The sequence below is a fragment of the Comamonas sp. 26 genome, assembly GCF_002754475.1.
Taxonomy (GTDB): domain Bacteria; phylum Pseudomonadota; class Gammaproteobacteria; order Burkholderiales; family Burkholderiaceae_C; genus Comamonas.
This window is the reverse complement of record NZ_PEFL01000001.1, coordinates 626,422-682,752: the sequence shown is the minus strand read 5'-3', so window position 1 is coordinate 682,752 and position 56,331 is coordinate 626,422. Positions and strand designations below refer to the sequence as shown.

At 60.0% G+C, this 56,331-nt stretch carries 58 protein-coding genes, 1 tRNA gene and 1 pseudogene (2 of these 60 cut by a window edge); 38 read left to right on the top strand and 22 right to left on the bottom strand.

Annotated elements, in window-relative coordinates; genetic code table 11:
• Positions 1-397 carry the 5' portion of a hypothetical protein gene (locus CLU84_RS21780; protein WP_144445406.1) on the bottom strand. Its footprint begins 287 nt before the window's first position, so only the first 397 of its 684 coding nucleotides appear in the window; its start codon is at positions 395-397; the stop codon falls past the left edge of the window.
• 181 nt (positions 398-578) lie between these two features.
• Positions 579-836 (bottom strand): DUF1488 family protein, encoded by a 258-nt coding sequence (locus CLU84_RS03235; protein ID WP_099735919.1) that lies wholly within the window; start codon positions 834-836, stop codon positions 579-581.
• A 78-nt stretch (positions 837-914) separates the two neighbouring features.
• Between CLU84_RS03235 and CLU84_RS03230 the strand changes: the two genes are divergently transcribed.
• The 12 genes and pseudogenes from CLU84_RS03230 to CLU84_RS03185 all read left to right on the top strand — a co-directional run bounded on the left by CLU84_RS03230 (position 915) and on the right by CLU84_RS03185 (position 7,740).
• On the top strand, positions 915-2,795 hold the full coding sequence (locus CLU84_RS03230; protein WP_099737835.1) for a DNA cytosine methyltransferase: 1,881 nt from the start codon (positions 915-917) through the stop codon (positions 2,793-2,795).
• Positions 2,796-2,848: 53 nt separating this feature from the next.
• Positions 2,849-3,022, top strand: a pseudogene (locus CLU84_RS22615) (hypothetical protein); the annotation flags it as partial.
• Between the two features lie 27 nt (positions 3,023-3,049).
• On the top strand, positions 3,050-4,681 hold the full coding sequence (locus CLU84_RS03225) for a hypothetical protein (protein ID WP_233209910.1): 1,632 nt from the start codon (positions 3,050-3,052) through the stop codon (positions 4,679-4,681).
• Positions 4,671-5,015, top strand: coding sequence for a hypothetical protein (locus tag CLU84_RS03220; RefSeq protein ID WP_099735917.1), 345 nt, complete (start codon positions 4,671-4,673; stop codon positions 5,013-5,015). Before CLU84_RS03225 ends, CLU84_RS03220 begins: the two co-directional genes overlap by 11 nt.
• Positions 5,015-5,404, top strand: coding sequence for a hypothetical protein (locus CLU84_RS03215; RefSeq protein WP_099735916.1), 390 nt, complete (start codon positions 5,015-5,017; stop codon positions 5,402-5,404). Before CLU84_RS03220 ends, CLU84_RS03215 begins: the two co-directional genes overlap by 1 nt.
• Positions 5,394-5,780, top strand: coding sequence for a hypothetical protein (locus tag CLU84_RS03210; RefSeq protein WP_099735915.1), 387 nt, complete (start codon positions 5,394-5,396; stop codon positions 5,778-5,780). Before CLU84_RS03215 ends, CLU84_RS03210 begins: the two co-directional genes overlap by 11 nt.
• The gene (locus CLU84_RS21775; RefSeq protein WP_144445405.1) at positions 5,777-5,995 is read left to right on the top strand and encodes a hypothetical protein; all 219 of its coding nucleotides are present in this window, start codon (positions 5,777-5,779) and stop codon (positions 5,993-5,995) included. Before CLU84_RS03210 ends, CLU84_RS21775 begins: the two co-directional genes overlap by 4 nt.
• A gap of 102 nt (positions 5,996-6,097) precedes the next feature.
• Entirely contained in the window at positions 6,098-6,610 is a 513-nt protein-coding gene (locus CLU84_RS03205) for a hypothetical protein (protein ID WP_099735914.1), read from the top strand.
• Between the two features lies 1 nt (position 6,611).
• Complete coding sequence (locus CLU84_RS22125; RefSeq protein WP_099735913.1) at positions 6,612-6,794, top strand: hypothetical protein; 183 nt, start codon at positions 6,612-6,614, stop codon at positions 6,792-6,794.
• A 3-nt stretch (positions 6,795-6,797) separates the two neighbouring features.
• Positions 6,798-7,277, top strand: coding sequence for a hypothetical protein (locus CLU84_RS03195; protein ID WP_099735912.1), 480 nt, complete (start codon positions 6,798-6,800; stop codon positions 7,275-7,277).
• Positions 7,274-7,504 (top strand): hypothetical protein, encoded by a 231-nt coding sequence (locus tag CLU84_RS03190; protein ID WP_099735911.1) that lies wholly within the window; start codon positions 7,274-7,276, stop codon positions 7,502-7,504. The genes CLU84_RS03195 and CLU84_RS03190 overlap by 4 nt, the downstream gene beginning before the upstream one ends.
• A 14-nt stretch (positions 7,505-7,518) precedes the next feature.
• Positions 7,519-7,740 carry an AlpA family transcriptional regulator gene (locus CLU84_RS03185; protein ID WP_099735910.1) on the top strand — a complete coding sequence of 74 codons (222 nt, stop codon included), beginning with the start codon at positions 7,519-7,521 and terminating at the stop codon, positions 7,738-7,740.
• Here the strand turns inward: CLU84_RS03185 and CLU84_RS03180 are convergent.
• The 5 genes from CLU84_RS03180 to CLU84_RS03160 all read right to left on the bottom strand — a co-directional run bounded on the left by CLU84_RS03180 (position 7,734) and on the right by CLU84_RS03160 (position 12,192).
• A complete protein-coding gene (locus CLU84_RS03180; RefSeq protein ID WP_099735909.1) occupies positions 7,734-8,927 on the bottom strand; it encodes an integrase arm-type DNA-binding domain-containing protein in 1,194 nt (397 codons plus the stop codon). The two genes, CLU84_RS03185 and CLU84_RS03180, sit on opposite strands and share 7 nt — an antisense overlap.
• 170 nt (positions 8,928-9,097) lie before the next feature.
• A tRNA-Ser gene (locus tag CLU84_RS03175) sits at positions 9,098-9,187 on the bottom strand.
• Between the two features lie 31 nt (positions 9,188-9,218).
• Positions 9,219-10,535, bottom strand: a complete 1,317-nt coding sequence (gene serS, locus CLU84_RS03170; protein WP_099735908.1) for a serine--tRNA ligase — start codon at positions 10,533-10,535, stop codon at positions 9,219-9,221.
• A gap of 183 nt (positions 10,536-10,718) precedes the next feature.
• A complete protein-coding gene (gene ispH / locus CLU84_RS03165) occupies positions 10,719-11,708 on the bottom strand; it encodes a 4-hydroxy-3-methylbut-2-enyl diphosphate reductase (protein WP_099735907.1) in 990 nt (329 codons plus the stop codon).
• Between the two features lies 1 nt (position 11,709).
• On the bottom strand, positions 11,710-12,192 hold the full coding sequence (locus CLU84_RS03160) for a peptidylprolyl isomerase (RefSeq protein ID WP_099735906.1): 483 nt from the start codon (positions 12,190-12,192) through the stop codon (positions 11,710-11,712).
• A gap of 119 nt (positions 12,193-12,311) precedes the next feature.
• On the opposite strand from CLU84_RS03160, the gene radC reads away from it, so the two are divergent.
• From radC to CLU84_RS03130, 6 genes are all read left to right on the top strand, one after another.
• On the top strand, positions 12,312-12,992 hold the full coding sequence (gene radC / locus CLU84_RS03155; RefSeq protein ID WP_099735905.1) for a DNA repair protein RadC: 681 nt from the start codon (positions 12,312-12,314) through the stop codon (positions 12,990-12,992).
• Positions 12,993-13,148: 156 nt separating this feature from the next.
• Positions 13,149-13,664, top strand: coding sequence for a sigma-70 family RNA polymerase sigma factor (locus CLU84_RS03150; protein WP_099735904.1), 516 nt, complete (start codon positions 13,149-13,151; stop codon positions 13,662-13,664).
• A gap of 3 nt (positions 13,665-13,667) precedes the next feature.
• A complete protein-coding gene (locus CLU84_RS03145; RefSeq protein ID WP_099735903.1) occupies positions 13,668-14,657 on the top strand; it encodes a FecR family protein in 990 nt (329 codons plus the stop codon).
• A 129-nt stretch (positions 14,658-14,786) separates the two neighbouring features.
• On the top strand, positions 14,787-17,393 hold the full coding sequence (locus CLU84_RS03140) for a TonB-dependent receptor (RefSeq protein ID WP_099735902.1): 2,607 nt from the start codon (positions 14,787-14,789) through the stop codon (positions 17,391-17,393).
• A gap of 89 nt (positions 17,394-17,482) precedes the next feature.
• On the top strand, positions 17,483-18,139 hold the full coding sequence (locus tag CLU84_RS03135; protein WP_099735901.1) for a Smr/MutS family protein: 657 nt from the start codon (positions 17,483-17,485) through the stop codon (positions 18,137-18,139).
• Between the two features lie 297 nt (positions 18,140-18,436).
• Positions 18,437-19,249 (top strand): spherulation-specific family 4 protein, encoded by an 813-nt coding sequence (locus CLU84_RS03130; RefSeq protein WP_158235162.1) that lies wholly within the window; start codon positions 18,437-18,439, stop codon positions 19,247-19,249.
• A 30-nt stretch (positions 19,250-19,279) separates the two neighbouring features.
• On the opposite strand, the gene CLU84_RS03125 is transcribed toward CLU84_RS03130, so the two are convergent.
• The 5 genes from CLU84_RS03125 to CLU84_RS03105 form a co-directional block, all read right to left on the bottom strand.
• Entirely contained in the window at positions 19,280-20,308 is a 1,029-nt protein-coding gene (locus tag CLU84_RS03125; protein ID WP_099735899.1) for a M48 family metalloprotease, read from the bottom strand.
• Positions 20,309-20,311: 3 nt separating this feature from the next.
• Positions 20,312-20,899, bottom strand: a complete 588-nt coding sequence (locus CLU84_RS03120; protein ID WP_099737834.1) for a LemA family protein — start codon at positions 20,897-20,899, stop codon at positions 20,312-20,314.
• Between the two features lie 96 nt (positions 20,900-20,995).
• Entirely contained in the window at positions 20,996-23,083 is a 2,088-nt protein-coding gene (locus tag CLU84_RS03115) for a bifunctional 2',3'-cyclic-nucleotide 2'-phosphodiesterase/3'-nucleotidase (protein ID WP_099735898.1), read from the bottom strand.
• 93 nt (positions 23,084-23,176) lie between these two features.
• Positions 23,177-23,581 (bottom strand): group II truncated hemoglobin, encoded by a 405-nt coding sequence (locus tag CLU84_RS03110; protein ID WP_099735897.1) that lies wholly within the window; start codon positions 23,579-23,581, stop codon positions 23,177-23,179.
• Between the two features lie 138 nt (positions 23,582-23,719).
• Positions 23,720-26,257 carry an ABC transporter permease gene (locus CLU84_RS03105; protein ID WP_099735896.1) on the bottom strand — a complete coding sequence of 846 codons (2,538 nt, stop codon included), beginning with the start codon at positions 26,255-26,257 and terminating at the stop codon, positions 23,720-23,722.
• 108 nt (positions 26,258-26,365) lie between these two features.
• On the opposite strand from CLU84_RS03105, the gene CLU84_RS03100 reads away from it, so the two are divergent.
• The 3 genes from CLU84_RS03100 (at position 26,366) to CLU84_RS21980 (ending at position 28,214) form a co-directional block, all read left to right on the top strand.
• On the top strand, positions 26,366-27,436 hold the full coding sequence (locus CLU84_RS03100; protein WP_099735895.1) for an adenosine deaminase: 1,071 nt from the start codon (positions 26,366-26,368) through the stop codon (positions 27,434-27,436).
• 104 nt (positions 27,437-27,540) lie between these two features.
• Positions 27,541-27,906, top strand: a complete 366-nt coding sequence (locus CLU84_RS03095) for a hypothetical protein (RefSeq protein WP_099735894.1) — start codon at positions 27,541-27,543, stop codon at positions 27,904-27,906.
• Between the two features lie 170 nt (positions 27,907-28,076).
• The gene (locus tag CLU84_RS21980; protein WP_158235161.1) at positions 28,077-28,214 is read left to right on the top strand and encodes a hypothetical protein; all 138 of its coding nucleotides are present in this window, start codon (positions 28,077-28,079) and stop codon (positions 28,212-28,214) included.
• A gap of 167 nt (positions 28,215-28,381) precedes the next feature.
• On the opposite strand, the gene CLU84_RS03090 is transcribed toward CLU84_RS21980, so the two are convergent.
• From CLU84_RS03090 to apbC, 7 genes are all read right to left on the bottom strand, one after another.
• Positions 28,382-28,618, bottom strand: coding sequence for a DUF333 domain-containing protein (locus tag CLU84_RS03090; RefSeq protein WP_099735893.1), 237 nt, complete (start codon positions 28,616-28,618; stop codon positions 28,382-28,384).
• Between the two features lie 126 nt (positions 28,619-28,744).
• Complete coding sequence (locus CLU84_RS03085) at positions 28,745-29,677, bottom strand: DMT family transporter (protein WP_199173677.1); 933 nt, start codon at positions 29,675-29,677, stop codon at positions 28,745-28,747.
• Positions 29,678-29,792: 115 nt separating this feature from the next.
• Positions 29,793-30,029: a formate dehydrogenase subunit delta gene (locus CLU84_RS03080; protein WP_099735891.1), complete on the bottom strand. Its 237-nt coding sequence runs from the start codon at positions 30,027-30,029 to the stop codon at positions 29,793-29,795.
• Positions 30,029-32,929 carry a formate dehydrogenase subunit alpha gene (gene fdhF / locus CLU84_RS03075; RefSeq protein WP_099735890.1) on the bottom strand — a complete coding sequence of 967 codons (2,901 nt, stop codon included), beginning with the start codon at positions 32,927-32,929 and terminating at the stop codon, positions 30,029-30,031. Before fdhF ends, CLU84_RS03080 begins: the two co-directional genes overlap by 1 nt.
• Before the next feature lie 12 nt (positions 32,930-32,941).
• Positions 32,942-35,074 carry a formate dehydrogenase subunit gamma gene (locus tag CLU84_RS03070; RefSeq protein WP_099735889.1) on the bottom strand — a complete coding sequence of 711 codons (2,133 nt, stop codon included), beginning with the start codon at positions 35,072-35,074 and terminating at the stop codon, positions 32,942-32,944.
• A gap of 112 nt (positions 35,075-35,186) precedes the next feature.
• Positions 35,187-36,125: a LysR substrate-binding domain-containing protein gene (locus tag CLU84_RS03065; RefSeq protein ID WP_099735888.1), complete on the bottom strand. Its 939-nt coding sequence runs from the start codon at positions 36,123-36,125 to the stop codon at positions 35,187-35,189.
• A complete protein-coding gene (apbC, locus tag CLU84_RS03060; RefSeq protein WP_099735887.1) occupies positions 36,125-37,216 on the bottom strand; it encodes an iron-sulfur cluster carrier protein ApbC in 1,092 nt (363 codons plus the stop codon). Before apbC ends, CLU84_RS03065 begins: the two co-directional genes overlap by 1 nt.
• A 123-nt stretch (positions 37,217-37,339) precedes the next feature.
• Between apbC and CLU84_RS03055 the strand changes: the two genes are divergently transcribed.
• The 11 genes from CLU84_RS03055 (at position 37,340) to soxZ (ending at position 49,977) form a co-directional block, all read left to right on the top strand.
• Entirely contained in the window at positions 37,340-37,909 is a 570-nt protein-coding gene (locus CLU84_RS03055) for a restriction endonuclease (RefSeq protein WP_099735886.1), read from the top strand.
• A gap of 63 nt (positions 37,910-37,972) precedes the next feature.
• A complete protein-coding gene (locus CLU84_RS03050; protein WP_099735885.1) occupies positions 37,973-39,271 on the top strand; it encodes a patatin-like phospholipase family protein in 1,299 nt (432 codons plus the stop codon).
• Between the two features lie 75 nt (positions 39,272-39,346).
• Positions 39,347-41,092, top strand: a complete 1,746-nt coding sequence (locus tag CLU84_RS03045; RefSeq protein WP_099737833.1) for a sensor domain-containing diguanylate cyclase — start codon at positions 39,347-39,349, stop codon at positions 41,090-41,092.
• 218 nt (positions 41,093-41,310) lie between these two features.
• Positions 41,311-43,458, top strand: coding sequence for a methionine--tRNA ligase (gene metG, locus CLU84_RS03040; protein ID WP_099735884.1), 2,148 nt, complete (start codon positions 41,311-41,313; stop codon positions 43,456-43,458).
• 152 nt (positions 43,459-43,610) lie between these two features.
• Positions 43,611-43,916, top strand: coding sequence for a hypothetical protein (locus tag CLU84_RS03035; protein ID WP_233209909.1), 306 nt, complete (start codon positions 43,611-43,613; stop codon positions 43,914-43,916).
• Between the two features lie 409 nt (positions 43,917-44,325).
• Entirely contained in the window at positions 44,326-44,676 is a 351-nt protein-coding gene (locus CLU84_RS03030; RefSeq protein ID WP_369826789.1) for a cytochrome c, read from the top strand.
• Positions 44,677-45,954, top strand: coding sequence for an NAD(P)/FAD-dependent oxidoreductase (locus tag CLU84_RS03025; protein ID WP_099735883.1), 1,278 nt, complete (start codon positions 44,677-44,679; stop codon positions 45,952-45,954). It begins immediately after the preceding gene.
• A gap of 161 nt (positions 45,955-46,115) precedes the next feature.
• On the top strand, positions 46,116-47,138 hold the full coding sequence (locus tag CLU84_RS03020; protein WP_099735882.1) for a YeeE/YedE thiosulfate transporter family protein: 1,023 nt from the start codon (positions 46,116-46,118) through the stop codon (positions 47,136-47,138).
• A 424-nt stretch (positions 47,139-47,562) separates the two neighbouring features.
• Positions 47,563-48,915 carry an FAD-dependent oxidoreductase gene (locus tag CLU84_RS03015; protein WP_099735881.1) on the top strand — a complete coding sequence of 451 codons (1,353 nt, stop codon included), beginning with the start codon at positions 47,563-47,565 and terminating at the stop codon, positions 48,913-48,915.
• 224 nt (positions 48,916-49,139) lie between these two features.
• A complete protein-coding gene (locus CLU84_RS03010) occupies positions 49,140-49,628 on the top strand; it encodes a thiosulfate oxidation carrier protein SoxY (protein WP_099735880.1) in 489 nt (162 codons plus the stop codon).
• A gap of 13 nt (positions 49,629-49,641) precedes the next feature.
• Positions 49,642-49,977, top strand: coding sequence for a thiosulfate oxidation carrier complex protein SoxZ (soxZ, locus tag CLU84_RS03005; protein WP_099735879.1), 336 nt, complete (start codon positions 49,642-49,644; stop codon positions 49,975-49,977).
• Between the two features lie 71 nt (positions 49,978-50,048).
• Here soxZ and CLU84_RS03000 read toward each other — a convergent pair whose 3' ends face one another.
• Together CLU84_RS03000 and CLU84_RS02995 are read right to left on the bottom strand one after the other, a co-directional pair.
• Positions 50,049-50,738: a YitT family protein gene (locus CLU84_RS03000; protein WP_099735878.1), complete on the bottom strand. Its 690-nt coding sequence runs from the start codon at positions 50,736-50,738 to the stop codon at positions 50,049-50,051.
• 334 nt (positions 50,739-51,072) lie between these two features.
• A complete protein-coding gene (locus tag CLU84_RS02995; protein WP_099737830.1) occupies positions 51,073-51,579 on the bottom strand; it encodes an outer membrane protein assembly factor BamE in 507 nt (168 codons plus the stop codon).
• 106 nt (positions 51,580-51,685) lie between these two features.
• Here CLU84_RS02995 and CLU84_RS02990 point away from each other — a divergent pair, with 106 nt between their 5' ends.
• From CLU84_RS02990 to CLU84_RS02970, 5 genes are all read left to right on the top strand, one after another.
• On the top strand, positions 51,686-52,147 hold the full coding sequence (locus CLU84_RS02990) for a hypothetical protein (RefSeq protein WP_099735877.1): 462 nt from the start codon (positions 51,686-51,688) through the stop codon (positions 52,145-52,147).
• A 62-nt stretch (positions 52,148-52,209) separates the two neighbouring features.
• Positions 52,210-52,416 carry a DUF3460 family protein gene (locus CLU84_RS02985; RefSeq protein WP_099735876.1) on the top strand — a complete coding sequence of 69 codons (207 nt, stop codon included), beginning with the start codon at positions 52,210-52,212 and terminating at the stop codon, positions 52,414-52,416.
• Positions 52,417-52,488: 72 nt separating this feature from the next.
• Positions 52,489-53,346: a ScpA family protein gene (locus CLU84_RS02980; RefSeq protein ID WP_099735875.1), complete on the top strand. Its 858-nt coding sequence runs from the start codon at positions 52,489-52,491 to the stop codon at positions 53,344-53,346.
• Between the two features lie 112 nt (positions 53,347-53,458).
• On the top strand, positions 53,459-54,097 hold the full coding sequence (gene queE, locus CLU84_RS02975) for a 7-carboxy-7-deazaguanine synthase (RefSeq protein ID WP_099735874.1): 639 nt from the start codon (positions 53,459-53,461) through the stop codon (positions 54,095-54,097).
• A gap of 1 nt (position 54,098) precedes the next feature.
• The gene (locus tag CLU84_RS02970) at positions 54,099-54,470 is read left to right on the top strand and encodes a 6-carboxytetrahydropterin synthase (RefSeq protein WP_099735873.1); all 372 of its coding nucleotides are present in this window, start codon (positions 54,099-54,101) and stop codon (positions 54,468-54,470) included.
• Positions 54,471-54,636: 166 nt separating this feature from the next.
• On the opposite strand, the gene CLU84_RS02965 is transcribed toward CLU84_RS02970, so the two are convergent.
• A complete protein-coding gene (locus tag CLU84_RS02965) occupies positions 54,637-55,662 on the bottom strand; it encodes a porin (protein WP_099735872.1) in 1,026 nt (341 codons plus the stop codon).
• 351 nt (positions 55,663-56,013) lie between these two features.
• Between CLU84_RS02965 and panD the strand changes: the two genes are divergently transcribed.
• Positions 56,014-56,331, top strand: the 5' portion of a protein-coding gene (gene panD, locus CLU84_RS02960) for an aspartate 1-decarboxylase (protein WP_099735871.1). 63 nt of this gene lie beyond the right edge of the window; 318 of the gene's 381 nt are visible here — the first part of the coding sequence; the start codon lies at positions 56,014-56,016; its stop codon lies off the right edge, out of view.

Sequence of the window (56,331 nt, the reverse complement as noted above, 5' to 3'; positions counted from 1 at the left end):
GTCGCAGCGCTCGGAGCAGACCAAGCGCATAGGAAATACGTAGCGATGGGATTTCCGGAAGCTTGAGCAAAGAAGCTGCTGTCAGCGACTCTATGGCTGAAAGTTCTTCGAAATCCTGCGACCATTTTATGGCTCTGTTTAGTCTCTCCGAGACGTCATCCATCGAACGTGGAGCCTCATCAGAAAAGATCACATACGCGAACGATGCCCTCAAATCCGAGTGGATTGCTTCTAGAACAGGTAACAGGTTTAAAGAATGAATCCGCTGAAGCCGCTCTTCATCTCTATTTCGGATGTCATCTGTTTTCCTAGACAAATGAAATGCAGCCCCTACTGCACCCAAGGTTCCAATTGCTGATGCTGCACTTATAAGCAGCTCGGAAAATTCTGTGCTCATGCGCTCCTCCTGGGGCGCAATCCTACCGTTTCACCGGCCCGCCACTGAGCGGGCTTTTTGCTTTCTGGAGCCCTATGCGAGCAAACGATCTCTTTGCCTGCGCTGGAGGATTCTGCATCGACTTAGCCATGGCCGGAGCCCAAGTCGTCTGGGTTGACAACCTCTGGCCGATCTATAAATCCTAAATGTCGCCAACACGAATGACGACCGGCTCGTGTCCTTGATCATGCTTTCTCGCCGCTAGGCCATGGATAGCTTTCCAATGAGCCTGATATGCCGCCAAGTTTTGTGCCAGGCCAGCAAGATCCTTGCTTCCGATCAGGCGCTCAAGGGCATCGCCACTAATAGCGGCTGATCGAGCCTCCCCATTCGTGTGGTATTCAAAAACCACTCTGCGTGGGCTCATTTCATAAGTTGCACCGGCATCCATTTGATCCATATATGCCTCCCTGAATTAATCAGCAGGAGTTTATCCATAGCCCAGCACTAAGTGGGCTTTTTTGCTTTCTGGAGCCCTATGCTTACCCCTCAATTTGTGCTGCCGGTTCACAGTGAACTGGTGATTGATCTGTTTGCTGGCGGTGGTGGAGCCTCCACCGGTATCGAGCAGGCTATCGGTCGCCACGTTGACATTGCGATCAACCATGACCCCGATGCCATCGGCATGCATGAGGCCAACCACCCTCAGACGCGCCACTACCGCGCCGATGTGTGGGAAATCTGCCCACGCACTGCCACAGGTGGCCAGGCGGTGGGCCTGCTTCATGCTTCCCCGGACTGCACCCACCACAGCCAGGCGCTGGGCGGCCAGCCGCGCAGCAAGGAAATTCGCTCGCTGGCTTGGGTGGTGCATCGCTGGGCTGGCATTGCTCAGCCGGATGTGATCACGCTGGAGAATGTGGAGCAGATGCTGCAGTGGTCGCCGCTGATCGCCAAGCGCTGCCCGGACACTGGCCGCGTCATCACTCTGGACAAGATCAAGGACGCCAGCGGCAAGACCACTTACCGCGTGGCCGAGCCCGGCGAGCGCGTGCCGCGTCATAACCAGTTTCTGGTGCCTGACAAAAAGCGCCTGGGCCACAACTGGAACCACTTCACCCAAGGCCTACGCGACATGGGTTATCAGGTGCAGTGGCGTGTGATCTGCAATGCAGACTTGGGCTGCCATAGCACCCGCACCCGCCTTTACCTTGTGGCCCGCCGCGATGGGCTGCCCATCGTCTGGCCCGAGAAGACCCACGCCAAGAAGCTCGTGGGCCAGCTCAAACCGCACAAGCCCGCCGCAGACTGCATCGACTGGAGCATTCCCGGCACCAGTATCTTTGGCCGCAAGAAGGATCTGGCCGAGGCCACGATGCGACGCATCCAGCACGGCATGCAGAAATACGTGTTGGGCAGCAAAGAGCCGTTCATCGCGCCAGTTGCAGCACAGGCAGCGTTTATCACCAAGTTCAACACCGGCTCTGTCGGGGTGGATCTGCGCGAACCTGTGCCCACAGTGACCGCAGGCGGAAATCCAGTGCGCCCCGGCACCGGCACCACGATTGGGCTGGTTGCCGCGTCCATGGTTCAGGTTGGGTATGGAGAGCGCAAGGGCCAAGAGCCCCGCGTCATGGATATTGAATCTGCTATCGGCACCATGGTTGCAGGCAGCGTCAAGCATGCGGTGGCATCTGCATATCTTGTGCAGGCCGGCCACGGCGAGGGCAAGGGCACGACCAAGCGCCGCAGCCACGGCACCAACGAAATAACCGGCCCCATCGGCACGGTGACTGCCAGCGGCGGCGGCCAGAGCCTGGCTACCGCGTTCATGGTGCAGGCCAATGGCGGCTTCAATGCCACCCTGGCCCGCGACTTGCGCGATGGCATGTCCACGGTCACGACCAGCGGCAGCCAGCAGCAACTGGCCGTGGCTCACTTGACGACCCTGCGCCGCAACAGCACCGGCAACGCCATGACGAAACCAGTGCCAACCGTGTGCGCTGGCGGCGAACACCATGCCTTGGTGCGATACGAGCTCAGCCAGGACGATGAAGTCGGAGCCCTCCGCTGCGCGGCATTCCTGATGCGGTATCACGCAAGCGGCGGCCAGTGGGCCGACCTGCGCGAGCCAGCCACCACCATCACCACGCATGACCGCCTGGCGTTGGTAACGGTCTGGCTCAAGGGTGAGCCTTGGGTGATCGTGGACATAACGCTGCGCATGCTGGTTCCGCGTGAGCTTTACAACGCTCAGGACTTCCCGCCTGAATACGTGATTGATCGCACGGCCGCAGGCAAGCCCCTGACCAAGACCGCCCAAGTGCGAATGGCTGGCAACAGTGTCAGCCCCCTACCCATGCGGCTCATCGTGGCCGCGAACTACAGCGAAGCAGGCCAACTCCGAAAAGTCGCCTGATCACCAACAGCCAGCCCGCAGCAGCGGGCTTTTTCATTCTGGGAGCCAGCAATATGAACCAACAACCCGAAGACCTGCGCGGATGCCCCTTCTGCCTTGGCCTGGCAACGCTCGAAAAAATAGAAGACGGATGCTACGGCGTCGGCTGCTCTGATTGCGATTTCCAGCTGATGAATGGATCTGTCGGCATTGGCTGGCACGAGTCTGAGCAGGAAGCAATCACCGCGTGGAACGAGCGCGGAGGAGACCTGGCTATGTCACAACTTCAAGCATGGGTCAAAGAACTGCAAGCCGAGAACGTAGCACTGAAAATCTCAGCTCCAAGCCAGTGCCTTCTCCAGATTCAGGAGCCAGCAGTCAACCAGCAGTTGACGACTGAGCAGGAACCGGTGTGGGGGCAGAGTCGATTCCATGGGCAGCCGTGGATGTCGTGTGCTGCCGAGCATGTAACCATGGTCTTGGCTGACCAGCGTTATGCGGCAGAAGGTTACGAGGCACGCTACCTCTACGCAGCCCCTGTGCTGGCAGCGCAGCCCGAAGATCCAATGGACTGGCGTTTGCCATGCGATGTGACGGTAGGCGGCGGAACCATTGGAAAGGGTTGCCGACTAGGCACGCTGGTTCTTCGCATGAAGGTGCTCTACAAGATGGCGACAGGGGAAGATGCTGATGAAGTCGCGGCACGCACCGTAGAGCAGCGCACCGAATTTCTGGCGGCATTGCGACAACAGGCCGCTACAGAACCCCAGGCAGCGCCCGCAGCCGTAGCAGTGCCTGATGCAGTGCGCGACGCGCTGCTGCAATCCGAAGCCGCGCTGGAAGTCGCCACTGCGCGCATCCTGAAAGCCGATCCAGACCATTCCATCAGTGTGACCAGCGAAGCGAAGGCGCTGGTTGCAGTTCGCGCAGCTCTTGCCGCCACCCCGGCAGCAGATGCGCAAGCTCAGACCATTGAGCGCCAGCGCATGACCGCAGGCCGCGCATCTTTCTTCATGGAGCGCTTTCTGCGCGAAGAAAAGCTACTCGGCCCCAACGAACAGGCTGCACTGCACTTTGTCATCGACATGCTGGAAGCTGCTGCGCCAGCGGTGCTGCCTGAGCCTGATGCAGTCATAAAGGAAGTGATGCGGCTGATTGCAGATCTTGAGTGCGAGGCCGCTGATGTCGGATACGGCCACGGCTCCCAGCGCTTAGTTAATGAGAAGCGCGCCGCTATCGAATCCAAGATGCGCGCCCTGCTGGCCGGAGTATCTGCACCGGCAGGGCAGGCGGTGGCTTTCCAGCAGCGCGTGCAGCCATGGATGATGGGCTGCTTTGGCCCTGAAATCTCTGCTGACCGCATTGAGCGCAACCACCGCTTTCTGGAAGAGGCTTTGGAGCTGGTGCAGTCGTGTGGCTGCACGGCCAGCGAAGCTCACCAACTGGTGGACTATGTATTCGGGCGCCCCCTTGGCGAACCCGTGCAAGAGGCTGGCGGCGTGATGGTCACGCTCGCGGCGCTGTGTCTTGCCAATGGCTTGGACATGCATGAGTGCGGAGAAACGGAGCTGGCGCGAATCTGGACAAAGGTTGAAGCCATCCGGGCCAAACAGGCAGCCAAGCCGAAGCACTCGCCTCTCCCTATGCTCGCACCCCAGGCGCAGGACGTGGGGCGAGGCGAAGTGCTGGTAACTGTTTCCGGCTTCACCGGCAGCGGCAAGAGCGCGATTGCCGGTGAAATCGAAATCCTGTGCCGCGCTCTGGGCCTGCAAGTCGATTGGCCAGGTGGCGATTCTGAAAAGAACATGACGCATGCCGACTGGACTGCCGCGCTGGAGCAGTACAAGCCGCGCGTCCGCATCGTTGAGCACAACGTACCTACTTCGGAGAGCAAGAATGACCACTGACACAAAGGACAGGCCGTCAGCTGCTGAATTGATGGCCCTCGTTGATGCTTATGCGGAGACAGCCGCCGTGAACGGCATTCGCTCCCAGTGGGCGCAGATGGCGCGCGGCAAGGTTGAACTGGCTCTCAAGCAGTTGCCAGCACCCCAGGCGCAGGCAGACGCGCGGGATGCGGAGCGCTATCGAGCATTGCGCGACGAACGCAATCAACTGCATGAGGACGACATATCCGTTTCCGACAGCAGCTTTAACACGTACTTCGGGGATGAATTGGACAAAGCATCCGACGCCCTGATCGCGCGCACCGCCGCTATCGCGGCAGCAAAGGGGGAGTGATGAGCAAGACGCGCACACCGAAGGTCAACGACATATTGCACCGCGTAGAAGGTCAATACATTGATGACGGCTCTGAAACCTATCAGGGCATGGAGTTGGAATGGCAGCAATGGAAAGCAGTGAAGGTAACGCCACGGGGCGCATGGCTGCAGTCCGTCGAGTGGCCTTACAAGAAGATGCGCTTCGCCCTGATCCCTGGTGCACGATGGGTAAGCAGCACAAAGGCAGAGGCGCTTGCAGGACTGATTGCGCGCAAGGGCCGGCAGCTTGAAATCATCCGGCAGCAAACCATCACCGCCACAGAAACTCTCAGCCTTGCCAAGTCAGCGCTGGCTGAAGTTACACAGCGCGCCGCCCAGGCAGCGCAAGGGGGTGAGCATGCAAACTGACCTGTTCTCAGCAGCAAACCTTGCACGAACCATCCAAGTGCCGCCTGCGCCTGTATTGGACATGGCGCGCTATCAAGAATGGCCTTTCCCCGGCTGCACGCCACGCGAATGCGCTCAAGCCGCGCTTGCTAGTAGCGACTTCTACATGGACATGCTGGCAGCAGTCATCAAGAGCAAGGGGGAAGCCCAGCTATCCAGCGCGGGCCTTCTGTCACTCATTCCTGATGACTGGCGCAAGCTCATGGGCAAGTACCTGCACGCCAGCATGGTGGAGTGGCAATGCAAGCCACGCGGCATCGAGCTGAGTTACCTGTCGCGTCCTGACGGCTTCCCAGTGTTCATGTACCAAGCCAAGGAAGGAGCGCAGCAGGGATGAGCGCAACAGTACAACGCCAGCGCCGTAAGCGCGCTTTGGCTTCATTTCTTGCACACCCGTATATCGACGGGGTTCACCGCGACTTCTATGGCGACCCGCGCAAAGCCCCGAAGCGCTGGAAACGCCTGTGGGCGCGGCAGTGGCGATATATGGCGGCGTTGAAAGCGAATATCCGCAATGGACAGCGCGCAGCCGCGCAGAAAGGCCAAGCATGAGCCGCAAACGAGACATACGCCGCGCCCGCCGTGAGCGCGATCAAGAGAAACGCAACCCCGAGCCCCGCCACTGAGCGGGGTTCTTCATTTCTGGAGCCTTCAATGAACCTTCTTTGGAAGCTGCTGGCCCGAGTCCTGAGCCAGCGCCATATCGCCAACTGGCTTATCTCCCGCTCACAGCGCACACCCTACGGGCCGATCATGTCTCGCAAGGGTGATCAGCTCTACATGGACCGCTGGTGGACGCTCAACCCCTACGGCAAGAACGCAGAAGGGCGCACAGCTCCCGCAAAGTACAGCTGGCTGCCCAGCATCCGTGTGCACCACATCTGCCTGCCAGACGATGACCTGCACGAGCATGACCACCCTTGGGATGCCCGCACGATCCTGCTGCGAGGCTGGTATGTCGAGGAACGCCGAACCCATGGCCAGCCCACTCGCGTAATGCAGGCCGGCATGACTGGGGCCATCAAGGCTGGCGACTACCACCGCATCGCCCGTGTCTGCGACGGCGGAGCCTACACCCTCTTCTTCACATGGCGCTACATCGAGGAATGGGGATTCAACGTGGATGGCAGCAAGGTGCCCTGGCGCGATTACCTGGGCATCGATTGACATGGCCACCAGCGCCAGCACCGTGGGCCTGCCAGAAGACAAGTCCTACCTGCTCCACCACTTTCACTGCAATACCTGCATTTCAGCCGGCGCAACACCGGGCAAGCAAGCGCGCTGCGCCGATGGCCTGCGCCTCTGGAACCTCTATCTTCGCGCCTACCAAGCGCAACAACGTAAGGGATGACTTATGAGAATGGCGAAACCCAGCAAGCGCGACATCGAAGCCGCAGGCGACCTACTCTCACTTCTGAACGACCTATCGCGGGGCTATTACCCATGGGAGCGACATGAAGAAGATGGCCCCAGCTACTTCGACCTTGACGACCGCAAGCACCTGCGCCGCCTGTATGACAGCCTTGAAACGCTGCTCGATAGCGCACCTGGGTTCCCCATGCGGGTGATTGGGGGCATGTGCTATGTGATCTGCTGGGATAAGAACCAGATCCTTGACCCAGCAGACGACTGCCTTGAACTTCACCCAGACCTGCGCGAAGGTTTGAAGCTCTTGCAAGCCCAGCGCGCCGACTTCTTACCAAAACTTGAGCGAGAAGCCAAAGCAAGAGTAGCAGCAGTCATTGAAAGAGCAGTTGCGCGGCACCTGGTCGAGATGTTCTGCCTTCCGCACCATGTTGCTCAGCTGGACCCAGTGCAGTCAGCGCCAGCATGAAGCCCACGAAGCTCACCCGCGCCCAGCGCACCATGCTGCACAACGCAGTCCATGGCCGCCCACTGGGCACCAGCCTCACGCGAAACAGCACTTCCCACAAAACCCACAGCACCATCCAGGCGCTACACCGCGCCGGCATGCTGGCCGGCATTGACCACCACCCTACCGAAGCAGGCCGCGCCTACTTCACCACCTCACAACAAAAAAGCCCCGAATTCGGGGCTTAACTTTTGATAGCAGCATGACTAAACCAACAAACGCCGAAAACCGAATTGAGCCACTTGTTTACACCAAGGCTCAACTGCCTGCCGTGGTGGGCCTGAGCAAAGCCACCATCGACAACATGCGCAAGGACAAGAAATTCCCCGCACCCGTGGTGCTGGGTGGCCGCAAGGTGGGCTGGCCAGTCAATGTCATCAAGGAATGGCTGGCCTCGCGCCCGGTGGCCACAGGCATTTACTGAGCAGCAGCGCAGTGTTCAGCCCACTGCTGCATCAGAGGTGCCCGCTTTTCAAGCATGTCACCCCGGCGATAGGCGGCCTCCACCTTGTTTTCAATGGTGTGGGCCAGCGCCATTTCCACCACGTCTTTTTCATAGTCCGTGCATTCCGCAGCCCAGTCGCGGAATGTCGATCGGAAGCCGTGGGGCACCGCAGTAAGCCCCATCCGGCGCATGACCGCCGTAAGCGTCATATCCGACAGCGGTTGTTTCTTGGTCCCAGGAAACACCAGGTCGCACCCCTCAATCCGAGCCTGCCCGGCCAGCAACGCAACCACCTGCTTAGAAAGCGGTACGCGATGCTCGCGCCGGGCCTTCATGCGCTCGGCTGGAATCGTCCACACACGCGACTCCAGATCAATCTCAATCCAAGCAGCCTCCCGCGCCTCACCTGAGCGCACCGCCGTCAGCAACTGGAACAGCAGCGCGCGTGCGCCCTGACCTTCTACGGCCGCAATTTTGGCAACCACGCCCGCCACCTCCTTGAAGGGGACAGCCTCATGGTGGCGCACCTGAGCAATCCGCTTTGGCCTGGGCAAGATCTGATCAAGGTGCCCTGTCCAGCGGGCGGGGTTGGGCAGCTTGTGCCCGCAAAAGACGGCAGCCCAGTCGAGGACCGTTTCCACACGTCCACGGACACGGCTGGCCGTTTCCGTCTTGGTGTTCCAGATGGGCTCAAGCAGCGCCAGGATGTGCTGGGTATCAATCGAAGTCACGTCCATGTCCCCAATGGAGGGGAAGGCGTAGGTTTCAAGGGTGGCTGTCCACTGGCCTGCATGCTTGGAATTCGACCACTCAGCAGACTTCGCCTTGATGCACTGGCGCGCGGCATCCCTGAACAGCAGTTTCTTGGCAGCCTCCAGCTGGCGCTGGGCGCGCTTGGTGCCACGCTCATCTATCGGATCTATGCCTACATCAATCTTCTGATGCGCTTCCCGAGCCTTTTCCCTCGCCATGGCCAGCGTGACGGTGGGGAAGGAGCCCAAGCCCATGCGTCTACGCGCGCCATTGATGGCATATCGCAGCACCCAGGAGCGGCTTTGCCCAACGACCCGCAGGTTCAGGCCCAGGACGCCGCCGACTGCGTAAGTCCCGTCATCCTTCAAGCGCGAGACTTCCAGCGCTCCCATTTCCTTCGCCAGCTTAGGCATTCCAGACTCCCAAATTCTTGTAGGCCATCTTGTAGGCCATGCGAATTATGGCTTAACTGGTCGAATTTAGGCGTATTTGGCCAAAAGAATATGGATTAAGGGAGTTTTAGGGAGGTAATGGACGAAAAAAAACCCGCTTTGCGCGGGTTTTAATTCCAAATCAAACGATTTGGCGGAGAGGGTGGGATTCGAACCCACGGTACGTTTGCACGTACGCCTGATTTCGAGTCAGGTACATTCGACCACTCTGCCACCTCTCCTGTGTCGAAGCATCTATTCTAACCTGAAAAATCAGGCCTTCAGCAAAGTTTTCCCACCCATGTACGAAATCAGTGCTTCTGGCACAGAAATCGAGCCGTCTGCGTTCTGATAGTTCTCCAGAACAGCGACCAGCGTGCGGCCCACGGCCAGACCGGAACCGTTCAGGGTATGAACCAGTTCGTTCTTGCCTTGTGCGTTCTTGAAGCGGGCTTGCATACGGCGAGACTGGAAGGCTTCGCAGTTGGAGACCGAGCTGATTTCGCGGTAGGTGCCCTGCGCAGGCACCCAGACCTCCAGGTCATAGGTCTTGGCAGCGCCAAAGCCCATATCGCCAGTGCACAAGCTCATCACGCGGTAAGGAAGGCCCAGCTTTTGCAGCACGGCCTCAGCGTGGCCGGTCATTTCTTCCAGCGCTTCGTAGCTCTTTTCGGGATGAACGATTTGCACCATCTCGACCTTATCGAACTGGTGCTGGCGAATCAGGCCGCGCGTGTCCCGGCCGCCGGAGCCGGCTTCGGAGCGGAAGCAAGGGCTATGCGCCGTAAGCTTGATGGGCAGGCGATCTTCGGCCAGCACTTCATCGCGCACTAGATTGGTCAGCGGCACTTCGGCAGTGGGGATCAGGTACAGCGCGGCAGTGTCAGGCACTGGCTCAGCGTCTTGACCACCCTTGTTGGCCGCAAACAAATCGCCTTCAAACTTGGGCAGCTGGCCTGTGCCTTTGAGCGAATCGCTGTTGACGATATAGGGCACATAGCATTCGGTGTAGCCATGTTCCTCGGTCTGCAGGTCCAGCATGAACTGGGCCAGCGCACGGTGCAGGCGGGCGATCTGGCCTTGCATGACGGTGAAGCGCGAGCCTGTCAGCTTGATACCGGCTTCAAAGTCCAGACCGATGGGCGCGCCCAGGTCCACATGGTCCTTAATTTCGAAGTCAAAGGTCTTTGGCGTGCCAAAGCGGCGCACTTCCACATTGCCTTCTTCGTCTGCGCCCACGGGCACGGATTCGTGCGGCAGATTGGGCACCGCCACCAGCATGGCTTGCAGCTCGGTCTGGATTTGATCGAGGCGCGTAGCGGATTGCTCCAGCTCGCTCTTCATGGCGGCAACTTCGGCCTTGGCGGCTTCAGCAGCGTCTTTTTCGCCCTTGCCCATCAGCATGCCGATCTGCTTGGAGAGCTGGTTGCGCTTGGACTGCAGCTCCTCCGTGCGCGTCTGGATGGACTTGCGTTCGGATTCCAGTGCCTTGAAGGCTTCCACGTTCAGGAAGGCTTGGGGGTTCTTGCGGGTCTGCAGTCGGGCGACGACCGAGTCCAGATCTTTGCGGAGAAGTTGAATGTCGAGCATAGATTGAGATTTTAGAGCGACTGGCCGCCCCCGGCTTGCGCTCAGGGGCTTGCGAAGGTTCGCTATCAAAAGCAAAGCGCCTTGCGCCAGCTATTCATAGAGTTCTGGATGAATATCACCTCAAACCTTCAGATAGCCAGCGCAAGGCGCTATGAAATAAAAAGCAATCAGCGTGATGAACGCTTAGTGTCCGGTCTCCGGTGCCTTGCGCACTTCGATCTCAAGGCCTGTGGCCTCGTCGATCTTCAGGCCCTTGGGCAGAGGGAATTTGACGGTTTCTTCAATACCGTCCATCTTGCGCACGGCTACGGCACCCAGTTGCTTGATGCGGGCGATGACGTCATTGACCAGTACTTCTGGCGCCGAAGCACCCGCGGTCAGGCCCACGCGAGCGGTATCGGTAAACCACTCTTCTTTGAGTTCACCCGCGTTGTCCACCATATAGGCGGGCGTGCCCAGGCGGGCCGCGAGTTCGCGCAGGCGGTTGCTGTTGGAGCTGGTGGGGCTGCCGACGACGATGACCAAATCCACCTGGGGTGCGAGAATTTTCACGGCGTCCTGGCGGTTTTGGGTGGCGTAGCAAATATCTTGCTGCTTGGGTTCACGCACGCTAGGGAAGCGGGCGCGAATTGCAGCCTTGATGCCTGCTGCATCGTCCACCGACAAGGTGGTCTGCGTGACCACGGCCAGCTTTTCAGTCTGGCGCGGCGCAACCTTGGCAACATCCGCTTCATCCTCAACCAGATGAATGCCTTCGGACAGCTGCCCCATGGTGCCTTCGACTTCCGGGTGGCCCTTGTGGCCAATCATCAGAAATTCGTAGCCTTCCTTGGCCAGCTTGGCGACTTCGACGTGCACCTTGGTGACCAGCGGGCAAGTCGCATCAAAGATGGAAAAACCGCGGCGCACCGCCTCTTGCTGGACTGCCTTAGAGACGCCGTGAGCCGAGAAAATCAGCGTAGCGCCTTCAGGGACTTCGTCCAGCTCTTCAATAAAGATAGCACCCTTGGCCTTGAGGTCGTTGACCACAAAGGTGTTGTGCACGATCTCGTGACGCACATAGATGGGCGCGCCGAACTTGGTCAGCGCACGCTCGACGATTTCGATGGCGCGGTCCACGCCGGCGCAAAAGCCGCGTGGCTCGGCCAGCAGAACTTCTTTGCCGCCCAGCACTTCAGAGCACCCCGATCAGCTTCACTTCAAACGTCACGGGCTGGCCAGCCAGCGGGTGGTTGAAGTCAAACAGCACGGCGCCATCTTCGCGCACCTGCACCACGGCACCGGCGTAGCTGCCCAGGCCATCTGGCGTGGGGAACTGCACCACATCGCCAGCGGTGTACTTCTCATAGGGGTCACCCAGCTCATTCATGAGCTTGCGTGCCACCCACTGCATCATTTCTGGATTGCGTTCGCCAAAAGCCTCGCCAGCAGCCAGCTCGAAGGTGGTGTGCGTGCCTTCAACCACTCCAATCAGTTTGTCTTCCATGGCCGGAGACAGCTCGCCCGCGCCCAACGACAGGGTGGCTGGCTTTTCATTGAAGGTGTTGATCACATCGCCCGCCGGGCCGGCCAGACGGTAGTGCAGCGTGAGAAATGAGCCTGCCTGCACGACGGGCAGGTCCGCGGCAGCGACGGTGGGGGTTGCGCTTGTGGTCATGAAAGTCCCGATAAACTGGGCTTCATTGTAAGAGCGCACCGATAACCTCTTCGCTGCTGCGTTGAGATTGCCGGCTCGCTCCTAAGATTCCTCGCCTCTCACAAGCCGCCACAATACCCATGCCCATCAAAGACCTGCCACTGGACGCCCAGCCGCGCGAAAAGCTCGCTCAGCGGGGTTCGGCTGCGCTCTCAGATGCCGAGCTGCTGGCCATCATCCTGCGCACGGGCATGGCCGGAAAAACCGTGCTGCAAATGGCGCAAGAGCTGCTGGAGCTGCCCGGAACCGGAGGTCTGGCGGGTCTGCTGGCCGCTGATTACAAGGCGCTGAGCAGCGTCAAGGGCCTTGGCCCCGCCAAGCGCGCCGAGCTGATGGCCGTGCTGGAGCTGGCTCGCCGCGCCACGGCGCAGCAGTTGCGCGAGCGGGAAGTGTTTTCATCGCCAGAAGCCGTCGAGCATTATCTGCAGCTGCACCTTGCCGCCAAAAGCCATGAAGTGTTTGCCGTGCTGTTTCTAGATAGTCAGAACCGCCTGCTGGCTTTGGAAGAAATGTTTCGCGGTACTTTGACGCAAACCTCCGTTTACCCTCGTGAAGTCGTGCTGCGCGCCCTGCACCATCAGGCCGGCGCAGTCATCTTGGCCCACAACCACCCTAGCGGCAGCGTGCAACCCAGCCATGCCGACCGGTCACTGACCGCAACGCTCAAAGCCGCACTGGCGCTGATCGATGTCCACGTGCTCGATCACATCATCGTGGCCCCAGGCGCTGCGCTTTCCATGGCCACTCAAGGCCTCATGTAATCCACTGTGGACTGATGGATGGGCTTGCGAGCCTGCTTGCCGCAGACAGTTTCAGCGCTCAAGAGTAGGCAAGGGGAAGGGATGAGAAGGTGTTTTACAAGCATTCTCACAAGAATATAGAATGCGAAGCGTTCTCATTTGCAATACTATCAGCCCATGTCTTCACAGCCTGCAGCGGACCCGGTCCACACGCTCTATGTCGATCACCATGCCTGGCTGCAGAGCTGGCTGCTGCGCAGGCTGGGTAATACGCATCAGGCTGCAGATCTGACGCAAGACACGTTTGTCAGAGTGATCGCAGGTCAGCAGGTGCATGCCATTCGTGAACCCAAGGCGTATCTGACCACCTTGGCTCAGCGGGTGCTCTACCACTTCTGGCGCAGGCGGGAACTAGAACAGGCCTGGCTGGATGCACTGGCAGCACTGCCCGAAGAAGTCGCTCCATCGCCTGAAGACTATGCGTTGGTTCGCGAAGCCATCGAAGCGGTGGATCAGTGGATGGAGGGCCTTCCACCCAAGGTTCGCCAAGTGTTTCTACTTCGCCGCCTCGAAGATATGAAACATACAGAAATTGCAGAGGTCATGTGCCTGTCTGTCGCCACCGTGGAGCGCTACATGAAGCAGGCATTGATGCAGCTCATGCAGATGCCGCAACCCCTCGGTCTTGATTGATCCATGGACCGCAACACAGAGCAAGCCATTGACTGGCTGATCACGCTGGATTCTGGCCGCGTCAGCGATAAGGAGAGGCAGGCCTTTGAACTCTGGCTGCACCAGTCGCCACTCCATGCACAGGCCTGGGCGTTGTTGCAACAACGCCTGTCCAGCAGCATGGGCACGGCATCAACCCAGATGTGCCGCGATGGCAGCGGCAACACCGCGCTGGGCATTCAGGCACTGCTGGCCCCCATACCCACAGCGGCTCGCAGGCGAAAAGTACTGGGTGGCGGCCTTGCAGCCTTGGTCGCCAGCGCCACAGCGGGCTGGATGGTGCATTGCCAGACACCGCTGACCACGTTGGCCGCCGACCTGCGCACGGGAACGGCGCAGCGCATGAACCACCGCCTGCCCGATGGCAGCGAGATTTTGCTGGATGCCCGCTCTGCGGTAGACATTGTCTTCAATGACGCTCAGCGCCTGGTGCACCTGAGAGAAGGTGCTCTCATGGTGCATGTCCTGACCGAAGCTGCAGCCCCCCTTCGCCCCTTTGTCGTGCAAAGCGAGCAGGGACAGGTACAGGCGCTTGGCACCCGTTTCATGGTGCGCCAGGCGCAAGGCAGAACGCTGGTGCATGTCACCGAACACAGCGTTCGTCTGAGCATCCCCAAAGGCCAGCAGCACACACTGCATGAAGGCCAGAGCGCCTGGATGGACGCGGATCAGATCACCCCCATAGAAACAGAACGCATGGACCCCGCAGCCTGGGTCGACGGGATCATCAGTGTTCACGATCAATCACTGGGAGAAGTGATTGAGGCGCTGCGGCCATACCAGGCCGGAATCATCCGCATCAGCCCACAAGCCGCTCAGGTGCGCATTTTTGGCGTCTTCTCCCTGGCTCAGCCCCAGCAGATGCTGCAAGACCTGGTGAACACCCACCCGGTACAGATTCGCCAATGGGGCTCTTGGCTTACGGTGATTGAGATGAGCAAAAGCGGCTCGTAGCAAATGCCGCACAACCATCACCGCCAACATTCAGGAAAAAAATTTCAATGCGTGAGGGGTTTTCAGGTGCTTGTTGCACATAGCTAGTGAAGCCAGATATTTCACAGCAACGACCGGACACCTGACACCATGGCCCTTTCTTACCCTCCCAGCCTCCGCCGCGAAAACCGCCTGCAGCGCCCTCCTTCCATGCTCTTGCCCATTGCCATGGTCTGCTCGCTGGCCACGCTCTCCAGTGCTCATGCGCAATCTGCCGAGCCCGCACCAAGTGCCACCAAGACCGCGCAGGGATCGCCCGCAGAAGCATCGGCAAAATCCGCCCAGTCCAGCACAGCCGTGAGCTGGAATCTGCCAGCCGGCCCGCTGGACGATACCTTGACTCGCATCGCCCGCCAGGGCCAGCGCAGCATCAGTGCTAGCCCCGCTTTACTCGCAGGCAAGCGCGCGCCAACCGTGCAAGGCAGCTACAGCGTGGAACGTGCGGCACAGCTTGCATTGGCAGGCAGCGGCTTGCGGCTGGCCAGCACACCGAACGGCACACTCACCGTTTTGCAAGATAACGTGGCAATGGCCTCCGCCACCGCCTCCCGCACCGCCGCTCCAGGCTCAAGCTCGGCTGAGCATGCCTTGGCAGAAGTGCGGGTCACTGCTCATGCCGACAACTCGGGAGCCACCGAAGGTACGGGTGCCTACACTGCCCAAGGCCCCACCAGCATGTCCACAGGACTTGCACTGAGCCTGCGCGACACGCCCCAGTCGATCAGCGTTATCACACAGCAACGCATGGAGGATGAGAGCCTCACCACCATCAACGAGGTGCTGATGCGTACCCCAGGCATCAGCACCTCGGTGCTGGGCACCGAACGCAGCAATGCCAATGCACGCGGCTATGCCATCACCAACTACCAGATCGATGGGGTCAGCACGCATTCCGAGTTTCTGGGTCTGGATGCACTGCCCACCCAAAGCATTGCCGACATGGCCTTGTATGACCGCGTGGAAGTGCTGCGCGGCGCATCGGGCCTGACCACGGGCGCAGGCGACCCCTCGGGCATCGTCAACCTGGTGCGCAAAAAGCCTACCGAGCAGTTTCAGGCCTCAGCCGAAGCCAGTGCGGGCTCTTTTGGTAACCGCCGGGCCATGGTTGACATCTCTTCGCCACTGAACGAAGCAGGCACCGTGCGCGGGCGCTTTGTGGGCGTGCACCAAGATGCCGACAGCCACATTGACTTCTACAGCAAGAAAAAAGACGTGCTGTATGGCGTGATACAGGCCGACCTGACATCCACCCTGCAGCTCACAGCTGGGCTGGACCACCAACGCAGCCGCTCACGCGGCTCCATGTCGTATCTGGGGTTTCCGCTATTCAACAGTGAAGGCCAACAAAATCAGTTCCCCACCTCGTTCAACAGTGCCAGCCGCGATAACCGGTTCAATACCAACTCGACCACCACCTTTGCGGCGCTGGAACAGTCGCTTCCCGACAACTGGAAGCTCAAGCTCTCTGCCAACCACCTGCGCTCCTCCCAGCGAGAAGATGCCGTTTACCTGAACGTCAATGCCGCGCCATTTGACCCTGTCACTGGCGATGGCCTGAAGCTGAATGCCGAACGACGCGACTACCGCTTGCGCAACAAGACTTTTGACATCCATGTGCGCGGCCCCATCACACTCGGCGGCCGCGAACATGAACTGGTTTTTGGCATGGACCATACCAGCTTTCAGAGCTATACCGATGGCAGCCTGGATGTGAGCGGACTGCGCGGAAAACCCGTCAACATCTACCAATGGGATAACAACGGCAAGCCCGTGTTTAACAATCCCACCGTGGTCTATGACAGCACCCGCAGCCAGAGCAGCGTCTATGGCGCAGGCCGCTTTGCGCTCGCCGACAGCCTCAAGCTGATCGTTGGTGGCAAGCTGATGAACTACCGCAGTGACTACGTCACCACCAACACCAGCGGCTACTACGCCAACTCACCGGCATCGGAAAACCGCATATTCACGCCCTATGCCGGTCTGATCTACACCCTGAGCCCGCAGCACACCCTGTACACCAGCTACTCCACCATTTACAACCCACAGACCTCACGGGATCGCAATGGAGCCTTTCTTGACCCACAGGAAGGCAATACCTATGAGGCTGGCATCAAAAGCGACTGGCTGGGCGGGCGCCTGAACAGCAGCGCGGCTATCTACCAGATCCGCCAGGACAATCTGGCCACCGATGACCCGGGCCAGTTCATTCCAGGCACCACCGACACCGCCTCTCGCGCCATCAAGGGTGCCAAAACACACGGTATCGACCTAGAAGTCAATGGTGCCATCACACCAGACTGGGCCATTACCGCCTCCTACAACTTCAGTGCCTCAAAAGATGCGAAGGGCGCTCGCATCAACACCACCTTTCCCCGCCACATGGCCCGCTTGTGGACCACGTACCGCATGCCAGGCGAATGGCGCAAGCTCACGGTGGGTGGCGGTGTGAACTGGAACAGCGGCATCTCCTACACCGGCGAAATCTGGCAGATCGGTAAAGAAGCCACCGCTCGCCAGGGCGCTTATGCCGTGGTCGGCCTGATGGCACGCTACCAGGTCAATGACAAGCTCGCGCTGAGCCTGAACGTAAACAACCTGTTTGACCGAAAGTACATCGCGGCCATGTCAGGCTGGTGGTACTCGGGCATGTACGGCACACCACGCAGCGTACAGGTCAGCGCTCGCTACAACTTCTGATCCAACGCACAAGCGGGGGCCTGCAAAGCCCCTGCTGTGCCAGCATTTGCTCTGAGGGCAGGCAAATATGCGGTACAACCGGCGTCACCATGATGCTGAAAGCCACCCGTTTCCAGGACCTCGCCCCTCTTCGCCGCTCGCTGGCCGAAGCGGCTGCACGCGAGGCCTTGCGCCAGCAACAACGGGCCGAGGCCGTGCGACGGGCGCTGGAAGAGCAAAACCTGTTTGAAAAAACGGTGGGGCCGGTCACGCCGCTGCGCAGCCCCACCACCCGGCGCTGGCAACCGAGCGAGCCACCGGCACCCGAGCCGCTGCAGTTTCTGCTTGACGAGCAAAGCGTGCTGCGCGAAGCCATGAGTGACGAATTCGATGTCAGCACCTTGCTGGATGTGGATGACCAGCTGAGCTTTCGCCGCCCTGGCATCGGGCTTGATGTGACGCGCAAGCTGCGCGGTGGCCACTGGAGCATTCAGCGCCAGCTGGACCTGCACGGCCTGCGCTCTGACGAAGCCCGCGAGGCACTTGGAGAGTTCATTCGACTCTCGCACCGCACAGGCATACGCTGCGTGCGTGTCGTACATGGTAAAGGGCTTGGATCACCGGGTCGCACGCCCGTGCTCAAGGGCAAGGTGCATAGCTGGCTGGTGCAAAAGAAGGAAGTACTGGCCTTTGTACAAGCTCGCCCGGCCGAGGGCGGCGCAGGTGCATTGCTCGTTCTGCTGCAGCCGGGAAAAAGACGAGTCTAGTGAATCCTAACCAGCTCTGACCACCTGAAGAGTGCTGTTTTCGAAAGCACTCCACGGCTCCCAAGGCGCAGCCCAAATAGGCGGCACTCTCTCTCTTTACCCTCCACATTCATGTCGTCTCTTACATTGCATCCTTTCCGCCTGACCGCCTGCCTGCTGGCAATCTCCCTGTCTCTGGCTGCCTGCGGCGGCGGCGATGGAAGCAGCGCCAGTCTTGAAAACAGTAATAGCAACAGCAATGGCAGCAGCAATGCCGTAGGTAGCGGAGGCAGCAATGCCGGCTCGGGCTCCTCATCTGTGAACAATCCAGCAGAGATTGTTCCCGCTGCAAAAGAGGAGACGCCATCGGTCACTCCTACCCCGATGCAAGTACTGGTACCTGCTTATTTCAATCCAGCCCCTGGCTGGGATGTGATGACCAGTAGTGCAAAAGCCCACCCGGATGTGAAGATCACAGCCATCCTGAATCCACAAAACGGAAAATTTACCAATGTGAACGTCGCGCTCACCAATGCCATAGCCTCCTTCAAATTGGCTGGCGGCAATGTTGTCGGATATGTCAGCACCAACTATGCAAAGCGTTCGCTTGCGGAAGTCAAAGCCAATATCGATAACTACCTCCTGCATTACCCAGAGGTCAGTGGTTTCTTTCTCGATGAAATGGAAGCCAAAGGCAAGCAACTGGATTTTTACAGTGATGTTGCCAACTACATCAGAGGCAAAGGCCTCAATCTTCAGATCATCGGCAATCCGGGCACCCTTCCTGTAGAAGCCTATGCATCGGTCAGCGATACGCTGGTAACCTTTGAGGGCAAAGAGGTTGATTACCGGAGCTTCAACCCGGCCACCTTGCACAACTGGGTCTATGACAAACCCAGCACGATACAGGCCGCGCTGGTGCACAACGCCGACAACTGCAAGCTGATGCAGCAGACACTGACCATGGCGGCACTGCCGCGTATTCACACCAGCCTGATCTATGTGACGGAGCTTGAGTTCGATTACAGCACCGGGATTGGCAACCCTTGGAAAAGCCTGCCCAAGTACTGGACCCAGTTGCTGGACAGCGTAGATGCCATCAACAAGCAGCAGTCACTTCCCGCCTGTTAAGCAGCCCTTAAAGCAGGTACGAAAGCAAGGTCAACGACCCTGCGGCAACGTGTTGAGCGGCAATGGCAGGGGCCGCATATCGCGCCCATAAATGCGGCGTATGCGCTCAGGCACTGTGGGGTGCGACTCCAACCAGTCTTCAAGGCGGCTGGCGTGCGGGGTCTCCGCCAGCAGCATGTGTTGCACGATGCGGTGGTCCAGCCCCGCGTGGCTGCGCGCATCGGCCTGCCAGCTGCCGTATTGCTGCTGCGCCAGCGCACGCTGGGTCAGCACCTTGCGCAGCACACCGCCCAAGCCGTCTTTGCTGCGCGTCCATTGCACGGCCCGGGCATCGGCAAGATATTCACGCTGGCGCGATACTGCCGCCTTGAGCAACTGGCCGCACAGCCAGCCCACAAAGCCCGAGGCCTGAATGAACATGCCAAACCACTGCGTAAAAATGCTGTCGCGCTCGCGCAGACTTTGGCCAAAGTTGTGAATCAGCTCTAGCCCATAAACCATGCCGGCCAGCTGCATGTTCAGCCGCGTATCGCCTTCGCGCAGATGAGACAGCTCATGCGCCACCAGCCCCTGCATTTCTTCCCGATTGAGTTGCTCCAGCGCGCCTTGCGTGACGGCGATGATGGCGTCCTCCGCATCCCAGCCAGCCGCAAAAGCGTTGATGGCTTCGGTGCGCGCCAGCACCGTGACTTGCGGCGCAGGCCAGTGCGCAGCAATGCACATTTCATCGACGATATTGCACAGTTGCTGCTCGGCCAGCGATCCGCCAGGCCGAGCTTCTCGCGCCCCCACACGTACGGCCAGCTTGCGCCCGCCATAGCGTAGCTGATCAAGCTCAATCCAGCTGCCGCCCAACACCAGCAGCAAGGTCACACCAATATTCACGGCGGCAAATCCCGTAGGGTAGTCCCAACCGCCAAAAAGCATGGTGCCCAGCCACCAAGCCAGCACCAGCCCCAGATGTACCGACGCTACGACGGCCAGCACACACAGCCCAAACACCAGCAGCAGCCAGCGCGTGCTGCGTCGGGCCTCGCGCTGCCTCTCCCAGAAACGCATGGTTTAGAACTTGACTTGAGGGACTGCGCGCTCTTGCTCGTTCTGGGTGGACTGCAGCATTTCCATATGCGCAAAACCCGCCAGACGCGCCACGATCAGATCAGGGAACTGACCGGCTTCATTGTTGAAATCCAGCACCTGATCGTTATAGGCCTGCCGCGCAAAGCCAATGCGGTTTTCAGTGCTGGTGATCTCTTCGCTGAGCTGCTGCATGCGTGCATCCGCCTTGAGCGTGGGATAGGCCTCGGCCAGCGCCATCAGTCGCCCCATCTGGCCACCCAACGCTTGCTCGGCCACCATCAGCGCGCCCATGGCCTGCGCCTGTCCGGGTGACTGGCGCGCCTTGTCTGCCGCGCTGACGGCGGTGCTGCGTGCGCGAATCACCGCCTCCAGCGTCTGTGCCTCGTGCTGCATGTAGCCGCGCGCCACTTCCACCAGATTAGGTATCAGGTCATGGCGACGCTTGAGCTGCACATCAATCTGCGCAAAGGCGTTTTCCACCTGATTCTTGTGCGTGCGCAGACGGTTATAGATGGCCACCGCCCAGATAACGATCACCACAACTACAGCCAAGGCGATATATGCCGTCATATCCTCTTCTCCCTGAATAATTTGTCGCATCATAGCCAGACATCAAAAAGCCGCCGTGGTCATTGCTGCCACGGCGGCCTGGGTTAAGTCCGAAATTTATTTGGACAGGTCGAGTTGATACTTGCTCGTGTCCTTGCCCGTTCCATCATCGGCCATCAACACCGTCACCCCGCTCAGACCGGCTGCCTGGGCCACGCTCAGCGCACCGGTGCCCGAGCTGAACACCACCGGGCCGGCCGTCGTCACCTTGGTAAAGCGCCAGCTCTTGGCCGCGCCGTTGATCGCTCTGGTGATCTGCGGATTCTTGCGCACATACTCAATCACCACATCGCGGTTCGCATCAGGCGAGGCCCAGATAGTGGATGAACCGTCGAGTTTGGGAATAAAACTGGCACCGCTGGTGGCGCGGTAGTTGTTGGTGGCGATCACAAACTCCTGCGCAGTATCGATGGGCTTGCCCAGATAGTTCAGGTTCTTGATGCGACTGCCCACGTGCTGGGTTACGTCGATCTCGTACTGCACGTCCGCCGTGGTGAACATGTCGAAGTTGTAGCCCGGGAAGCTGCTGATCAGCGGCTGCTCGGCCGTCTTGTTCACATCAATCTGGTTGAAGCGCTTGGCCGCAGCCTCCAGCCAGCTCTTGATGTCGGCACCGTTAACCTTCACCGCATACACGGTGTTGGGATAGAGATACAGGTCGGCAGCGTTGTAAATAGCCAGTGGGCCAGTGGCCACATCGGTGAAATCCTTACCGCCCTGAAAGCCCGACTTGAACGGTGCACTCACCGACAGCACGGGCAGGCTGGCGTATTGCGGCAAATTGGCTTTGATGTAGTTGCCCACGTAGGCCTGCTGCGCCTGGTTGACGATTTGTATCGCTCCAGGGTCGCCCACATCGGCAAACAGCGTGCTCATGCGGAAGTCCGTGCTGCCAATCGGCGTCTTCACATAACTGATGGCCGCCTGGTGCTGAGTCTCGATCAACGGTGCGATTGCAGGGTCAGCATCGACAAACACCGCGCTACCTGCCGCATCCTTGTTCTGGATATTGCGCAGCTCGCTCTTGCTGCCGGTCTTTGCCACGCTCCACTTCTTTCCATCCCACTGCAGCGGCAGCTGAATCACGCCCAACGCCTTGCCCCAGGAATTAGCCATGACAGCAGGTACACCGTTGATGGTGCCGGCCTTGTTGTCCACGCCGCTCTGGCTGAAAGCAGGCTTGGCCGATAGATCGGGAAAGACGCTGTGCTGGTGACCCATGACCATGGCATCAATGCCAGCCACCTTGGACAGATAGAGACCCGGGTTTTCCATGGAGGCTGAATAGGCCGATCCATCCAGCCCGCCATGCAGCAGAGCCACCACCACATCGGCACCCTTGGCGCGCAGCTCGGGCACATATTTGCTGGCCGCTTCCACCGCGCCCTCGGTGTAGACCTTGCCTTCCAGATAGCGCTTGTCCCAATTCATGATGCCCGGCGTGGTGAAACCGATCACACCAATCTTGATGGGCAGCTTGACTTCCTTGCCATCGCCGCCCTTGGCCACCATGGTGCGCTCCAGCACGGCATAGGGCTGAACCAGCGGCTTTTTAGTCTTGCTGCTGTAGACATTGGCCAGCACGGCCGGGTAGCCATTGCCCACGCATTTCTGGCTGGCGTTCACGCCTTCCACATCCAAACCACCACCCAGCACTTGATTCAGGAAAGGCAGACCGTAGTTGAATTCGTGGTTGCCCAGCGTGCCCGCATCAAAGCTCAACGCGCCCATGGCCTTGTACATGGACAGCTGCTGTGTGCAGGCGATGGGCTTGATCTCAGCCTCGTAGTCAGCCAGGGCCGTACCCTGAATGGTGTCGCCGTTGTCCACCAGCAGCGTATTGGCGAACTCCTTGCGGGCCTGACGAATCAACGTGGCTGTGCGCTCAAAGCCATAGCTCTTGTCTTCGGCCAGCTTGAAATAGTCATAGCTGCGCACATTGAAGTGCAGATCCGTGGTCTCCAGCACAGCCAGCGTGGCGGTCGCGGGCTGGGAGGCGACAGGCGTGCTGCTGTCATCGCTGCCGCCACAGGCGGCTAGCAATACGGCACAGCCCACGGCCGTCAGCACATTGCGACGATGCCTCAATGTCGAAAAGAAACCGTCTGCGCACAGCTTTGTGCCAGACAAATCGAAATCCTGCATGGTTGACCCTGCTTGTTGAAGTGCAAGCAGTGTCGGCAGCTCTTTTTACAGCGTCATGAAGGTAATTTGACGTTTTGAAACCAGCGACAAAAACTAGGCGCCGCGGTTGCGCATCCAGTCGGCGGTATTCATGAAGCTGGCTTTAAGGCGGGTGCGCAGGGCTTCAGGCACACCGGTCTCGCCCATGGCCTGATCCATGCAGGCCACCCACTGGTCGCGCTCCTGAATACCGATGGAAAACGGCATATGGCGCATGCGCAGACGCGGGTGACCAAAGCGCTCCTGGTAATAGTCTGGGCCGCCCAGCCAGCCGCTGAGAAACCAGAACAGTTTTTGGCGAGCATCGTCCAGCGTGCTGCCATGCGCCGCGCGCAGTTCCTTGTAGCCCGGCTCCAGGTCCATCAGGTCATAAAAGCGGGCGGCCAGTTGCTGGACTTTTTCTTCTCCACCAATCCATTCATAGGGCGTATCAAACGGTGGCTTTTCTTCAATCTGCATGGTGTGAGTCGGTTGCGGCGTAATGACTCAATTGTCCTTGGCGCGGCTTCACCTGCGCTGATGCAAGGCAATTCATTTATTCAACAAGCATCAGGCCCAATAAGTACAAGCGCAAGCAGCTATCAATTCTGAGAGCTCTCATTCTTGCGCCTGCCGCAGCGTCTGCATCACCGGGCGGTTCACCACCTCGCGCAGCGCCCACCAGCCGGCCAGCCAGGCCAGCACCGCTCCGGCCACAGCACCCACCAGCGGCACCCACCACAGCACGCTCCATTCAAAGTCAAATACCCAGCGTGCCAGCGCCCAGCCCACAGCCAGCGCCACGCAGCTGGCCAGAAAACCGGCCATCAGGCCTACACCCGCCAGCTCGGCAGTTTGCACCTGCTGCAGCAGCCCGGACCTTGCGCCCACGGCGCGCATGATGGCGTATTCACGCGCCCGCTCCTCGCGCGTGCCAGTCACAGATGCAAACAGCACCACCAGCCCGGCCACCAAGGTGAAGCCAAACAAAAACTCCACCGCGCGGATGACCTGATCCATCACCTTCTGCACCTGCGCCAGCGTGCTGCTCAGATCGACATTGGTGATGTTGGGAAACTGATTGACCAGCGCATTGTCAAAGCCCTGCACCGCAGGCGCACGGTAGGCGGCCAGATAGGTGACGGCCACGTTGTCCAGATGCTGCACCGGGTAGATGGCAAAGAAGTTAGCGCGCATGGAACTCCAGTCCACCTTGCGCAGACTGGTAATGCGGGCCTCGTTTTCTTCGCCGCCCACATCAAAACGCAGCGTGTCGCCCAGCTTCAGGCCCAGCGTCTTGGCAATGCCTTCTTCCATGCTGATGGCACCCTGCTCGCCCGCAGTCCAGCGGCCGCCCGTAATCTGGTTATGCTCGGGCATGGCTTCAGCGGTGGAGATGTTGAACTCTCTGTCCACCATCCGCTTGGCACGGTCTTCGGCGTAGTCATCGGGGCGAACTTCCTTGCCGTTGATGGCAATCAGGCGCCCACGAATCATGGGATACCAGTCATAGCTTTGCACGCCCGCTTTTTTGAGAGCGGCCTGAAAGTCCTGTGCCTGATCGGGCTGCACATTGATGACAAAACGATCGGGCGCATTGGCCGGCGTGGCTTTGCGCCAGCTGGCGATCAAATCAGTGCGCAGCAACACCAGCAGCACCAGCGCCAGCAAGCCCACGGCCAGTGAGCTGACCTGCACCACGGCATATACCGGCTTGGCAGATATCTGGCGCGTAGCCATCACCATCCAGCGCGGTGCCGTGGCTTCATTGACCACGCGACGCAATAACTTGACCGCAAGCCAGGCCAACCCCGCGAACAGCAACGCGGCAGCCGCAAAACCGCCCACCGCAATCAGCCCCAGCTTGATGTCGCGACTGGCCGCCAGCAACAAAGCCGCAAAGCCTGCCACTCCAACAGCCAGCACCAGCCATGAAGCAGGCTTGAGCGCCCCCAGATCACGCCGCATTACGCGCAGCGGCGGCACCTGCGCCAGTTGCAACACAGGCGGTAAACCAAAGGCCAGCAGCAAGGTCAAACCCATGCCCATGCCCAGCAAGGCAGGCCAGATGCTGGCGGCGGGCAAGGCCGCATCCACCAGCCCGGCAAGCAACCAGACAAAGACATGGTGCACACCCCAGCCCAGCAACACGCCAGCAAGGCTGGAGGCCAGACCGACACATACAAATTCCACCACATAGGCCCATGCAATGCGGCGCTGGCTCTGACCCAGCACGCGCAGCATGGCCGATGCATCGAGATGACTGTTGGCAAATGCACGCGCAGCCAGCGCCACGGCCACGGCAGACAGCAATGCAGACAGCAGCGCCACCAGGCTCAGAAATTTTTCGGCACGGTCCAGCGTCTGCCGCATCTCGGGTCGGCCACTTTCCAGCGACTCAATACGCACGCCATGTTCGGTCTTGGCCTGCTCCTGCGCCCAGCTCAGATAGCGCTGTGCGGTTTGCTCACCGCTGCGCCCCGCATCGCTGGCTCCAGCGACCGCCAAGCGATAAGTAATACGGCTTGCAGGCTGCACCAGTCTTGTCGCGGGCAGATCAGCGCTATTGATCATCACGCGCGGCGCAAAGCTCATAAATCCTGCACCGCGGTCTGGCTCAACCACGATGATGTGAGAGATGTGAAAGCTGGAATCACCCAGCAGCAGTGCATCGCCAAGCTTCAAGCCCAGCGCCTCCAGCAGCGGCGCATCGACCCAGACGTTACCGCTCTCAGGAATCGCCCTCACTTCCAGCACAGGCTGACCAGCACCTTGGCTGAGCTGAATCACGCCGCGCAGCGGATAGCCGGGCTCTACGCTTTTCAGCGCCACCAGGCGGCTGGCACCACCCTGCGCTTGATCGGCGCGCGCCATGGTGGGAAAGCTGGCCGTGGCCACCGTCTGCAAACCTTGCTGCTGCGCCTGATCGATAAAAGCCTCAGGCGTGGGGTTGTCGCTGACCACCACCACATCGCCGCCCAGCAACTGGCGTGCATCGCGCTGCAAGCCGGCCTGCAGACGATCCGCAAAGAAACCCACCGAGGTGAGGGCAGCTACGGCCAGCAGCACGGCCACAATAATCAGGCGCAACTCTCCCGCGCGCAGATCGCGCCAGAGGTTGCGCAGCCCCAGAATCCAGACAGATGATGCTTGCATGGTCAGAACAATAGCGCAGCTGCCAAAGGCACAACAAAAAGCGCCCAGACAAGACCCGTGCAAACCACTTGAGCGCAGGGATGATGGCAAATCACTACCATCTGCGCCATGAATGCCGCGCCGACCGCCCCTACCCCTGAACTGACCGCCTTTGCCCACGCCATCCCCAAGATGGAGCTGCACTGCCACCTGCTGGGCACTGTTCGAAAAAACACGTTTATCGAGCTGACACAGCGCTCCAAAGCACCGCTGACGCTGGAAGAGATCGAAGCCTTCTACACCCGCGGCGAAAAGCCCGTGGGCGTGCTGCGTGTGCTGCGCGCCCTTGACCAGTGGCTGCTGCAGACGCCCGCCGATCTGGAGCGCATCACCTACGAATACCTGCAAGACGCCGCTGCGCACAACGTGCGCTACGCCGAATTTTTCTGGAACCCCACGGGCACCGTTGAATGCTCTGGCATGAGCTATGCCACTGCCCAGCAAGCGATTCTTGCAGGCGCTGCGGCAGCGCAAAAAGACTGCGGCATACGTGGGCGACTTGTTCCATCGATTGACCGCGAAGCCCCGCCCGAAGCCGCCGTGCAGATGGTGCAATGGATGCTGGAGAACCGCCACGATGACGTGCCCGGCATAGGCATCGATTACCGCGAAAACGAACGCCCGCCCGAGCTGTTTCTGGAGGCCTATGCGCTGGCCCGTAAAAACGGACTCAAGACCACGGCCCATGCCAGCGAGTTTGGCCTGCCCTGGAACAATCTGCAGACCGCTGTGGAGCTACTCAAGGTAGACCGCGTGGACCACGGCTACACCGTCATCAACAACCCCGAGCTGGCCCAGCGCTGCGCCGATCTGGGTATTGTGTTCACCGTCGTTCCCAGCAACTCCTACTACCTGCGCACACTTGCGCCAGAGCGCTGGGCGCTGGACCACCCCATCCGCCAGATGCCCGCCATGGGCCTTCGCGTCCATCCCAACACAGACGACCCCACGCTGCACCATATCGACCCCACGGGTGCGTGGACCAAGATGGTCAGCGACTTTGGGTTTTCCATCGCAGATCTCAAAGGATTCATGCTTAACGGCATTGATGCAGCATGGATTGATGACAGCGAAAAACGTGCACTGCACCAGCAATGGAGTGCAGAGTTTGATGTGCTGAGCAGCTCAAGCGATATTTAAGCAAAAAATAGCTATAGCGCTTACTCATCAAGCGCTTAACGCTATCAATTTTCAATCACAAAAGCTCAGCATTTGCGTGATCTCTCATTCTTAGTTTCTGCCTTATGCCCTCAGAACAGCCCGCCAGCCTTGAAGAAATTCAGGCATCTATCGCTAAGCTCAAAATCACAGAGCAGCAGCTTGAAGCCACCGCTGAAAAGTACGCCAAGAAGATGCAAAGCTCCAGAAAGTGGAACTACTTTGCCATCGCCATGGCCGTGGTGGTCTGCGTCGTCTCTTGGGTCAACCATGCTTCAGGCTGGCTGCGCTGGGGCGTACTGCCCAGCGTGCTCTTCATGACGCTGTTTTTTGAAGCCATGCGCCGCCTGCTGGGTGTGACCATGCAAAGCAGCATGCGCCAGCTCAAAATTCAGATCAGCGGGCTCGAAGCCAAGCGGGCAGAACATCAAGCAGCATCGAAAGAGGCGTAAACAAAAGGCAAGGGGCTGAATCGCCTCGCTTTATTCGTCTCCAAGCCAGCCACTGAGCAGCAAACAAAAAAGCCACCCGATGAGGTGGCTTGTTTGTTTTGACTGATGGGAAGGCTGCTGGCTGAGAGCCAGTCTCAGCGTCTGCCGTGCCCTCGGCCACCATGGTCCTTATGACCACCATGCCCTCCAGGCCGATGACCGTGGTGCTTGTGACCGTGCGGATGGCCATGGCCTTGCCCGTAATACCCACCACCGTAATAACCGCCATGAGGGCGATGGCCGTGACCATGGTGCGCATAGCACCCTGACAGGAATAGCGCGAAGACAGAAACTCCAAGTATCTTTTTCATAGCAATAAGTCTAATTTATTCAAATACTTACTGGTATTCAATGTGTAAGCAAGAGAACTGACTCATTTCTCACCCCAACCGTACTGGGGCTTCCAAAAAACTTGTGAATCACCGCCCTGCAACGCTCATTGACTCACTGACGCCTTGTGGCGCTGCACGCTCTCTTCGAAGGTCGATCCGTCCGGCAATACGCAGATACTGCGATCGACTTCCGCAGTCTTTTCTATACGCAACTTGCCGCCAAACTTGCTGCATTGAGCTGCTGCAGGACTACCCATATTGATGGAGACCGACTGAGCGCAGCCGCTGACAATGGCTGCGGCTGCAATGACAGCTCCAGCGATACCTAGTGCATGTTTCATGGATCCAATGTATCAAAACACCAGCCCGCTGCGGTGGGATTTTCAGGGCTGAAAGCCTGCACCTGCCGCCCAGCCCTCAGGCTCGCATGAAGCGAAACCAGAGCGCTAAGAGCGTGTTTACGATCTCTAGGCAAGCACCTGCCTGCGCCCCCAGTTCATTACGGCCGTGCCTGCAATCGCCATGGCACCGCCCAGCAGCATGGAGCCATCCACGCTCTCACCCAGCAACAGGGCTGACAGCATCACGCCAATCACCGGCACCAGTGTGATGTAGCCCGATGCGGCTCCCGCCCCCAGTGTCTTGACGCCCGCAAAGTACCAGGCGTAAGCAATGGCGGTGGAGCCATAGGCCATGAAGATCATGGCCACCCACGCCTGATTGCTGGCATGAAAGGCGGAGATCAGAGCCTGCGGGCCTTCAACCAACATACTGGTGACCAGCAACAGAACGGCACCAAAGATGGCGGTAACCGTGGTGGCAGCCAGTGCATCCACCCCTGCCAGCATGGCGCGCCCGATGAGCGTGTAGCAAACCCAGCAGGCGACGCAGCCCAGAATCAGCATCTCACCAATGCCTAACGTGCCATTGAGCAGTTCCAGCGGCTTGCCATGCGAGATCACCACCACCGCGCCACAGGCCGCCAATGCCATGCCCAGGGCAATCACGCCATTGATGCGCTCCTTGAACAGCCACACGGCCAGCAGCAAGGTCGCAACAGGGTTGAGCGTAATCACCAGCGCCGCCTTGCCTGCGGGTAGATGCTGCAAGCCGCTCAGGAAAAATGCGGCATAGCCAAAGACGCCGGTGGCACCAGCGGCAAACATGCCCAGCCAGGTCTTGAGCGGCCACTTTTTGATCGCAGGAAAACCACCAGACCAGTAAAGCCATGGCAACAGCAAGCTCGCGGCCAGCACAAAGCGCAAACCGGACGCCGCCAGCGGCGACATATTGAGCGCCAAAATACGCCCCGCAGGCCATGAAGCCCCCCAGAGCAAGGCCATGCCCAGCAGACGTAAGTGCGAGCCCATCTGGGCGTTAGCGGGAGTTTTGGAAGTCATGCGAGACCGTAAGAACACAAAAGCCGCAGCACTGGGCAGAGCCAGTCAGCGGCTTTGAAAAGGAGATAGCGGGAAATATACCTGCGGCGATCTGCCCGGACAGGCACCCGCGTGACTACCGCTTTGGCCGCAGTTGCTGGTCGTGCAGCCGCAAGGAGTCTCGGACCAAGGGCAACAACTGCTGCGCCTGCTGCTCATCGCTCAGCGCATCCAGAAGGCGCAGCCGCATGCGCGGGTCCCAGAACTTCTGGATATGCAGTGCAATGCCCTCCAGCGCCTCGTCACGATCAGGGATGGAGACAAAAAATTCGCCAATGCGGTTCGCCATGCGGATCAGGTTGTTCACATCCATTACAGCGCTCCTGCCTCGACCTGAGCGGCCGCCAAATGGCTCAGTTGCTCATCATTGAACTGCGCATAGCCACGCTGCCAGCTAGATGGCTGAGCCACAGGCAGAACCTGCACCGCCGTCACCTTGTACTCGGGGCAGTTGGTGGCCCAGTCAGAGCTGTCGGTGGTAATCACGTTGGCACCCGATTCAGGGAAGTGGAAGGTCGTGTAGACCACGCCGGGCTGAATGCGCTCGGTCACCGTGGCGCGCAGCACCGTGTGACCGGCACGGCTTTCGATACCCACCCAGTCGCCGTCGCGAACGCCGCGATCTTCGGCATCATGCGGATGAATCTCCAGCCTGTCTTCGCTATGCCACTGGCTGTTGGCCGTGCGGCGAGTCTGCGCGCCCACGTTGTACTGCGAGAGGATGCGCCCAGTGGTCAGCAGCAGCGGAAAGCGCTGAGTGACTTTTTCCTCGGTCGCCACATACTGGGTGATGATGAAACGGCCCTTGCCACGCACAAATTGATCTTTGTGCATGATGTCCGTACCGGCCTCTTCGGTGGCCTCATTACATGGCCATTGCACGCTTCCCAGCCGCTCTATCTTTTCATAGCTCACGCCGGCAAACGTGGGCGTGAGTGCGGCAATCTCGGCCATGATTTCTTGGGGGTGACCGTAGTTCATGGGGTAGCCCAGCGCATTCGATAGCAGCTGCGTCACTTCCCAGTCGGCATAGCCGGCCAGCGGTTGCATGAGCTGGGTCACGCGCGAAATGCGGCGCTCGGCATTGGTGAAAGTGCCATCTTTTTCCATGAAGGACGAGCCGGGCAAAAACACATGGGCGTACTTGGCGGTTTCGTTCAAGAAGATGTCCTGCACCACCACGCATTCCATGGCTGCCAACGCGGCCGTCACATGCTGGGTGTTGGGGTCGGACTGAACAATATCTTCGCCCTCGCAGTACAGACCCAGAAAGCTGCCACCCAGCGCCGCTTCAAACATATTGGGTATGCGCAGACCGGGCTCAGGGTTCAGCTGCACACCCCATGCGGCTTCAAACTCGGCGCGCGTTGTGCTGTCCGAGATATGGCGGTAGCCGGGCAGCTCATGCGGAAAGCTGCCCATATCGCAAGAGCCCTGCACATTGTTCTGGCCGCGCAGCGGGTTCACGCCCACACCTTCACGCCCCACATTGCCGGTGGCCATGGCCAGATTGGCAATGCCCATGACCATGGTCGAGCCCTGTGCATGCTCCGTCACACCCAGCCCGTAGTAGATTGCGGCGTTGACTGGCTTACCTGCTGGATGATCGTGCGCGCCCAGCGCATACAGACGGGCCGCGCCGCGCACCAGATCAGGGGCGACGCCGGTAATTTCTGCCGTGGCTTCTGGGGAGTTTTCGGGTCTGGCCACAAACTCTTTCCACTGCGCGAAGGACTTAGCATCGCAACGCTCGTCGATGTATGCATCGGACAGCAAGCCCTCGGTAACGATCACATGAGCCAGCGCGGTAATCATGGCCACATTGGTGCCGGGTCTGAGCTGCAGGTGATAGTCGGCCTGAATGTGGGGAGAGCTGACCAAGTCAATCTCGCGTGGGTCGATCACGATGAGTTTGGCACCCGCACGCAGGCGCTTTTTCATGCGCGAACCAAACACCGGATGGGCCGCCGTGGGGTTGGCGCCAATGACCATGATCACATCAGACTGATCCACCGACTTGAAGGTCTGCGTGCCTGCCGAAGTTCCATAGGTCTGACCCAGCCCATAGCCCGTGGGCGAGTGGCAGACGCGCGCGCAGGTATCGACGTTGTTGTTGCCAAAAGCGGCTCGGATCAGCTTTTGCACCAGATAGGTTTCTTCATTGGTGCAGCGCGATGAGGTGATGCCGCCAATCGAATCCTTGCCATGCCTAGCCTGTATGCGGCGAAACTCGCTGGCCGCATGGCCAATGGCCTCTTCCCAGCTCACTTCACGCCAGGGGTCGCTGATCTTGGCGCGAATCATGGGCTTTGTGATGCGGTCCTTATGCGTGGCATAGCCCCAGGCAAAGCGGCCCTTGACGCAGGCATGGCCCTCGTTGGCCTTGCCGTCTTTCCACGGCACCATGCGCACGACCTGCTCGCCCTTCATCTCGGCCTTGAAGCCGCAGCCCACGCCGCAATAGGCGCAGGTGGTGATCTCACTGTGCTCGGACTGGCCCAGCTCCACCACGGTCTTTTCCTGCAGCGTGGCCGTGGGGCAGGCCTGCACGCAGGCGCCGCAGCTCACGCAGTCGCTGGCCATGAAGCCATCGCCCTGCCCTGCCGTAATGCGCGATTCAAAGCCGCGCCCCGTGATCGTCAGCGCAAACGTGCCCTGCGTCTCTTCGCAGGCGCGCACGCAGCGGTTGCAAACAATGCATTTACTGGGGTCGTAATTGAAATAGGGGTTGGAGGTATCGACCTCAGCCTTGGCTGCGCCCTTGAAGTGATTGGCACCGTCCATGCCATAGCGCACCTCGCGCAGGCCCACCACGCCCGCCATGTCCTGCAGCTCGCAGTCGCCATTGGACGAACAGGTCAGGCAGTCCAGTGGATGGTCGGAGATATACAACTCCATCACGCCCTTGCGCAGCTCCTGCAACTGCGGGCTTTGCGTTTTCACCTTCATGCCAGATTCGGCTGGCGTGGTGCAGGAAGCCGGATAACCCTTGCGCCCCTCGATCTGTACCAGACACAGGCGGCAAGAACCAAAAGGTTCCAGCGAATCCGTAGCACAGAGCTTGGGCACTTTGATACCGCCATCCACGGCGGCACGCATCAGCGAAGTGCCCTTGGGCACGGTGACTTCGCGGCCGTCAATTTGCAGCGTGACCAGCTCTTCAGACAGGCTGAGGGGAGTTCCAAAATCGGTGTGCTTCAAATGTTCCAACATGGTGTTCTCTCCTCAGACGGGCATGACGGCGGCTGCGGACTCGATGCCGAAGTCCTGCGGATAGTGGGTGAGCGCCGAGCGCACCGGATAAGGCGTCATCCCGCCCATGGCACACATGCTGCTGCCCTCCATGAGGTCGCACAGGCTTTCCAGCAGCGCCACATTGGCGGCATGCACAGCGCCTGTGTTGGCCGTGATGCGATCGATAACCTCCACCCCACGTGTGGAGCCTATGCGGCAAGGCGTGCATTTGCCGCAGGATTCGATCGCACAAAACTCCATGGCATAGCGCGCCAGCCGGGCCATATTGGACCCATCGTCATGCACCACCAGGCCGCCATGGCCCACCACATTGCCTTTGGCGGCATAGGCTTCGTAGTCCAGAGGATCGTCCCAGTCGGCGGGTGCCACATAACTGCCCAGCGGCCCGCCCACCTGTATCGCCTTGATGGGCCGGCCCGTGGCCGTGCCGCCGCCAAAGTCCTCGACCAACCCGCGCAAGCTCAGGCCAAAGGCTTTTTCCACCAGTCCGCCGCGCGCGATATTGCCGGCCAGCTGAAACGGCAGCGTGCCGCGCGAGCGGCCCATGCCATAGCCCTGATAAAAGGCAGCGCCCTTGGCCAAAATGACAGGCACGGTCGCCAGCGTGATCACGTTGTTGATCACCGTGGGTTGGCCAAACAGACCTTCGATGGCCGGCAGCGGCGGCTTGGCCCGCACAATGCCGCGTTTGCCTTCGATGCTCTCCAGCATCGCGGTTTCTTCACCGCAGACATAGCTGCCCGCACCTTTGCGAACCTGCAGATAAAACGCCCGGCCGCTACCAGCCACATTGCCGCCCAGCCAGCCCGCCGCGCTGGCGCGGGCAATGGCTTCTTTCAATGTGGCAATCGCATGCGGATACTCGCTGCGCACATAGATATAGCCTTGGGTGGCACCCACGGCCAGCGCCGCAATCGCCATGCCTTCGATCAGGCAGAACGGGTCGCCTTCCATCAGCAGGCGGTCGGCGAACGTGCCCGAATCTCCTTCATCGGCATTGCAAGCAATGTATTTTTGCGTACCTGCCGCAGCCGCCACCGTCTTCCACTTGATGCCGGCCGGAAACGCCGCGCCACCGCGCCCACGCAGGCCCGAGTCCAGCACCTGCTGCACCACGGCTTCGGGCCCTATGACCGCTGCGGCCTTCAGACCTTGCCAGCCACCATGGGCGGCATAGTCTGCCAAGCTCAGCGGATCAATCACTCCCACGCGGGCAAAAGTGAGGCGTTCCTGCTTTGCCAGATAGGGGATTTGATCGGTCAAGCCATGGCATAGCGCGTGCGCACCGCCTTGCAGCAGGCCGGCATCCAGCAAGCCGGGCACGTCGGCCCCGCTGACCGGGCCATAGGCCACGCGGCCTTGCGCGGTCTCGACTTCGACCAGAGTCTCCAGCCACAACAGACCGCGCGAGCCATTGCGTACCAGCTCGACAGGCAGGTCGCGCGCCGCGCATTCCTCAGCCAGCACGCGGGCTACCTCGTCAGCGCCCACGGCCAGCGCAGCGGCATCGCGTGGCACATAGATGCGTACGGTGTCCGCTCCTGATTCCATAGCTTCCTGCGCTTTATCCATAAGCGCTATAACCGGTTTTGACTTCAAATCCTGCAGCAATGCATCCAGCTTGAACGGCGTGAGGTGGGCATGGACCTCCACCTCGTTGACCATGAGCGCGGGCGACTGGGCGCACAGTCCCAGGCAGTACACGGGCTCAAGCGTTACGCAGCCATCAGCGGTGGTTTCATGAGCCTTGCAGCCCAGCACTTGCTCAGCATGGGCCAGCAGCGCATCAGCGCCGCGTGACTGGCAGGATTCGGCGCGGCAGATCTGAATCAGGGTCTGACCATGAGGCTGCTCACGCAGATGGGGGTAGTAGCTAATGACGCCATGCACCTCGGCCCGCGAGAGTTTGAAGGCGTCGGCAATCGGCGGTACGGCGGCGCGCGGAATAAAGCCCAGCGAGTGCTGCACGACATGCAGCAGTGGCAGCAGGCCACCGGGTTCGCTGGCAAAACGCGCCAGCGCGTGGTTCAGAGCTTCAACTTGTTGGGTGCTTAGCTTTTGCGGCGCAAGCTGGGCCAGCGGCACGGTTTTTTCATGGGGCATGGGGTGGCCTTTTTATGCAGGCGCTGCAGCGCCTTTGTCTCTGCCCCTATTTCAGCCCCCAGCGCTTACCCCGTCAAATTCATTAGCGCTATGCGCTGATTCATTCTGTGAATCAAACTCGGTCCCGCACAGCCCCGGCAAAGCGCGTGCATTGCTCACGCCACTGTGTGGTTTCCATCAAGGCCATGGCCGCCAACAGGGCGCGGGTGGCGGTTTCTTTGGGCTGCGTCAAAAAGGCAATCGCCGTCTGCGCCTGGGGCGTAATCAGCGGGCGCACGTTCAGCGCGGCAGCTTCTGGCAAGGTGGCGACCAGCGCGCCGGGCAGTACGCTGTGCAGGCCGCCATCGCTGACGGCCATCATCAGGCTGAGCACGGAATTGGTTTCCATGGCAGCGCTGACCTCGCAGCCTGCCGCCTTGAAACTCTGGTCCACGATCAGGCGGTTGTGCATATCAGGCGTCAAAAGGCATAGCGGCAGCTTGGCGGCCTGCGCCCACTTGACGGCTTTTTGGCTTGATTTTTCAGTCGCAGGACTGAGCAGAAAGTAATGCTCCTGATACTGCGGCCAGACGGTGATTCGGGCACTCTCCCGCGCAAGCAAGCGGTCGCTGTATCCCAGCGCCAGATCCAGCGACAGGTCTTCCAGCCCGGCTTCAATTTCCAGCGAGCTCATGGACAGCACCATGGGCGTGATGCCCGGATGCCGTGCACGCAACAGCGCGGCAAAGCGCGTCAGCATGGGCATGGCCGTGGGCACGGCGGCCATGCGCAGCTTGCCTTTGAGCTGACCGGCCCCCACACTCAAGTCCTGGCGCAAGGCTTCTTCGGCCTTGAGCATGGACAGCGCCGTGGCCAGCACCTGCTCGCCTTCGGGCGTCAGCCCGCCAAACACACGGCCACGTCGCACAATGACCGCGCCAAACTCGGCCTCCAGCGCCCTGAGCGCGTTGGACAGTGCAGGCTGCGTGATATGGCAAGCCTGCGCCGCCCTTGCGAAATGGCGGTGCTCATTGAGTGCCACCAGATAACGCAGGGAGGTCAGCAGGTTCATCAGGTGTTGCTGCTCACCGTGATCGTGGGGAACTTGCTGGAGAAGTCCTTGGCCTTGAGCGCCACCTTCACAGCCAGATCGCGGGCGACCTTTTTGTAGATCTGGGCCGCTTCGCTCTCAGGCTCTGCCACCACGGTGGGCTTGCCACTGTCGGCCTGCAGGCGAATCTGCAGCGACAAAGGCAGCGCGCCCAGATAGTCGATGTTCTGCTCGCCAGCCATCTTCTTGCCGCCGTCAGCGCCAAAGATATGCTCGACATGACCGCAGTTGGTGCAAACGTGAGCGGCCATGTTTTCGACCAGGCCCAGGATGGGCACGCCCACCTTTTCGAACATCTGAATGCCCTTCTTGGCATCGATCAGCGCAATGTCCTGGGGCGTGGTCACCACCACGGCGCCCGTCATGGGTACGCGCTGGGCCAGCGTCAGCTGGATGTCGCCGGTGCCGGGTGGCATGTCGACAAACAGATAGTCCAGATCCTTCCAGTTGGTCTGGCGCAGCATCTGCTCCAGCGCCTGTGTGGCCATGGGGCCGCGCCAGATCATGGCCTGGTCGTTATTGACCAGCAGACCGATGGACATGACCTGCACGCCGTAGTTCTCCAGCGGCTCCATGGTCTTTCCGTCATGGCTCTCGGGCTTGCCCGACACGCCCATCATCATGGGCTGGCTGGGGCCATAGATATCGGCATCCAGAATACCCACGCGCGCGCCTTCGGCCGCCAGCGCCAGCGCCAGATTGGCGGTGGTCGTGCTCTTTCCCACGCCGCCCTTGCCGGACGAGATGGCGATGATGTTCTTCACACCCGTCAGCAGCTGCACACCGCGCTGCACGGCATGCGATGCAACCTTGGTAGTAATGTTGACCGAAACATTGCCCACACCGGCCACGGACTTGGCTGCGGCAATGAACGCGCTGCGCAGGGCTGCGTGCAAGCTTTGGGCGGGGTAGCCCATTTCCACGTCAAACGAGACGTCATCTCCGGCGATCTGCAGGTTGCGCAGGGCGCGGGTGCTCACAAAGTCCTTGCCTGTGTGCGGATCGAGCACGCCAGCGAATGCGCTCAGCAGCGCTTGTTCTGTAACAGCCATGGGTTTCAGTTTTCCAGAGGTTTCTTCGATGCCGGATAGTCTAGCGAAGCCGCCCAACCCCTGCGCACAAGAGACAATGCAACCCTTTGCCAAAAATTTGAGAGACAGCCCGTGAAACTGAAGATGGCCGAAAACTCCCTGTTTGCAGTCCTGATGCGCTCGCGCTGGTGGATCAGCTTTGCGATCTGCGCCGCTGTGGTGCTGGTGTCGCTGGCGCTATTCCCCAAGGACATATCGCCCTTTGCCGCCCTGGGTGCATTCCCGTTTTTTGTCGTGGGCTGCATCGCCTTCTACAAACAGATGAGCGCGCCCAGCCCGGCGCAGATGGAAGAAATCCAGCAAGTCATTGCCGCGCAGAGCTGGGCCGACTTCAGCACGCAGCTGCAAACCGCATGGCAAGCCGAGGGCTATGACGTGCAGCGCCTGAACCTGCCCGGCGCAGACCTGCTGCTGACCCGCAACGGCCAGACCAGCGTGGTCAGCGCCCGCCGCTGGAAGGCCGCCACCCATGGCGTGGAGCCGCTGCGCGAGCTGCAGGCGGCACAAGCCAAGCAGCAGGCCGATCTGGCCATTTATGTGGCGCTGCAGCCACTGGGCGACAACGCCTCCAGCTGGGCCGCGCAGAACCAGGTGGTGGTGCTGAACGGTAAATCCATGGCGACCTTGATCGCAAAAAACCGCAAGAAGCGCTAACACTGCACGCGACTCTGCCGCCTCGGTCTACCGCCTGCCGCCCAATACGGGCACACTGCAGGCATGGCGGCAGAGCAGTTCTCACCCACCTTCCCTCCCAGTCTTGCCGACGTCGATCGGCAGAACTCCGCAGGCCCTGCATCCAGCATCGGGCCGACCGGGCTGTTGCTCAGCGGTGGCGGGGCACGCGCTGCCTATCAGGTGGGCGTGCTGCAAGCCATTGCCGCCCTGCGCCGTGAACAGGGCCTGCAACATGGCCCCAATCCCTTCCCCGTGCTTGCAGGCACCTCAGCAGGTGCTATCAATGTTGCAGCACTCGCCTGCCATGCCGATGCCTTTGACGCCGCCGTGCGGCGCATGACCCATGTCTGGGGCCACATGCACACCGAGCAGATTTACAAAGCCGACTCGCTCAGCATGCTGCGCAGCGGCGCACACTGGATGACCCTGCTGTCGCTGGGCTGGGCACTGGCACGCTGGAGCCGCATGAGCCCCCGCTCGCTGCTGGACAACAGCCCACTCAAAGCGCTGATGAGTAGCGATCTCATGCCTTTCGAGCGCATTTCCCAACTCATAGAAAGCGGCCACCTGCATGCGCTGGCCATCACGGCATCGAGCTACAGCAGCGGCCAGCACATCACCTTTTTTCAGACCCGCGAGTGCCTGAGCCCCTGGATTCGCGACCAGCGCAAGGCTGTGCAGACCCTGCTCACCACCGATCACCTACTGGCCTCATCAGCCCTGCCCTTTATCTTTCCGGCCATGCCGCTGCCCATGGATGGGCACCTTGAATACTTTGGCGACGGCTCCATGCGCCAGACCGCCCCCCTCGCCCCCATGATTCACCTGGGGGCCAACAAGCTGCTGGTAGTCGGCGCGGGCCGTCGGCATGAGCCCACCACCAGCCCGTCGCAGGTCGATGCAAGCTACCCCACCCTGGCCCAGGTAGCCGGGCATGCGCTGTCCAGCATTTTTCTCGACACACTGGCCGTAGACATTGAACGCGCCGAGCGCATCAACCACACCTTGAGCCTGATCTCGCCAGCCGAGCGCATCCACAGCCGACTGCGCCCGGTTGAGGTGCTGGCCATCACACCCAGCGAGCGCATTGACGACATTGCCACCCGCCACATCGACAAACTGCCCCTGCCCGTGCGCACCTTGTTGGCCACACTGGGCGTACGCATGAGCGCAGGATCAAGCCCCGAAGCCCCTTTGCACGATGGCGCGCTGGCCAGCTACCTGCTATTTGAGCAAGGCTACACCCGTGAACTGATGGCACTGGGCCACAAAGATGCCATGGCCCGCAGGGAAGAGATCACCCGATTTTTTGGCTGGACGCAAACACAGCCACCTGCGTGAGAACCCCTGCCATAGCCTGCAAATGATGTATGAGACACTTTGTTTCACCTATACAACCAGCACCCAACCTGCCTAGTGACCACGCCACCTCAGACCATTCGCGGCGCCTCATCGCTCAAGCTCTCACTCATCCTGCCTTTTATTGCACTGATTGCGCTGTTGACCTCGGCGCTGGGCATGCTCTGGTACTGGACAGGCAGTAACACGGTGTCCGCGCTGTCCGAGCAGGTGATGGAGGAAAAGGCTGAGCGCATCGCCCTGATTGTGGACAGGCACCTGCACAGCTCAAGCGCCGTGCTTGAAGCGGCTTTCCCCAGCGGCCAGCCTGTTTACTCAGACATCAGCGAGCATGTTCAGTCACTGGTCTCACGCCTGTGGGTGGCTACTTCGCTGCACACCCAGCCCAACGACTATGTTTACTACGGCAACGTGGCAGGCCAGGGCATCGCCCTCAAGCGCCAGCAGCCAGCGCTGGGGCAACTGCGTCTCAAAACCTTGGCCAGCGACCACCGCAGCTATTTCAAGGTGACCGGCATCCACGCCAAGCCCATCTACGAATACACCGAAAGCACGCTCTTCGACCCCCGCCAGCGCCCCTGGTTCAAGCTCGCCGCCGAATCTGCCGGCTCCATCTGGACGCCGGTTTACATCGACTTCAGCGCTCAAGATCTGGTGCTGACACGCGCCCGCCGCATTCTCTCGCCCCGCGGCAAGCTCGAAGGTGTGGTGGCCGCTGACATCTCCCTCAAAGCCCTCAATGACTTTGTAGACCAGCTGCACCTGAGCAAGCACGGCCGCGCCTTCATCATCGAAGCTGATGGTGCCCTGATCGCCGCCACCGGCATGCCCAACATCCACCTTCGCCCCGACGGCAAGATGGAGCGCATGAGCGCCGCCAACAGCCAGGACCCGCTGATTCAGGCCGTTTATGAAAAAATTCAGGAAGTCTTTCACACCAACGCCTCTGACGACGCACCCCGCACGGCTCTGCTGGAAGATGCCGACCAGCACAAAATCCGCATCGCCTACCGCCGCCTGAGCAACGGTGCCGGTCAGGACTGGATCGCCGTGGTCGCCGTGCCGCACAAAGACATGCTGGCCGGCGTCTACCGCCACATGATGCTGGTGGGGGGCCTGGGCTTTTTGGCGCTAATCGTGGCCGTCTTCATCGGCACCCGCATCTTTGGTGCCGTGGCCAACGATATGCGCTCGCTGACCCGCGCCGTGCGCCGCGTGGGCCAGGGCGAGATCGACACCCCCATCGAAGTGCAGCGCCGCGACGAGATTGGCGAGCTGGCCCACAACTTCCACCGCATGCGCCACAGCCTGTTCACCGATCCGCTGACCGGCGCCAGTAACCGCAGCGCACTGCAGCATATTCTGAGCACCCTGACCCGCCCCCTGCCGGGCCAGCAACATGCCGCCCCGTTCACCCTGCTGTTTGTGGACTTGGACCGTTTCAAGCCCCTCAACGACCGCTGGGGCCATGACAACGGCGACCTGGCCCTGGCCGAAGTCACGCTGCGCATGCGCAACCTGCTGCGCCCCGACGATGTGGTCGCGCGCCTGGGCGGTGATGAGTTCGTCATCATCCTGCGCGGCGTCTCTGATGAAGAGCAGATACAGGCGGTGCGCCTGAAGATTGACCTTGCGCTGCAAGAGCCGCTGGTCACGCTGCGAGGCCTGCCCGAAGGCGAAGTCGTCACCGTCGGTGCATCCATTGGTCAGGCCATCTACCCCCGCGATGCGCAGGATGCCCAGATCCTGCTCAAAATGGCCGATCAAGACATGTACCGCAACAAAGGGCCATCGATACGTTGATGCCGGCGCTATCTCAATAAAAGCGGCTAGCGCCTGATATTCATGGAAATCAAATTGATTTCAGCCTAAAACCCAATGAAATCAAGCGCTATAAGCTATCAAAATAAAAGTATTCGGGGTGCCTGCCATTGGCATCCAGCCCATCCGCAAACCCCATTCCCGCAGCTTGGAGCCAAGCCCTTTTAGAATGGCAGGTTCTCTGTGAAAGCTGTTCCCTCATGACCGCACGCAAACTCTTCGTTACCACCGCCCTGCCGTACGCCAACGGCAATTTCCACATCGGCCACATCATGGAATACATCCAGGCCGATACCTGGGTGCGTGCGCAGCGAATGCAGGGCAACGCGGTCAACTTCGTGGGTGCCGATGACGCCCACGGTGCTCCCATCATGATTGCCGCTGAAAAAGCCGGCAAAACGCCCCAGCAGTTTGTGGCCGACATTGCGGCTGGCCGCAAGCCCTACCTCGACGGCTTTCACATCGCCTTCGACAACTGGAGCAACACCGACAGCCCGGCCAACCACGAGCTGTCCAAGCAGATCTATCTGGACCTGAAAAAGGCCGGTTTCATCGAATCCCGCACCATCGAGCAGTTCTTCGACCCCGAGAAGAACATGTTCCTGCCCGACCGTTTCATCAAGGGCGAGTGCCCCCGTTGCCACGCCAAAGACCAGTACGGCGACAACTGCGAAGTCTGCAGCTCGGTCTACGCGCCCACCGACCTCATCAACCCGTTCTCGGCCCTGTCGGGTGCCACGCCGGTGATGAAGTCGTCCGAACACTTCTTCTTCAAGCTATCCGACCCACGCGCTGTGGAGTTCCTGACTGAGTGGACGCAGGACGGCAAGCATGTGCAGCCCGAAGTCGCCGCCAAGATCAAGGAATGGTTTGGCGTGCGCACCAACCCCGATGGTTCGACCAGCGAAGGCCTTGACGACTGGGACATCAGCCGTGATGCGCCCTACTTCGGCATCGAAATTCCCGACGCACCGGGCAAGTACTTCTATGTCTGGCTGGACGCGCCTGTGGGTTATCTGGCCTCGCTCAAAGAACTGCTGGCCAAGCGTGGCGAAGACTACGACGCCTACATGGCCGACCCCGATCTGGAGCAGTACCACTTCATCGGCAAGGACATCATCACCTTCCACACGCTGTTCTGGCCTGCGATGCTGAAGTTCAGCGGCCGCAAGACGCCGACCAAGATTTGCGTGCACGGCTTCCTCACCGTCAACAACGGCGAGAAGATGAGCAAGAGCCGAGGCACCGGCCTTGACCCCCTCAAGTACCTGGCCCTCAAGATGAACCCCGAGTGGCTGCGCTACTACCTGGGCGCCAAGCTCAATGGCAAAAACGAAGACATCGACTTCACGGCCGAAGACTTCATGCTGCGCGTGAACTCCGACCTGATCGGCAAGTACGTCAACATTGCGTCACGCGCCGCAGGCTTTATCAGCAAGCGCTTTGAAGGCAAGCTGGGCCAGGTCTCTGAAGACGGCCAGACCTTGCTGGCCGCGCTGCGCGAGCAGCAAGCCGCCATCGTCGCGTCGTACGAAGCCCGCGACACCGCCCGCGCTGCCCGCGACATCATGTCGCTGTGCGACAAGGTCAACAGCTATGTGGACGCCAACAAGCCCTGGGAGCTGGCCAAGAAGGAAGGCATGGACGCACGCCTGCACGATGTGTGCACGACCTGCATCGAAGCCTTCCGCATTCTGACCATCTACCTGTCGCCCATCCTGCCCGCCGTGGCCGCCGAAGTGGCCAACTTCCTCATCGTGCCGCCCGAGAGCTTTGCCGATGTGGTCAAGCCCCTGGGCCAAGGCCACCAGATTGGCGTGTACCAGCACCTGATGCAGCGCGTGGACCCCAAACAGCTCGAATCGCTGTTTGAGGCACCTGCAGGCCAAGCTGCTCCCGCAGCCGAGCCCGTCAAGGCCGAGAAAAAAACCGCCAAGAAGGCCGAGCCCGTGATCGACCCCAATGCCCCCGGTGGCGAGCCACTGGCTGAAACCATTGGCATTGACGACTTCATGAAGATCGACCTGCGCATTGCCAAGATTCTGGAATGCAAGGCCGTCGAAGGCTCGACCAAGCTGCTGCAGCTGACGCTGGACGTGGGCGAAAAGGACGAAAACGGCCAGCCCAAGACCCGCAATGTCTTCAGCGGCATCAGCAGCATGTACAGCCCCGAGCAACTGGTGGGCAAGCTGACTGTGACCGTGGCCAATCTGGCCCCGCGCAAAATGAAGTTCGGCATGTCTGAAGGCATGGTGCTGGCTGCCAGCCACGCCGATGAGAAGACCCACCCCGGCATTTATGTGCTGGAACCCTTCCCCGGCGCGCAGCCCGGCATGCGGATTCATTGATGCGACCCCCTCTGAGGCGCTTTGCGCCTTTCACCTCTCTCGCTGCGCGGGAGGGGGACGACGGACTCTCTGCGGGGCGGCCCTTGCTTTCCACCCCAACGTTGGTTCGGGCTTTATCAGGCTCCATTGGCTCCTTGTTTGCAGGAGCTTTTTTGTGCCTGAGCCTCTCGGGCTGCGCCGTCGTGGCCGTCACCAGTGCCGCCGTCAGCGTGACAGCGGGTGCCGTGGGTCTGGCCGCCGATGCTGCCATTGGCACGGCCAAAATAGTGGGCAAGGGCGTTGGCAAAGCGGCCGATGCGCTGATGGATGACGACAAGCCCGGTATCAGTGACAGCAGCGGCGTGAATATTCGCTACCGTGACTCGGCCAGTCCGCCTGCAATGCCCGCCGAAACACCGGCACCTGCGGCTACGGCAACGCCGGTTGCTCCGCCTTCTGCCATTCAGTCTGAATATTGACAAAACAGGCTGCAGCCCATTCAGATCAGCCGCATGAAGCTACTTATTTAATAGCATCATGCGGTTCTTTCATGCCTGCTGTACGCTTACACGAGACATACGCAAGCACAAGCGGCTGGCATAACTAAATAACCAAGAACTTCCTGTTACACCAGTGGGATATAGCGCTATTCAAAACCGCTGAGCTTTCTAGAATCCAGCTCAACTCACTGTGCTTGCCGCACCCTGGCCCAAAGAATGCCCTGCATTCACTACATACAACAATGGCCACACACAAGCATCGAGCTCATAAGAACCGCTGAAACGACTCTTGATAAGTCGTGCCTTACGCGCTCACCTTCGGTTTGCCGGGGCGTATCAGAGGTTCTAAATAATCCTGCGCCACCTGCGCAGAAAACAGGGAGGCCCCATGCGATCGAAATCTTTGCTCACCTCTGCACGCCCCGTGCTCTGGCTGGCGCTAGCCATGGCTGCACCACTGCCAGCACTGGCGAGTTCTGCCACGCCCACCACCACTTTGCGCGCTCAGGATGTGGCTGTGCTGGCCGCCAGTTGCGCCAACTGCCACGGGCCTGATGGCCGGTCTACCGGCGGCATTCCCACGCTGCGCGGCCTGCCTGAAGCCCACCTGCTGCAGCGACTGCAGGCTTTCAAGGCCGGCACCGCCAAAGATGCCACCGTGATGACCCGTCTGGCCAAGGGCTATGACGATGAACAACTCAAAGCGCTGGCCCAGTGGTTCAGCAAGAAGGGCCGCTAAATGCAGATCAATCGTCGTCAAATCATCGGTGGCGCGGCTGCGGGTGCGGCCAGCCTGGCTCTGCCTTCCATCGTTCAGGCCAAGGCGGCCTCGGCCCATGTAGTCATCGTCGGGGGCGGCTTTGGTGGTGCCACCGCCGCGCGCTATCTGCGCCAGTTTGCGCCCCAGGTTCAAGTCACGCTGGTTGAGCCTGCCCAGCGTTTCTACACCTGCCCCTTCTCCAACCTGTATCTGGCGGGCCTGCGCAGCTGGGAAAGCATCGGCCACGGCTATGACGGCCTGCGCAAAGCGGGCGTGAACGTGGTGCATGCGCGTGCCGACAATGTGCTGACGGATTCTCGCCGCCTGCTGCTGTCGAACGGCCAGGTGCTGAGCTATGACAAGCTGGTGCTGTCGCCCGGTATCGATATGCGCTGGAATGCGATCGAAGGCTATGACGAGGCTGCATCACAACTGGCACCCCACGCGTGGAAGGCCGGCCCGCAAACCCAGCTTTTAAAGAAGCAGCTGGAAGCCATGCCCGACGGCGGCAAGTTTGTGATGGTGATTCCCGCCAACCCCTTCCGCTGCCCACCCGGCCCGTATGAGCGCGCAGCCATGGTTGCGCATTACCTGAAGGCCCATAAGCCCAAGAGCAAAATTTTGCTGCTGGACGACAAGGACGCGTTCTCCAAACAAGGTTTGTTCATTCAGGGCTGGAAGGCGCTGTACGGCAACATGATCGAGTGGGTCAAGCAGGCCGACGACGGTAAAGTCACGCGCGTTGACGCCAAGAACTTGGAAGTGGAAACCGCCTTCGGCACCAAGCACAAGGCCGATGTGCTCAACGTCATCCCACCGCAAAAGGCCGGTTTTATAGCCGACCGTGCAGGCGTGACCAATGCCAGCGGTTGGGTGCCCATCAAGCCCGAGTCGTTTGAGTCCACTCTGGTCAAGGATGTCTATGTGCTGGGCGATGCCACCATTGCCGCTCCCATGCCCAAGTCCGGCTTTGCCGCCAACACGCAAGGCAAGGTGGCCGCCGCCGCCATCGCGGCCGAGCTGACGGGCCAGCCCCTTCCCACTGCGGCCTACGCCAACACCTGCTACAGCCTGATTGGCAATGACTACGGCATCTCGGTCGCAGGTGTCTACAAGTCGCAAGAAGGCAAGTTGATCGAAGTGCCAGACTCTGGCGGCGTCAGCCCCATCGATGGCAATGCCGCCTTCCGCAAGGCCGAGGCCGATTACGGATCGGCTTGGTACAAGGCGATCAGTGCGGATATCTGGGGTGGGTGATTAAGCTCCACCTGAGGCGCTGACGCGCCTTCCCCCTCTCTCGCTTCGCGGGAGGGGAACGCCACCATCGCTGCGGGGCGACCCTTGCTTGCTGGCCCTCACCTGTAGCACGCCCATTGCAAGCATCTGCGGATGCTTTGAGCAACTAAATTTCAACTCATATGTTGTTGTGGTCTATCTTTTTTCTGGGCATGGCGTTTGGCGTGGCTGCGCGACTCGGGCGGTTTTGTTTGCTGCGCGGGCTGCGCCAGCAACTGAGGCAAGACTCTGAAGTTGCCGCCGGCACCGCACCCGCCTTGCAGGCTTTTGCTCTCGCATTGGCCGTGGCCTTGCTCGCATCGCAAGGGCTGCAGGCGCTGGGGATGGTGAATCTGAGCCAGGGGGCCATTGCCCGCCCCGGCTTTTCCGTGATTGCGGTGTTGGGCGGCGGCCTGTTGTTTGGCGCGGGCATGGTGCTGGCCCGTGCCTGCGGCGCACGTTCGCTAGTGCTGCTGGCGGGCGGTAATCTGCGCTCTCTAGTCACCATCGTGTTTCTGGCGCTGGGCGTGCAGCTGGCCATGACGGGTGTGCTGACGCCTGTGCGCCTGTGGCTGCAGGCGCTTGCGCCCATCACGCTGGCTCACTCCACCTTGCCCGCCTATCTTCCGGCTGTGAATGGTTTGCTGCTGGCGCTTGCGCCCGCCATGCTGCTGGCGATCTTTGCACTGCGGCGGCCTGCACTGCGCCAAAGCCCGGTACAGCTCATCAGCGCAGCACTCATCGGCCTGCTGGTGGCTGCTGGGTGGTGGATTACCGCGCATATCGGTGTGGACGAGTTCGAGCCGGCCAGACTCACATCGCTGAGCTTTATCGGGCCGATTGCCGAGAGCATGCTGTACCTGCAACTGTCGGTAGGCCGCGAGCCCGGTATTGGCCTGGCGCTCACGGCGGGCGTACTGGCGGGTGCTTTTATCGCAGCCCTGGTGAGCCGGACCACTCGCTGGGAAGGTTTTGAATCCACCAGTCGCCTGGGAGCCAGCGCGGGCGGCGGTTTGCTGATGGGCTTTGGCGGCGCGCTAGCAGCCGGTTGCTCGATTGGTCAGGGCCTGTCGGGGCTAAGCACACTGGCATGGGCCAGTTTTCCGGCCATCGCAGGCATTGTGCTGGGCGCCGTCCTGACGCTGACCTTGGGCCGCCGGGCCTGAGCACACTGTTCATTGGCCACTACTTCTGCTCGGTAGAGGTGGTACCGGTCGTTTGAGCTATCAAAAACATGAGCAGCATGCGCTCTTCATCTATTGATTCCCACGTGCTTTTGCCTGATTTTTCATGCAAATAAAGCGCTGAACGCTAGCTTTTTACAACTTCACTGCAGTGAAGCACTGGGTTATGCCTTGTCTGCCTTACAACGTTGCACCCTACAATTTGTAAGACACCCGCTGTTGCTGATGCCGCGTGACGGCTCAGAAAGACTCATTTTTCTTGCATATTTTGGCTGCCGCAAGCCCTGCGCCAGCTGCCCGCAGGCATGCGTTTGTCTTCGTTACCCATCGCCCCAAGCGAGGCAATGCCGTGCAATCAGCACTACCTCGTCGCCTGCAGGTGCTCACTCATAAGGAGTCTTACGACATGCAACGTCGCCACTTTTTGATAACCCCTCCCGCGCTGACGCTGGGTACCGCCGCCGGTGCCTTGGGCACTCTGACCAGTTCTGCCATGGCCGCGCCAGGCATCATCAGCAGCCAGTCACCCATACTGCCGCGCAAGGGCAAGGGTCCGCGCATCGTCATCTGCGGCGGTGGCTGGGGCGGCATGACGGCAGCGCGTTATCTGCGCGAGCTGATCCCGAACTCGGATGTGGTGCTGCTGGAGCGCAATGCCACGTTCTGGTCCGGCCCCATGAGCAACAAATGGCTGGTCGATATCGTGGGCACCGATTTTGTGAACCGCGACATGCTGCACCCCGCCAACCAGTACGGCTACACCTTGCTGCAGACCGAGGTGATGGGCTTTGAGCGCGACAAGAAGCTGGTGCGCACCGGCCACGGTCTGATCGAGTACGACTTTCTGATTCTGTCGGGCGGCATTCGCAATGACTACGAGGCCTGGTTTGGCAACGACCAGCGTGCCATTGAGTACACGCGCACGCATTTCCCCAATGCCTACATCCCCAATCAGGAGATGCTGTCGCTCAAACAGAAGGTCAAGAACTTCAAGGGCGGAACGCTGGTGATGACGCTGCCACCGCCACCCCACCGCTGCCCGCCCTCGCCCTATGAGCGCGCCTGCCTGATCGCCTGGCACATCAAAAAGAACAAGATCCCTGGCAAGATCGTCATCCTCGACCCCAAGCCCAAGCTGGCACCCATTGGCGTGGGCTACAAGCAGGCCTTTGAAGAGCTGTACCCGGACATCATCACCCACGTCCCCAATGCAGGCGTCAAGGAAGTCGACCCCTTCAACAAGCAGATCAAGACGGCTGCCGGTGACTTCAAATTTGACGACGCCATCCTCATGCCCCCGCACCAGGCGGCGGACATGGTCTGGAAGGCAGACCTGATTGGCAAAGACGCCACCACCGGCAAGCCCACAGGCTGGGCCGACATGCACAACCGTCTATTCCACGCCAAGACCGATGACCGCGTTTACTTTGTCGGCGACCTGATGGGTGCCATCTCACCCCAGTTCGGCCACTACCCCAAGAGCGGCCACGTGGCCAACTTCATCGGCAAGATCGTCGCCCAGAACATTGCCGAGCGCGTGTCCGGCAAGGAAGTCGTGGCCCGTCTGCCAGACAACCTTTGCTACATGATGGTCAACGGCGACCCGCAGGAAGAAATCTCGGTCAAGTTTGAATACGAGGTGGACACCAACGGTCAGGTCAACCAGACCCAGATCGACATGGATGTACGCACGCCTGATCTGGTCAAGGAAGACTTTGCCTGGATCAATAGCAAGTTCAGTGACTTCTTGGGCACTTGATCTGCTGAGCCGCTATGCGGCTCTGGCTCGCTCCTCTTGGAGACGCTAACACCACCCTTGAGACGTCGTTGTTTCGCCTTGTCGTACGCTTGTACTGCCTGCGGCTTCACGCCTCGTCTGAACCGTAAACCTTCGGTTTACTGAGTGGAGTTAACGCCTCTTAAGTACGAGCGCCAGTTTTAACCGCTGTTTGCTTGCAAGCGGCATTCGATAAAAGAAGAGACATGTTCAACCACACCACCCGTAGAAGTCTGGTTCTGGGCGCGGCGGCCGCAGGGGCCAGTCTGGCGCTGCCTGCGACTGCTCTGGCACAGGCCAAGGCGCCGCTGGTCGGGCCTCTGGCCCCTAATCCTGTCGAATTTCAAAAGCAGATCGCCCAGTTCACCGGCAAGGCCTCGCCGCAAACCGAAGGCCTACTGCTGGATGTCCCCGTGCTGGCCGACAACCCCAGCGCCGTGCCTGTCAAGGTCAAGGTGACACTGCCGATCACCGAGCAGGACTGGTGCGAAGAAATCGTTGTACTGGCCGAGCTGAACCCCTCGCCCCTGTCTTGCCGCATGCAGTTCACGGCAGCGGCAGGCACCGCTGAGGCGGCGATCCGCATTCGCCTGTCACAGTCGCAAACCGTGCACGCCATGGCGCGCATGAAGAGCGGCAAAGTACTGGTCGCCAAGCAGGCAATTACCGTAGCCGCCAGCGGCTGCGGCATGTGAGGGAGTCCCACCAATGAGTCAAGCCAAACCCCCTCGCGTCTGGGTCAGCAACGCCAACCCCAAGAAGGGCGAAGTGCTGCGCGTGCGCGCACAGATGGAACATGTGATGGAAAGCGGCCTGCGCACCGACCCTGCCACCGGCAAGGTGCGTCCCCGCAATATCGTCAACCGCTTTGAAGCCAAGCTGGGCAACACCTTGCTGTTCAGCTGGGAGCCCGGTATTTCGATTGCTCAGAACCCCTATATCGAGTTCACCTTTCTCGCCCGTGAAAGCGGCGAGCTGAACATGTTCTGGAAAGATGAGCAAGGCCAGACGCTGAGCGCGCAGAAGACGATTACCGTCGCCTGATATCCACCGCTCACAAAAAAGCCCCGCCCGGTTGGCACCGTGGCGGGGCTTTTGTTTGCGAGCCAGCAAGCTCAATTGCCCTGATAACGACCCGGGCGGTGGCTGATCCACAAAAACATGCTCATGATGACTGCCGCCAGCACCGAGTACGCCACACGCTCTAAGGGCACCACGGCCAGCGCCAGCAACACCACGGTGCAGTCAATCATCATCTGCACCTTGCCGGCGCGAATGCCATAGCGGTCTTGCAGATACAGCGACACGATGGTCGCACCGCCCAGACTGGAATGGTGGCGCGCCAAAAACAGGCAGCCCGAGCCCATGAGCAGGCCACCGGCCACGGCGGCGTACAGCGGGTTCAGGTAATCGATATGGATAAAGCGCGGCCCCACGTCAGCCATCAGCGCCAGCATGGCAACCGAGATAAAGGTCTTGATCGTGAACTCTGACCCCATGCGCTTCCACGCGAACCAGTAAAACGGAATATTGATGACGAAGAAGGTCGCACCAAACGGCAACCCCGTCACGTAGTGCAGCAAGAACGCAATGCCCGCCGTGCTGCCCGTCAGCAGTCCCGCTTGGGCAAACAGCATCATGGTGATGGAGACAAACAGCGAGCCTGTGAAGAGTGCCTGCGCATCCTCAAAGCGGCCATGGCGCAAAGCGGGGCCTAAAGGTGCAGAAACGGCGGCAGCAGCAGGAGCAGCATCGACGCTGCTGACCAGGCCTGAGCGGGTGGGAGAAGATAGCGGTGTGGACATGTCGGATAAGACAGCAAATAAGCGCCCAGAGTCTCGATAAAGACCCGAGGCCAACCGGCGCGGATAACACCGGGTAACCCCTTAATTTTACGAATGAAGCCATGCCCTGCGCGCATCATTTGCTGCAACGCAACAATTCTTTAAGGACTTTTTCGACTGACTTTCTTATGATTTTTTCAAGCTTTTTAGCTGCCTGGCGCTTACGCATAAAGCGCTAGCAGCTATCAAAATCAAAGCATCCGCATGGCGAGACCATGAAAAAAGCCATGGCTGCAATCACGCAGACATGGCTTGGGCAATGGCTTGGACAGCCCCGGCAAACGGCCAGCGTTGATCAGCCGCGCGGCTCGTCAGGCAAGCGCTCACGCTTCAGCGTGCGCAGCACCCGGCCATCAGGGCCGAAGGTGACGGTGAACTGCATCTCACGATTGGGCGGGTCGATGTAGTTCCAGTCCCAGTCCGTTTCTTGCTTGAGCTTGAAGGTCATCATCTTGGCGGGCTTGCCCAGCATGCGGCGCACCGCGTTCTCATCCATGCCAGGCACAATTTTGGCAAAGACATGCGGGGCCAGCACTTGACGCAGAGCACTCATCTTGCCATCAGTGCCAATCGTGATCATGTAGTTCTTGGCACCCGCTGGCTGGCGGTTGTACTCAAAGGTGCGCGAGCCATCTTCTTCGCTCCAGACGCGCTCGGGTTCGCCAAACTGGGCGCGCACATCGGCTTCGGTGGAAAGGCCTTCTTCCAGCTCTTTGATCTTTTGATCATCGCAGCCGACCAGGGCCAGAGCGCTGATCGCAGCAGCAGCCAGCGCAGCAGTCACACGGGAAAATAGTTTCATGGGCATGAATCATTCACGATTGCCATACAGAATGCGAATTCTGACAGCATGCGCAGCCGCGCTGCACACGCTTTCGTAAACGCTTGTCAAAACGGAGCCATCCCTCGTGAGCACAACCATCGAGCAATTGTTTTCCAAATTCACCCGCGCCGCCCAGGCCGCCCAGGAGCAACAAGACAAGTGGCTGATCATCGATCCCGTCTACGAGCATCTGGAGACCCTGCAGGCCGCTGCGCTGGAGCAGGTTCTGCCCCATATCCTGGCGCTGATTGAAACCTACCCCGAGCTGGACTACGGCGGTCCGGGCCCGTTCGGCAGCCTAATCGAGGAGCATCCCATGGCGGCCTACACCCCAGCCTTGCTGGCATCGCTGGAACGCCAGCCCAGCGTCCAGGTGATCGGCTGGCTGGACCGCACCATGGGTGTGGACGAAGACTTCCAGCGCGGTGACCCCAGCCCCGTCGGACCGGGCGAATTTTCCGCCGTGCTGGAGAAAATAATCGCTTCGCCGCTGGCGTCCGACGACTGCAAGGAGTTCGCACAGGTCTGCCTCAACGATCTGAAATAGCCGCTCAAGCGGCTTACCCCCGCTACCGGCTAAAATCCAAGGATCTGAGAGGTTTTACGAATATGTCTTTCTTCCGTCGCCCCGACTACCGTTCCGACACCACCAACTTCATCAACGACTTGAAGAAGCAAAAGCCCGAGCTGGAGCAGCAACAGCTGGCTGGCCGCGCCCTGCTGTGGGACAAGAACATCAGCGCCGAGGTCTGGGATGATCTGCGCGCTGGTCGCGTGGAGCAAAACTCCTACGTCTACCAGACCAACCACTCCTGATTCCTCTTCAATGAAACCAGCCTCTTGCGCTTATAAATCAAGCGCTCTCAGCTCTATATTTCATAGCAAGCAATGAGCGAGGCTGAAGACCAGGCACTGTTGCCGGGCCAAGGCCCGGACACACTTGACTCGACACCTTCGGTGATCGACCAGGTTGCTTTGGCACGCCTGTATGGCGAGCCACTGTTTGCGCTGCCGCAGGATTTGTATATCCCGCCGGAAGCGCTGGAGGTCTTTCTCGAAGCCTTTGAAGGCCCGCTGGACTTGCTGCTTTACCTGATCCGTAAGCAGAACTTCAACATCCTCGACATTCCCATGCTGGACGTCACGCGCCAGTACATGGCCTATGTCGATGAGGTGCGCGGTCGCAATCTGGAGCTGGCAGCTGAATACCTGCTGATGGCCGCCATGCTCATCGAGATCAAATCTCGCATGCTGCTGCCGCCCAAGAAACAGGAAGGCGGCGAAGAAGCCGAAGACCCCCGCGCCGAGCTAGTGCGCCGCCTGCTGGAGTACGAGCAAATCAAGCTCGCCGCACAGCAACTGGGCCAAGTGCCCACGTATGGCCGCGACTTTCTCAAGGCTACAGTTCATATTGAGCAAAGCCTGCAGCCCCGCTTTCCGGACGTGGAGATCAGCGAGCTGCAAGCCGCCTGGCGCGACATTTTGAAGCGTGCCAAGCTGGTGCAGACCCACAAGATCACCCGTGAAGAGCTATCCGTACGCGAGTACATGAGCCAGATCCTCAAGCAGCTGCAAGGCCAGCGCTTTGTGGAGTTTGAACGCATCTTCAATCCTGAAAAAGGCTCTACGGTGCTGGTGGTGACCTTTATCGCCATGCTGGAGCTGGCCAAGGAAACGCTGATCGAGATCACCCAGGCCGAGGCCTATGCCCCTATTTACGTGCGTCTGGCCTATACCCCGGTGTAATTGATACCCCTGAGCGGCTGAGCCGCTTCCCCCAAGAGGGACAACGCCATGGCCGCGAGGTGGCTCTTGCTTGGCGTCTCCGACTTGGGGTGTGCGAATTTTGGATCCAACGATGACATACAGCGTCAAAGAAATTTTCTATACCCTGCAAGGCGAAGGCGGTCAGGCTGGCACGCCCGCCGTGTTCTGCCGTTTTGCAGGCTGCAATCTGTGGACCGGCCGTGAGCAGGATCGCCCCAGCGCCATCTGCCAGTTCTGCGATACCGACTTTGTCGGCACCGACGGCACGCTGGGCGGTAAGTTCACGACAGCCAATGAGCTGGCCGAGCGCATTCTGGCCCAGTGGCCGGCCAGCGACAGCCAGCACCGCATGGTGGTGCTGACCGGGGGCGAGCCTTTGCTGCAAGTTGATGAAGCGCTGATTACCGCTCTGCACGCACGCGGCTTTCGCATCTCTGTGGAAAGCAATGGCACGGTGGCTGCACCGCAAGGCATTGACTGGCTGTGCATCAGCCCCAAGGCAGGTGCCGACTGGATTCAGCGCAGCGGCCAGGAGCTGAAGCTGGTCTGGCCGCAGCCCACGTTTGATCTGGAAGCCATTGAGGCCAGCACCCAGTTCAGCCATTATTTTCTGCAGCCCATGGACAACGTCCAGCAGGCCAGCAACATCGCCACATGTATTGAGCAAAGCATGCAGCGTCCCAAATGGCGTCTAAGTCTTCAGACTCACAAGCTCACTGGAATTCGCTGAAATGCAATTTACCGTTCACCAGCGTTTTTTCTTTGATGCGGCCCATACGCTGGAGCGCGCTATCGAGACTGAGAGCAGCCGCCGCATTCACGGCCACACCTACCACGCCGAAGTCAGCGTGACGGGACCCCGCAATGTGGACAACGGCATGGTCATCGACCTCGGCCACCTGCGCGCGCGCCTTGAGCTGCTGCGCGACCAGCTCGACCATCACTTTCTCGACGAAATTCCCGGCCTGGGCAAGCCCACGCTGGAGAACCTCTGCCTCTTCATCGCCAACGCCCTGTCTGATCTGCAACCCGCCCCCAGCCGGATCCGCGTCTGGCGCGACAGCATTGGCGACGGCTGCGTGCTGGATCTGCGCGCGGATTGAGAGCGGTGCCGCCAAGCGCGGCATAGTCTCCATAAAAAAGGCCCCGCTGATGCGGGGCCGCTTGCTGAAGTCTGAAGGCTTCCCCACCCGGAGCCAAACCCTGCAAGCTCTGCTTGCTTGAGAGGCTGCTGCATTCATTGCAGCAACCTCAGCAAGGCTGACGCGCTTAGAAGTTGTGGCGCAGGCCGATTTCGTAGCCTGTCAGGCTCTTGCCAACCACGGGTGTGGGGCTCAGCGAAGAGCCCAGCTTGCGACTGGCCTTGTCGTCATTGCTCATGCGTGCCACTGCCGCATAGATTTCAGTGCGCTTGGACAGCTTGTAGCCATAGCCCAGCGCCAGACGCTGAGAGTCGGCATCGCTTTGCTTCTTGTCCTTGTACCAGGTGTAGGCGGCACGCAGCTCACCAGCGCCCAGAGGCATCTTCACGCCCACGCTGTACAGGTCCACACGCTTGTCGTTGCCGCGGTCAGAAGCCAGCAGCAGCATGGGAGTGACTACGCCAAAGTCGTAGGAGGCACCGATATTGAAGGTCTTGTAGTCCACGCCAGTTGCGGCGGAACCACCTCGGGAAATTTCGTAGGCTGCAGCCACATTCACGGGGCCGTTGGCATAGCCCAGGCGCAGACCGGTGTTGCTGGCCAGGCTGTTGTTACCGGACTGCTCGCCGAAGCTGTGCGTCACTTGACCATAAACGCCGCCCAGCTTGGGCAGCAGATAGCTGATGCCGTTGGAGACACGCTTGGGGTTGGAGCCTTCGGCGGTACCGCCAGCGCTGGTGATCAGGTTGTGGCCGTTGATGGCACCCATGCCGGTGTCGCCAAAAGCGTGAAAGGTTTCCAGGTTCTGGTAGGCCGGCGTCTTGTCGCGACCCAGACGCACTTCACCGAAGTTGCCCATCAGGCTGACGGTGGAGCGACGGTCAAACTTGAAGCCGGAAGCCGTGCCGTCATCGACGCTCAAGCTGCCCTCGAGCCAGAAGCCAGCCTTCAGACCGCCCCCCAGATCTTCCACACCGCGAAAGCCCAGACGGCTGCTGGAGTTGCCGCCATTGGCCAGACCGGACACGCTCTTGGTCGAGGTGGAGATATGAGCCACCGAAACATCGGCCACGCCGAAGACGGTGACGCTGGATTGGGCCATGGCACCGACAGAGGCGGTCAAAGCGGCAAGGGCGAGGAATGTTCGTTTCATGCTGTTCACTGTGTTTATGGAAATGAGAAAGTCCTTGCAGGGCGGTCAGTGGCAGGCTTCTAAGCTCGGCCCCGCCCGGGACTGAAGTCATTAAACAAAGCGAAGATGAAACATTAGTTACAACCCTAAGAGTGGCAACAAAACAACAATTTCATGAGCCCTTGTTCCGCTGGTCTTCGCAGACCGTTGCCACCGCTATCGGCAACGGGAATGCAGTTAGGCGACATTTCTCTGTCAATGCTCTCAGAGGACTACATGGTTTTTCCCGATCGCATTTAGACTTGCGTGGTTTTTTGCAAGCACAGGCCTGCACCATTCAAAACGCGCAAAGCGACCCAGAGAGACAAACCCATGTTCCGCACCCTGCTCAAATCCAAAATCCACCGCGTCAAGACCACGCAATGCGAGCTGCACTACGAAGGCTCCTGCGCGATTGATGAAGACTTGCTGGACGCCGCCAATATTGTCGAAAACGAACAAGTCCATATCTGGAATATCGACAACGGCGAGCGCTTTGTGACCTACGCTATCAAGGGCGAGCGCGGTACCGGCATGATCTCTGTCAACGGCTCCGCAGCGCGCCGCGCCAGCGTGGGCGACTTGCTCATCATTGCCGCCTTCGCCCAGGTGCATGAAACAGACGTGGCCGAACACCAGCCCCAGCTGGTG

Excerpts from the sequence above, each read along its gene's own strand:
- CLU84_RS03140 (WP_099735902.1), top strand. The coding sequence starts at position 14,787 with ATGGCCCTTTCTTACCCTCCCAGCCTCCGCCGCGAAAACCGCCTGCAG.
- fdhF (WP_099735890.1), bottom strand. The coding sequence starts at position 32,929 with ATGTTGGAACATTTGAAGCACACCGATTTTGGAACTCCCCTCAGCCTG.
- CLU84_RS03135 (WP_099735901.1), top strand. The coding sequence starts at position 17,483 with ATGATGCTGAAAGCCACCCGTTTCCAGGACCTCGCCCCTCTTCGCCGC.
- CLU84_RS02980 (WP_099735875.1), top strand. The coding sequence starts at position 52,489 with ATGAGCGAGGCTGAAGACCAGGCACTGTTGCCGGGCCAAGGCCCGGAC.
- CLU84_RS03160 (WP_099735906.1), bottom strand. The coding sequence starts at position 12,192 with ATGACCACAAGCGCAACCCCCACCGTCGCTGCCGCGGACCTGCCCGTC.
- metG (WP_099735884.1), top strand. The coding sequence starts at position 41,311 with ATGACCGCACGCAAACTCTTCGTTACCACCGCCCTGCCGTACGCCAAC.
- CLU84_RS03145 (WP_099735903.1), top strand. The coding sequence starts at position 13,668 with ATGGACCGCAACACAGAGCAAGCCATTGACTGGCTGATCACGCTGGAT.
- CLU84_RS03220 (WP_099735917.1), top strand. The coding sequence starts at position 4,671 with ATGACCACTGACACAAAGGACAGGCCGTCAGCTGCTGAATTGATGGCC.
- CLU84_RS22125 (WP_099735913.1), top strand. The coding sequence starts at position 6,612 with ATGGCCACCAGCGCCAGCACCGTGGGCCTGCCAGAAGACAAGTCCTAC.
- CLU84_RS03125 (WP_099735899.1), bottom strand. The coding sequence starts at position 20,308 with ATGCGTTTCTGGGAGAGGCAGCGCGAGGCCCGACGCAGCACGCGCTGG.
- CLU84_RS03000 (WP_099735878.1), bottom strand. The coding sequence starts at position 50,738 with ATGTCCACACCGCTATCTTCTCCCACCCGCTCAGGCCTGGTCAGCAGC.
- CLU84_RS21980 (WP_158235161.1), top strand. The coding sequence starts at position 28,077 with ATGACCACCATGCCCTCCAGGCCGATGACCGTGGTGCTTGTGACCGTG.
- CLU84_RS03080 (WP_099735891.1), bottom strand. The coding sequence starts at position 30,029 with ATGGATGTGAACAACCTGATCCGCATGGCGAACCGCATTGGCGAATTT.
- CLU84_RS03095 (WP_099735894.1), top strand. The coding sequence starts at position 27,541 with ATGCCCTCAGAACAGCCCGCCAGCCTTGAAGAAATTCAGGCATCTATC.
- CLU84_RS03230 (WP_099737835.1), top strand. The coding sequence starts at position 915 with ATGCTTACCCCTCAATTTGTGCTGCCGGTTCACAGTGAACTGGTGATT.
- CLU84_RS03195 (WP_099735912.1), top strand. The coding sequence starts at position 6,798 with ATGAGAATGGCGAAACCCAGCAAGCGCGACATCGAAGCCGCAGGCGAC.
- CLU84_RS21775 (WP_144445405.1), top strand. The coding sequence starts at position 5,777 with ATGAGCGCAACAGTACAACGCCAGCGCCGTAAGCGCGCTTTGGCTTCA.
- apbC (WP_099735887.1), bottom strand. The coding sequence starts at position 37,216 with ATGGCTGTTACAGAACAAGCGCTGCTGAGCGCATTCGCTGGCGTGCTC.
- CLU84_RS03110 (WP_099735897.1), bottom strand. The coding sequence starts at position 23,581 with ATGCAGATTGAAGAAAAGCCACCGTTTGATACGCCCTATGAATGGATT.
- CLU84_RS02965 (WP_099735872.1), bottom strand. The coding sequence starts at position 55,662 with ATGAAACGAACATTCCTCGCCCTTGCCGCTTTGACCGCCTCTGTCGGT.
- CLU84_RS03215 (WP_099735916.1), top strand. The coding sequence starts at position 5,015 with ATGAGCAAGACGCGCACACCGAAGGTCAACGACATATTGCACCGCGTA.
- CLU84_RS03090 (WP_099735893.1), bottom strand. The coding sequence starts at position 28,618 with ATGAAACATGCACTAGGTATCGCTGGAGCTGTCATTGCAGCCGCAGCC.
- CLU84_RS03235 (WP_099735919.1), bottom strand. The coding sequence starts at position 836 with ATGGATCAAATGGATGCCGGTGCAACTTATGAAATGAGCCCACGCAGA.
- CLU84_RS03105 (WP_099735896.1), bottom strand. The coding sequence starts at position 26,257 with ATGCAAGCATCATCTGTCTGGATTCTGGGGCTGCGCAACCTCTGGCGC.
- CLU84_RS03030 (WP_369826789.1), top strand. The coding sequence starts at position 44,326 with ATGCGATCGAAATCTTTGCTCACCTCTGCACGCCCCGTGCTCTGGCTG.
- CLU84_RS03085 (WP_199173677.1), bottom strand. The coding sequence starts at position 29,677 with ATGACTTCCAAAACTCCCGCTAACGCCCAGATGGGCTCGCACTTACGT.
- CLU84_RS03010 (WP_099735880.1), top strand. The coding sequence starts at position 49,140 with ATGTTCAACCACACCACCCGTAGAAGTCTGGTTCTGGGCGCGGCGGCC.
- CLU84_RS02970 (WP_099735873.1), top strand. The coding sequence starts at position 54,099 with ATGCAATTTACCGTTCACCAGCGTTTTTTCTTTGATGCGGCCCATACG.
- CLU84_RS03205 (WP_099735914.1), top strand. The coding sequence starts at position 6,098 with ATGAACCTTCTTTGGAAGCTGCTGGCCCGAGTCCTGAGCCAGCGCCAT.
- soxZ (WP_099735879.1), top strand. The coding sequence starts at position 49,642 with ATGAGTCAAGCCAAACCCCCTCGCGTCTGGGTCAGCAACGCCAACCCC.
- CLU84_RS03100 (WP_099735895.1), top strand. The coding sequence starts at position 26,366 with ATGAATGCCGCGCCGACCGCCCCTACCCCTGAACTGACCGCCTTTGCC.
- CLU84_RS03225 (WP_233209910.1), top strand. The coding sequence starts at position 3,050 with ATGTCACAACTTCAAGCATGGGTCAAAGAACTGCAAGCCGAGAACGTA.
- CLU84_RS02995 (WP_099737830.1), bottom strand. The coding sequence starts at position 51,579 with ATGAAACTATTTTCCCGTGTGACTGCTGCGCTGGCTGCTGCTGCGATC.
- CLU84_RS03070 (WP_099735889.1), bottom strand. The coding sequence starts at position 35,074 with ATGCCCCATGAAAAAACCGTGCCGCTGGCCCAGCTTGCGCCGCAAAAG.
- radC (WP_099735905.1), top strand. The coding sequence starts at position 12,312 with ATGCCCATCAAAGACCTGCCACTGGACGCCCAGCCGCGCGAAAAGCTC.
- CLU84_RS03185 (WP_099735910.1), top strand. The coding sequence starts at position 7,519 with ATGACTAAACCAACAAACGCCGAAAACCGAATTGAGCCACTTGTTTAC.
- CLU84_RS03015 (WP_099735881.1), top strand. The coding sequence starts at position 47,563 with ATGCAACGTCGCCACTTTTTGATAACCCCTCCCGCGCTGACGCTGGGT.
- CLU84_RS03190 (WP_099735911.1), top strand. The coding sequence starts at position 7,274 with ATGAAGCCCACGAAGCTCACCCGCGCCCAGCGCACCATGCTGCACAAC.
- CLU84_RS03025 (WP_099735883.1), top strand. The coding sequence starts at position 44,677 with ATGCAGATCAATCGTCGTCAAATCATCGGTGGCGCGGCTGCGGGTGCG.
- CLU84_RS03055 (WP_099735886.1), top strand. The coding sequence starts at position 37,340 with ATGGCCGAAAACTCCCTGTTTGCAGTCCTGATGCGCTCGCGCTGGTGG.
- CLU84_RS03180 (WP_099735909.1), bottom strand. The coding sequence starts at position 8,927 with ATGCCTAAGCTGGCGAAGGAAATGGGAGCGCTGGAAGTCTCGCGCTTG.
- CLU84_RS03120 (WP_099737834.1), bottom strand. The coding sequence starts at position 20,899 with ATGACGGCATATATCGCCTTGGCTGTAGTTGTGGTGATCGTTATCTGG.
- CLU84_RS03065 (WP_099735888.1), bottom strand. The coding sequence starts at position 36,125 with ATGAACCTGCTGACCTCCCTGCGTTATCTGGTGGCACTCAATGAGCAC.
- CLU84_RS02985 (WP_099735876.1), top strand. The coding sequence starts at position 52,210 with ATGTCTTTCTTCCGTCGCCCCGACTACCGTTCCGACACCACCAACTTC.
- CLU84_RS03020 (WP_099735882.1), top strand. The coding sequence starts at position 46,116 with ATGTTGTTGTGGTCTATCTTTTTTCTGGGCATGGCGTTTGGCGTGGCT.
- CLU84_RS03115 (WP_099735898.1), bottom strand. The coding sequence starts at position 23,083 with ATGCAGGATTTCGATTTGTCTGGCACAAAGCTGTGCGCAGACGGTTTC.
- queE (WP_099735874.1), top strand. The coding sequence starts at position 53,459 with ATGACATACAGCGTCAAAGAAATTTTCTATACCCTGCAAGGCGAAGGC.
- serS (WP_099735908.1), bottom strand. The coding sequence starts at position 10,535 with ATGCTCGACATTCAACTTCTCCGCAAAGATCTGGACTCGGTCGTCGCC.
- CLU84_RS03150 (WP_099735904.1), top strand. The coding sequence starts at position 13,149 with ATGTCTTCACAGCCTGCAGCGGACCCGGTCCACACGCTCTATGTCGAT.
- CLU84_RS03210 (WP_099735915.1), top strand. The coding sequence starts at position 5,394 with ATGCAAACTGACCTGTTCTCAGCAGCAAACCTTGCACGAACCATCCAA.
- CLU84_RS03050 (WP_099735885.1), top strand. The coding sequence starts at position 37,973 with ATGGCGGCAGAGCAGTTCTCACCCACCTTCCCTCCCAGTCTTGCCGAC.